Source organism: Dethiosulfovibrio faecalis, assembly GCF_021568795.1.
Lineage (GTDB): Bacteria > Synergistota > Synergistia > Synergistales > Dethiosulfovibrionaceae > Dethiosulfovibrio > Dethiosulfovibrio faecalis.
On the sequence record NZ_JAKGUE010000002.1, the window covers coordinates 113,824 to 171,494 of the forward strand.

At 54.8% G+C, this 57,671-nt stretch carries 52 protein-coding genes and 1 tRNA gene (2 of these 53 only partly in view); 47 read left to right on the forward strand and 6 right to left on the reverse strand.

Annotated elements, in window-relative coordinates:
• Positions 1 to 503 carry the beginning of a glycosyltransferase gene (locus L2W58_RS02630; protein ID WP_236101463.1) on the reverse strand. The gene continues 598 nt to the left of window position 1, outside the view, so 503 of the gene's 1,101 nt are visible here — the first part of the coding sequence; the start codon lies at positions 501 to 503; the stop codon falls past the left edge of the window.
• Between the two features lie 376 nt (positions 504 to 879).
• Here L2W58_RS02630 and L2W58_RS02635 point away from each other — a divergent pair, with 376 nt between their 5' ends.
• The 4 genes from L2W58_RS02635 (at position 880) to L2W58_RS02650 (ending at position 5,104) form a co-directional block, all read left to right on the forward strand.
• Positions 880 to 2,316: an S-layer homology domain-containing protein gene (locus L2W58_RS02635; RefSeq protein ID WP_236101464.1), complete on the forward strand. Its 1,437-nt coding sequence runs from the start codon at positions 880 to 882 to the stop codon at positions 2,314 to 2,316.
• A gap of 105 nt (positions 2,317 to 2,421) precedes the next feature.
• The gene (locus L2W58_RS02640) at positions 2,422 to 3,180 is read left to right on the forward strand and encodes a hypothetical protein (RefSeq protein ID WP_236101465.1); all 759 of its coding nucleotides are present in this window, start codon (positions 2,422 to 2,424) and stop codon (positions 3,178 to 3,180) included.
• A gap of 113 nt (positions 3,181 to 3,293) precedes the next feature.
• A complete protein-coding gene (pfkA, locus tag L2W58_RS02645; protein WP_236101466.1) occupies positions 3,294 to 4,253 on the forward strand; it encodes a 6-phosphofructokinase in 960 nt (319 codons plus the stop codon).
• Positions 4,250 to 5,104 (forward strand): glutamate cyclase domain-containing protein, encoded by an 855-nt coding sequence (locus tag L2W58_RS02650; RefSeq protein ID WP_236101467.1) that lies wholly within the window; start codon positions 4,250 to 4,252, stop codon positions 5,102 to 5,104. Before pfkA ends, L2W58_RS02650 begins: the two co-directional genes overlap by 4 nt.
• Here L2W58_RS02650 and L2W58_RS02655 read toward each other — a convergent pair.
• Positions 5,080 to 5,571 carry an ECF transporter S component gene (locus L2W58_RS02655; protein ID WP_236101468.1) on the reverse strand — a complete coding sequence of 164 codons (492 nt, stop codon included), beginning with the start codon at positions 5,569 to 5,571 and terminating at the stop codon, positions 5,080 to 5,082. The genes L2W58_RS02650 and L2W58_RS02655 overlap by 25 nt on opposite strands.
• Positions 5,572 to 5,759: 188 nt before the next feature.
• On the opposite strand from L2W58_RS02655, the gene L2W58_RS02660 reads away from it, so the two are divergent.
• The 9 genes from L2W58_RS02660 (at position 5,760) to L2W58_RS02700 (ending at position 15,734) form a co-directional block, all read left to right on the forward strand.
• Positions 5,760 to 6,221, forward strand: coding sequence for a hypothetical protein (locus L2W58_RS02660; RefSeq protein ID WP_236101469.1), 462 nt, complete (start codon positions 5,760 to 5,762; stop codon positions 6,219 to 6,221).
• On the forward strand, positions 6,196 to 7,584 hold the full coding sequence (gene rho, locus L2W58_RS02665) for a transcription termination factor Rho (protein WP_255700355.1): 1,389 nt from the start codon (positions 6,196 to 6,198) through the stop codon (positions 7,582 to 7,584). Before L2W58_RS02660 ends, rho begins: the two co-directional genes overlap by 26 nt.
• Positions 7,585 to 7,722: 138 nt before the next feature.
• Positions 7,723 to 9,144 carry a LysM peptidoglycan-binding domain-containing protein gene (locus L2W58_RS02670; RefSeq protein ID WP_236101470.1) on the forward strand — a complete coding sequence of 474 codons (1,422 nt, stop codon included), beginning with the start codon at positions 7,723 to 7,725 and terminating at the stop codon, positions 9,142 to 9,144.
• Between the two features lie 97 nt (positions 9,145 to 9,241).
• The gene (locus L2W58_RS02675) at positions 9,242 to 10,843 is read left to right on the forward strand and encodes a CTP synthase (protein WP_236101471.1); all 1,602 of its coding nucleotides are present in this window, start codon (positions 9,242 to 9,244) and stop codon (positions 10,841 to 10,843) included.
• A 25-nt stretch (positions 10,844 to 10,868) separates the two neighbouring features.
• Entirely contained in the window at positions 10,869 to 11,879 is a 1,011-nt protein-coding gene (locus L2W58_RS02680) for a TrbI/VirB10 family protein (RefSeq protein ID WP_236101472.1), read from the forward strand.
• On the forward strand, positions 11,879 to 12,331 hold the full coding sequence (locus L2W58_RS02685; protein ID WP_236101473.1) for a hypothetical protein: 453 nt from the start codon (positions 11,879 to 11,881) through the stop codon (positions 12,329 to 12,331). Before L2W58_RS02680 ends, L2W58_RS02685 begins: the two co-directional genes overlap by 1 nt.
• A 19-nt stretch (positions 12,332 to 12,350) precedes the next feature.
• The gene (locus L2W58_RS02690; RefSeq protein ID WP_236101474.1) at positions 12,351 to 13,511 is read left to right on the forward strand and encodes a hypothetical protein; all 1,161 of its coding nucleotides are present in this window, start codon (positions 12,351 to 12,353) and stop codon (positions 13,509 to 13,511) included.
• 49 nt (positions 13,512 to 13,560) lie between these two features.
• Positions 13,561 to 14,055 (forward strand): hypothetical protein, encoded by a 495-nt coding sequence (locus tag L2W58_RS02695; RefSeq protein ID WP_236101475.1) that lies wholly within the window; start codon positions 13,561 to 13,563, stop codon positions 14,053 to 14,055.
• Positions 14,025 to 15,734 carry an LPS-assembly protein LptD gene (locus L2W58_RS02700; protein WP_236101476.1) on the forward strand — a complete coding sequence of 570 codons (1,710 nt, stop codon included), beginning with the start codon at positions 14,025 to 14,027 and terminating at the stop codon, positions 15,732 to 15,734. The genes L2W58_RS02695 and L2W58_RS02700 overlap by 31 nt, the downstream gene beginning before the upstream one ends.
• Positions 15,735 to 15,796: 62 nt before the next feature.
• On the opposite strand, the gene greA is transcribed toward L2W58_RS02700, so the two are convergent.
• Positions 15,797 to 16,291 (reverse strand): transcription elongation factor GreA, encoded by a 495-nt coding sequence (greA, locus tag L2W58_RS02705; protein WP_236101477.1) that lies wholly within the window; start codon positions 16,289 to 16,291, stop codon positions 15,797 to 15,799.
• A 169-nt stretch (positions 16,292 to 16,460) separates the two neighbouring features.
• Here greA and L2W58_RS02710 point away from each other — a divergent pair, with 169 nt between their 5' ends.
• The 15 genes from L2W58_RS02710 (at position 16,461) to L2W58_RS02780 (ending at position 36,907) form a co-directional block, all read left to right on the forward strand.
• Positions 16,461 to 18,266 carry a ribonuclease J gene (locus L2W58_RS02710; protein WP_236101478.1) on the forward strand — a complete coding sequence of 602 codons (1,806 nt, stop codon included), beginning with the start codon at positions 16,461 to 16,463 and terminating at the stop codon, positions 18,264 to 18,266.
• Entirely contained in the window at positions 18,263 to 19,042 is a 780-nt protein-coding gene (locus L2W58_RS02715; RefSeq protein WP_236101479.1) for an undecaprenyl-diphosphate phosphatase, read from the forward strand. Before L2W58_RS02710 ends, L2W58_RS02715 begins: the two co-directional genes overlap by 4 nt.
• 4 nt (positions 19,043 to 19,046) lie before the next feature.
• Positions 19,047 to 19,634: a Maf family protein gene (locus L2W58_RS02720; protein WP_236101480.1), complete on the forward strand. Its 588-nt coding sequence runs from the start codon at positions 19,047 to 19,049 to the stop codon at positions 19,632 to 19,634.
• Complete coding sequence (locus L2W58_RS02725) at positions 19,634 to 21,547, forward strand: DUF5693 family protein (protein ID WP_236101481.1); 1,914 nt, start codon at positions 19,634 to 19,636, stop codon at positions 21,545 to 21,547. Before L2W58_RS02720 ends, L2W58_RS02725 begins: the two co-directional genes overlap by 1 nt.
• Complete coding sequence (locus L2W58_RS02730; RefSeq protein WP_236101482.1) at positions 21,544 to 22,536, forward strand: polysaccharide pyruvyl transferase family protein; 993 nt, start codon at positions 21,544 to 21,546, stop codon at positions 22,534 to 22,536. Before L2W58_RS02725 ends, L2W58_RS02730 begins: the two co-directional genes overlap by 4 nt.
• The gene (locus L2W58_RS02735; RefSeq protein ID WP_236101483.1) at positions 22,533 to 23,357 is read left to right on the forward strand and encodes a transketolase; all 825 of its coding nucleotides are present in this window, start codon (positions 22,533 to 22,535) and stop codon (positions 23,355 to 23,357) included. The genes L2W58_RS02730 and L2W58_RS02735 overlap by 4 nt, the downstream gene beginning before the upstream one ends.
• Positions 23,347 to 24,288, forward strand: a complete 942-nt coding sequence (locus L2W58_RS02740; protein ID WP_236101484.1) for a transketolase family protein — start codon at positions 23,347 to 23,349, stop codon at positions 24,286 to 24,288. Before L2W58_RS02735 ends, L2W58_RS02740 begins: the two co-directional genes overlap by 11 nt.
• A 1-nt stretch (position 24,289) precedes the next feature.
• Complete coding sequence (locus L2W58_RS02745; RefSeq protein ID WP_236101485.1) at positions 24,290 to 24,985, forward strand: cell division ATP-binding protein FtsE; 696 nt, start codon at positions 24,290 to 24,292, stop codon at positions 24,983 to 24,985.
• Positions 24,972 to 25,856 carry a cell division protein FtsX gene (locus L2W58_RS02750; RefSeq protein WP_236101486.1) on the forward strand — a complete coding sequence of 295 codons (885 nt, stop codon included), beginning with the start codon at positions 24,972 to 24,974 and terminating at the stop codon, positions 25,854 to 25,856. Before L2W58_RS02745 ends, L2W58_RS02750 begins: the two co-directional genes overlap by 14 nt.
• A 14-nt stretch (positions 25,857 to 25,870) precedes the next feature.
• Positions 25,871 to 27,061, forward strand: a complete 1,191-nt coding sequence (locus L2W58_RS02755; RefSeq protein WP_236101487.1) for a murein hydrolase activator EnvC family protein — start codon at positions 25,871 to 25,873, stop codon at positions 27,059 to 27,061.
• A gap of 20 nt (positions 27,062 to 27,081) precedes the next feature.
• Positions 27,082 to 28,305: a S41 family peptidase gene (locus tag L2W58_RS02760; RefSeq protein ID WP_236101488.1), complete on the forward strand. Its 1,224-nt coding sequence runs from the start codon at positions 27,082 to 27,084 to the stop codon at positions 28,303 to 28,305.
• Positions 28,306 to 28,423: 118 nt separating this feature from the next.
• The gene (locus L2W58_RS02765) at positions 28,424 to 29,710 is read left to right on the forward strand and encodes an adenylosuccinate synthase (protein WP_236101489.1); all 1,287 of its coding nucleotides are present in this window, start codon (positions 28,424 to 28,426) and stop codon (positions 29,708 to 29,710) included.
• A 72-nt stretch (positions 29,711 to 29,782) separates the two neighbouring features.
• Positions 29,783 to 30,238 carry a GNAT family N-acetyltransferase gene (locus tag L2W58_RS02770; protein WP_236101490.1) on the forward strand — a complete coding sequence of 152 codons (456 nt, stop codon included), beginning with the start codon at positions 29,783 to 29,785 and terminating at the stop codon, positions 30,236 to 30,238.
• A 254-nt stretch (positions 30,239 to 30,492) separates the two neighbouring features.
• The gene (locus tag L2W58_RS02775) at positions 30,493 to 36,333 is read left to right on the forward strand and encodes a flagellin N-terminal helical domain-containing protein (protein WP_236101491.1); all 5,841 of its coding nucleotides are present in this window, start codon (positions 30,493 to 30,495) and stop codon (positions 36,331 to 36,333) included.
• A gap of 34 nt (positions 36,334 to 36,367) precedes the next feature.
• Positions 36,368 to 36,907 (forward strand): GNAT family N-acetyltransferase, encoded by a 540-nt coding sequence (locus L2W58_RS02780; RefSeq protein WP_236101492.1) that lies wholly within the window; start codon positions 36,368 to 36,370, stop codon positions 36,905 to 36,907.
• Positions 36,908 to 36,964: 57 nt separating this feature from the next.
• Here L2W58_RS02780 and L2W58_RS02785 read toward each other — a convergent pair.
• Positions 36,965 to 37,039: transfer RNA gene (locus tag L2W58_RS02785), tRNA-Val, on the reverse strand.
• Between the two features lie 238 nt (positions 37,040 to 37,277).
• Here L2W58_RS02785 and L2W58_RS02790 point away from each other — a divergent pair.
• Positions 37,278 to 37,736: a hypothetical protein gene (locus tag L2W58_RS02790; protein WP_236101493.1), complete on the forward strand. Its 459-nt coding sequence runs from the start codon at positions 37,278 to 37,280 to the stop codon at positions 37,734 to 37,736.
• A gap of 46 nt (positions 37,737 to 37,782) precedes the next feature.
• A complete protein-coding gene (locus L2W58_RS02795; RefSeq protein ID WP_236101494.1) occupies positions 37,783 to 39,411 on the forward strand; it encodes a carbon starvation CstA family protein in 1,629 nt (542 codons plus the stop codon).
• 79 nt (positions 39,412 to 39,490) lie between these two features.
• Here the strand turns inward: L2W58_RS02795 and L2W58_RS02800 are convergent, their stop codons facing one another.
• Entirely contained in the window at positions 39,491 to 41,098 is a 1,608-nt protein-coding gene (locus L2W58_RS02800) for a cation:proton antiporter (protein WP_236101495.1), read from the reverse strand.
• A 1-nt stretch (position 41,099) separates the two neighbouring features.
• Positions 41,100 to 41,738, reverse strand: a complete 639-nt coding sequence (locus L2W58_RS02805) for a histidine phosphatase family protein (protein ID WP_236101496.1) — start codon at positions 41,736 to 41,738, stop codon at positions 41,100 to 41,102.
• A gap of 180 nt (positions 41,739 to 41,918) precedes the next feature.
• On the opposite strand from L2W58_RS02805, the gene hrcA reads away from it, so the two are divergent.
• The 17 genes from hrcA to pgsA all read left to right on the forward strand — a co-directional run.
• Complete coding sequence (hrcA, locus tag L2W58_RS02810; RefSeq protein ID WP_236101497.1) at positions 41,919 to 42,956, forward strand: heat-inducible transcriptional repressor HrcA; 1,038 nt, start codon at positions 41,919 to 41,921, stop codon at positions 42,954 to 42,956.
• Between the two features lie 5 nt (positions 42,957 to 42,961).
• Entirely contained in the window at positions 42,962 to 43,531 is a 570-nt protein-coding gene (locus L2W58_RS02815) for a nucleotide exchange factor GrpE (RefSeq protein ID WP_236101498.1), read from the forward strand.
• A 50-nt stretch (positions 43,532 to 43,581) separates the two neighbouring features.
• Complete coding sequence (gene dnaK / locus L2W58_RS02820; RefSeq protein WP_236101499.1) at positions 43,582 to 45,399, forward strand: molecular chaperone DnaK; 1,818 nt, start codon at positions 43,582 to 43,584, stop codon at positions 45,397 to 45,399.
• Between the two features lie 19 nt (positions 45,400 to 45,418).
• Positions 45,419 to 46,552 carry a molecular chaperone DnaJ gene (gene dnaJ / locus L2W58_RS02825; protein ID WP_236101500.1) on the forward strand — a complete coding sequence of 378 codons (1,134 nt, stop codon included), beginning with the start codon at positions 45,419 to 45,421 and terminating at the stop codon, positions 46,550 to 46,552.
• A gap of 136 nt (positions 46,553 to 46,688) precedes the next feature.
• A complete protein-coding gene (locus L2W58_RS02830; protein ID WP_236101501.1) occupies positions 46,689 to 47,555 on the forward strand; it encodes a 50S ribosomal protein L11 methyltransferase in 867 nt (288 codons plus the stop codon).
• Positions 47,552 to 48,850 carry a tRNA (N(6)-L-threonylcarbamoyladenosine(37)-C(2))-methylthiotransferase MtaB gene (gene mtaB, locus L2W58_RS02835; RefSeq protein WP_236101502.1) on the forward strand — a complete coding sequence of 433 codons (1,299 nt, stop codon included), beginning with the start codon at positions 47,552 to 47,554 and terminating at the stop codon, positions 48,848 to 48,850. Before L2W58_RS02830 ends, mtaB begins: the two co-directional genes overlap by 4 nt.
• Positions 48,847 to 50,418, forward strand: a complete 1,572-nt coding sequence (locus L2W58_RS02840; protein ID WP_236101503.1) for an Hsp70 family protein — start codon at positions 48,847 to 48,849, stop codon at positions 50,416 to 50,418. The genes mtaB and L2W58_RS02840 overlap by 4 nt, the downstream gene beginning before the upstream one ends.
• Entirely contained in the window at positions 50,415 to 51,440 is a 1,026-nt protein-coding gene (locus L2W58_RS02845) for a J domain-containing protein (RefSeq protein ID WP_236101504.1), read from the forward strand. The genes L2W58_RS02840 and L2W58_RS02845 overlap by 4 nt, the downstream gene beginning before the upstream one ends.
• A 62-nt stretch (positions 51,441 to 51,502) precedes the next feature.
• Entirely contained in the window at positions 51,503 to 51,850 is a 348-nt protein-coding gene (locus tag L2W58_RS02850; protein ID WP_338033055.1) for an HIT domain-containing protein, read from the forward strand.
• A gap of 31 nt (positions 51,851 to 51,881) precedes the next feature.
• Complete coding sequence (rpsU, locus tag L2W58_RS02855) at positions 51,882 to 52,061, forward strand: 30S ribosomal protein S21 (protein ID WP_005658780.1); 180 nt, start codon at positions 51,882 to 51,884, stop codon at positions 52,059 to 52,061.
• Positions 52,062 to 52,118: 57 nt separating this feature from the next.
• A complete protein-coding gene (gene nrdR / locus L2W58_RS02860; RefSeq protein WP_236101505.1) occupies positions 52,119 to 52,586 on the forward strand; it encodes a transcriptional regulator NrdR in 468 nt (155 codons plus the stop codon).
• Positions 52,587 to 52,719: 133 nt separating this feature from the next.
• Positions 52,720 to 53,862, forward strand: a complete 1,143-nt coding sequence (locus L2W58_RS02865) for an ABC transporter substrate-binding protein (protein ID WP_236101506.1) — start codon at positions 52,720 to 52,722, stop codon at positions 53,860 to 53,862.
• A gap of 63 nt (positions 53,863 to 53,925) precedes the next feature.
• Positions 53,926 to 54,819, forward strand: coding sequence for a branched-chain amino acid ABC transporter permease (locus L2W58_RS02870; protein ID WP_236101507.1), 894 nt, complete (start codon positions 53,926 to 53,928; stop codon positions 54,817 to 54,819).
• Entirely contained in the window at positions 54,816 to 55,868 is a 1,053-nt protein-coding gene (locus L2W58_RS02875) for a branched-chain amino acid ABC transporter permease (RefSeq protein WP_236101508.1), read from the forward strand. Before L2W58_RS02870 ends, L2W58_RS02875 begins: the two co-directional genes overlap by 4 nt.
• Positions 55,861 to 56,649 carry an ABC transporter ATP-binding protein gene (locus L2W58_RS02880; protein ID WP_236101509.1) on the forward strand — a complete coding sequence of 263 codons (789 nt, stop codon included), beginning with the start codon at positions 55,861 to 55,863 and terminating at the stop codon, positions 56,647 to 56,649. Before L2W58_RS02875 ends, L2W58_RS02880 begins: the two co-directional genes overlap by 8 nt.
• On the forward strand, positions 56,642 to 57,355 hold the full coding sequence (locus L2W58_RS02885; protein WP_236101510.1) for an ABC transporter ATP-binding protein: 714 nt from the start codon (positions 56,642 to 56,644) through the stop codon (positions 57,353 to 57,355). Before L2W58_RS02880 ends, L2W58_RS02885 begins: the two co-directional genes overlap by 8 nt.
• Positions 57,356 to 57,527: 172 nt before the next feature.
• Positions 57,528 to 57,671, forward strand: partial view of a CDP-diacylglycerol--glycerol-3-phosphate 3-phosphatidyltransferase gene (gene pgsA, locus L2W58_RS02890; RefSeq protein ID WP_236101511.1) — the 5' portion only. Its footprint extends 429 nt past the window's final position; the window shows 144 of its 573 coding nt (coding positions 1–144); its start codon is at positions 57,528 to 57,530; its stop codon lies off the right edge, out of view.

Below are 57,671 nucleotides of genomic sequence, written 5' to 3' on the forward strand. Positions count from 1 at the left end.
AGCGGAGTCGCCCTGACCGCCGTGTCGAGAGGCCTCGGAAGCTTCATTATGGGGGTTCCCGACGAGTGCCGAGGGAGGGTTTGAAGTATGGGGTCCTCCGCGCCGGCCCATGCGTCGCTCCATTTTACTAGCGAGGAGACGTCCCTTCCGGGTTTATCCGTTTTTTCCAGGTGATCGAGAAAGTAGGTTACCACCGGTTTGTCCAGTATCCTCTTAAGTCTGGTTGCCAGAGGGAAGGATCGTCTGGAATCGGTCATTATGACGTCCGGATCGAATTCCCTGCCCTTCTTATCGAACCAACGGTTGCCTACCGTAAGGGATGGACATTGTATAACCTTGATCCCTTCTTCTCTGTATCGGCTCTGAAAACCCTTGCCGGCCCATCGACCCAGCACCGCCACCTGATGCCCCGCTCTGCTGAGAGCCGTTCCGACATGAAGGATGTACGATGTAACTCCGTCTATTATCAGTGAGTCGGAGCAGAAGAGTATCTTATAGCCCATGGTAGTGGCCTCTCTTTCCTCGATCTGTGAGTTTTTCGCTGTCATTGTACATCAAAAGACGGTTTAATACCCTTGCGTCTTCGGAAAGTGATGCTATAATACGTTTTGAGGGCTTTTCGCCCCACCGAAGGACTTTGACAACTTGACCTTTGGATCAAACAGTTTCGATAGTCGCGACGATATCCCGATGGCAGGAAAGGAGGTGCACGACCCCCAGCCAACAAGGAAGGAGCGACTTGAGAAAACGCATCGGTTCCGAACAGGGACGAAGTGCCGTAGTCGGAGAAGGAAACGAGGAAACTTCCCGGACGAAAGCCCTTTAGATCCCCTAGGTTCCGAGCGGATATAAAACACCTAACCAAGGGGGTTACTAAACATGAAGAAACTTTGTGCACTTCTGGCAGTCGTGGCTCTTGTGGCTTTCGCCGCTCCCGCCTTCGCCGCCAATCCTTTCATGGACGTTCCTATGAACCACTGGGCCTACGATGCAGTGGGACAGCTTGCCGCCAGGGGAATCATCTCCGGTTATCCCGACGGCACCTTCAAGGGCAACCAGCCTATCACCCGTTACGAGATGGCTTCCGTGACCGCTCGTGCTCTGGCCGTTATCGACATGGAGAAGGCCAGCAAGCAGGATGTCGAGATGCTGAAGAGACTCGTCGTCGAGTTCAAGGACGAGCTTGATGCTCTCGGCGTAAAGGTCGACAAGATCGACAGCCGTGTGGCCGTTCTCGAGGAGAACATCGGCGGATGGAAGTTCTGGGGCGAGTTCCGCTTCGACGCTAAGTTCACCGACGGACAGGGCGCCTATCTTGGCGGAACCGACGACACCGACTTCTCCGTAAGCCGTTACCGTATCTGGATGAGAAAGACCGTTGACGACAAGGTCACCTTCACCGCCCGTCTCGGCGTTAACGACGGCACCGACGTCAACTGGGACCGTTACTGGGTAGACGTCAAGCTTCCCTGGGACGTTAACATGATGGTAGGCCGCTGGCTCATCGACTGGGAAGGCGACGATGGTCTCTACACCGATAACGATGCTTTCTTCACCGACCGTACTTTGAACGGTTTCTACTTCCAGAAGAGCTTCGGAATGGGTGAGGTTGCCGCTTATGCATCTCACGGCGATCTTGGCCTTGATGTCAACGCTCTCAACCAGGCTGTTATCGATGTCGACGGTTATGAGTACGGTGCTCGTGCCAAGTTCAACTTCAACGAGACCTTCTGGCTCTCCTTGAACGGAATCTGGTTCAGTCCCGATTTCATCAACGGAGTCGCCGCCAACAACGCCGACCTCCAGAACCTTTGGGCTGCCGCCGGTGTCAACTTCAACTCCAACATCGCCTTCAAGGCTATGTACATCGATCAGGATCTTGACGCTTTCAACGGTGCTATGGGCGAGGGTAAGAACCTCAGAGCTATCCTTGACGTCAAGCAGGAGGCCCTTAAGTTCACCTCTCTGTGGATCGAGTACAACGATTTCGACGACAACTTCCTTGCTATCACCGACGATCCCTGGAACAACTACGGTGGTGGACCCTTCGGTCGTACTCTTGGACTTAACTACGATTCTCTTATCTTCGTTAAGGCCGAGCAGAAGTGGAACGATAAGTGGACCACTTTCGAGCGTTACGGTGCCGCCAGCGGAAACGTAGGTGTCGAGGATACCAAGAACATGACCTTCGGTGTCAAGTACTACTACACTCCCGCTCTTGCTTTCGAGCTCGCTTACGACGACATTCAGGATCGTCAGGGCGTTGCGGGAGCCGACGATCACCTTATTCGTCTGCGTACCCACGTCAAGTTCTAATCGGACTATCTGTAACTTAAAGGGACGAGGCCTCGGCCTCGTCCCTTTTTCTTTTGCCATTTGGTATAATGGCCTCCGAGGTGCAGAAAGGGAGGTTCTAAATCGATGTCTATAAAGAGAAAATTCGTTTTTACGGTTTCACTGTTGTGCCTGATGTCCGTGGCTCTATCCGCTTCTGCCTCCACCGATTCTATCTTATCCCGGTGGAGGAAGACGGTGAAGATAATGGACGAGGATAACGTGGGTTTCGTAGAGTTCACCGCCACCTATTATTCGGCCGAATATATCCAGGCGCTGGTTCAAAAGGAGGCCAAGGCCAACCTTTGGACCAAGGACGAGGAGGAGAACTACAAGTACCAACTCCTCAAGACCCTCCAGCTGGAGCGCAACATACCGATCTTCATAGAGATCAACAACTACGGTTCCGCACTTCGTATGGCCCCCTTCGGTGATCAGGTGGAATTGTGGATAAACGGGAAGGCCTATTCTCCGGTGGACTACGATAAGCGCTTCAACTTCAAACTTACCGGCAAGAGGGATGGTTTCGTCTACTTTCCCCGCTATAACGAGGAGACCGGCCAATCGCTTCTTACCAAGGCTAAGACCGTCAAGTTTTCGATCGATTCGGGTGTAAGTCCTATGTCCATGGGGCGTTCCTCCATCGACTTTCTCTGGGACGTTCACAGGGACAACCCCGATCAGTTCTTCACGGGCAAGGCCGCCGAGAGACTGGAGCTGGATCGTTTGATAATACGCCTGGGCAACCTCAAGGGACAGAGGGATGAGATCCAGAAGCAGCTGGACGAGCTCGACGCCGAACTGGTTAGAATTCAATCCCGCATAGACGAGCTCCAGAGTAAATAAACGATTCCGTTTTTTCAGGTCGAGTTCAAAGCTCCCGGTCCAAAAGGACCGGGAGCTTTTTTATCCTACCATGATAAAATGGGGGCAAAGTTTTTATTCCGGGAGGGTGACCGATGAAACGTATCGCAGTGCTCACCAGCGGGGGCGATGCTCCTGGCATGAACGCGGCAATAAGGGCCGTGACCAGGTCCGCCATATACAACAAAGCCGAGGTCTACGGCGTGTTTCAGGGCTACGAGGGGCTTATGGATGGGGCCTTTCAACGCCTGGAGCCTCGAGACGTGGGGGGCATCATCCACAGAGGGGGAACCATCCTGCGTACCGCCAGGAGCGAGAGGTTTCGGACCGACGAGGGGCTGGCCGATGCGGTGGCGTCTCTCGAGAGGCATTCCATAGACGGACTGGTGGTGATAGGCGGTGACGGGTCTTTCAAGGGAGCCTATGAGCTCCATAAGCTGGGGGTGCCGGTGGTTGGCGTTCCCGGGACCATAGACAACGATGTTGCCGGTACCGACGAGACCATAGGCTACGATACGGCCCTGAACACCGCCTTGGAGGCGGTCAAAAAGCTGAGAGACACGGCGTCCAGCCACGATAGGCTATTTATAGTTGAGGTCATGGGGAGAGAGGCCGGCTTTTTGGCCCTCAACGTGGCTGTAGCGAGCGGAGCCGAGTTCGTGGTGGTTCCGGAGAGAAGGTTCGACGTGGGGTTCCTCTGCGATAGGCTTCATCAGTCCAGAAAGGCGGGCAAGCAGCATTCGCTGATAGTGGTGGCCGAGGGGGCCATGTCCGCCGTGGAGCTTAAGGACAGGCTGAAGGATACCGGAGGCTACGACGCCAGGGTTACAGTTTTGGGTTATATCCAGCGGGGCGGTTCGCCCACCTCCTTCGACACCATCCTGGCGTCTCGAATGGGAGCCTTCGCTGTCGATAGGCTGATGGAAGGGGAAAGTGGCATTATGGTAGGTACCGTGTGTCACGAGATGGTGGCCGCCCCTCTCAGCCGTTCCTGGGAGGGCAGAAAACCTCTCAATCCGGAATTGATAGAATTGGTGGACAGGCTCAGCATATGATGGGCATATTCGAATCTCTGGTCGGTTTGGTGGCGTCGAATCGTTCGGGGAGAGGCCCTGCCAGGCTCTGTTCTCCCTCTCTCATGTCCTCGGTGCTAAAGATTTTGACCAAGGCCCGCAGGGTCGCAGTGGTGACTGGATTTTTCATTCCCTCTGCCGGAGTTCCCGAGACGGACGGTCCCGGAGGTTCCGCCGCTTTGGCCAGGGCCGTCGATCTTTCCGGGCGAGAGTCGTCTTTGTGGACCGATGAGAGGTGTCTTTCCGTGGTGGCATCGGCGTCGAGAGCCATCGACGGCGTAGCCCCTCGAACGGCCTCAAACGGATCCGATATATTGAGCTGGAAACCGGATCTTCTCGTCTATCTGGAGCGGCTTGGAAGGGCGGCGGACGGAGGGTATTACAACATGAGAGGGCAGGACGTGTCGTCCACGGCGGTCCCCTTGGATGACGCCGTTTTAACGAAGCCCGAGGGAGTTGTCGTTATCGGTGTCGGAGACGGCGGCAACGAGGCCGGGATGGGGAACCTCAGACGAGAACTGGGGAAACTTACGCCGTCTTACGGCAGATTTCTCTCTGTGGTGGACTCTGACGCCCCGTTGCCGGTGGATGTCTCGGATTGGGGAGGATATGCCCTCGCCGGGGCCCTGTCTTTGAGTTGCGGTGAATGGTGTGGAGTGAACCCCGACGAGGTGGTCTCCATGATAAAAGCCGAGGTGGCTGCTGGTGCGGTGGACGGAGTCACTCTCAAAGGGGAGCCCTCGGTGGACGGCTTTCCTCTGGAGATTCAACGTTCCGTAGCGGCCGGTATCAGGGATGTTGTGGAGTCTCAGTTGTGCAGCCCGGTTCCCTGAAGTCTACGTTTCAGAGTTGCCGAGAGAGGTAGGGCTATCGCAGCTCCTATTCCGGTCTGGACCATGTCGGTCATGAGCTCTATCGGAGCGGCGGCCCAGCCGTAAAGCAACCCGGCGGATATGGAGTATCCCGCCGCCATGACCGTCGCTCCGGCGGCTATGGCTCTTATCTTTCCCGAAGGGGCCAGACGGCCTACCACATATCCTTCCAGGCCCTTTATAGTCAGGGTCAAAGGGGCCCATAGAGGGTATCCCAGTATAAGGTCCGCCAGGGCGGCCCCCAGGCCTCCGCAGACGGCTCCGTATCTCGGGCCCAGCAGTATCGCCACGGTGTAGATTATCCCCTCGCCCAAATTGAAATATAGCCTGAAACCTGGGACCGGGGCACTGAGCATGGTGGCTCCCGTCACCATGGCAGCTGTTAAGGCTCCGAGCACGATTTTTCTGGTGGTTGTGACGTCAGTCATGTTCGATCTTCCTTTCTTTTCCCGGAAATATCTCTTTTAGCTTGCCTTGACCGTTCCATATCTGGTACTATCTCTTTGTGGTGTTTTTCAGCTTCAGTATAGGGGGTCGCTCCCCATGTGGCTCGGTCCAGTTTTGAGGTTTTTGAAGCCTAGATTGGACCACTCCGGCCCGGAATGGTGTGTCATCGTTGAAAAGCGAAAAATCCTTTGCCCTCTTCGTGTTTTCCTCCATATTGTTCTTTGCCCTTTTTTTTCTGTGGATTACCTTTCATAGAGGACCTCTCGGAAGCGTCCGAATCGAGCGCGCCGTCGTATGTGTAGACGTGGACGATTCCGCCGTGCCCTATGGGGTTGGAGATCGTTTCTACTTCGGGGTTCGACAGCTATGTATGCTTATGGATTCTACCGGGGGAGAAGATAACGATTCCGTTAGGCTTAGATGGTACTATCGTGGACAGTTGATACACGAGGAGATTCAGCTTCTAGGAGACGGAAGAGACGAGAGCAGGATGTTCTACCTATTGAGAGAGGACGGAGCTCCTCTGCCTCTGGGGGCTTATGAGATTCAGGTGGATCTGAACGATCGTCCGATCAGGAGGATTCCCTTCGCCGTTGTGGAGGGAAATGGGACCACCGCAAAATCAGAATGAGAGGAATCAGCGTGCAATGACCCAAGAAAACAAAAATGTCAATATGGAGGGTGAAGGTGTGAGTTCCGATAGGGCCGATAACGGCAGGAACAACAAGAAAACCCCTCCTAGACCCCGTTTTACCTACGGCAACCTGGTCGCCATGACCCTGCCTGATCTTCGAAAAATAGCCAAGGAGGCAGATCTGTCCGGTTTTTCCTCCCTTCGCAAGGATGATCTCATACTGGCTATTCTCGAATCCCAGGCTAGACAGATGAACACCCGTTTCGGCGGTGGCACACTGGAGGTTATGACCGACGGTTACGGTTTCCTTCGTCCTAAGGGACTACTTCCCAGCGACAACGATATATACGTTTCGGCGTCCCAGATAAGAAGGTTTGGACTGAGAAACGGAGACGTCATCTGGGGTATGGTAAGAAAACCCAGAGATCAGGAACACTACGAGGCCCTGCTCAGGGTCGAGGTCGTGAACTTTACCGATCCTGAGGCAGCCAAGCATCGCCCCCATTTCGGACAGTTAACCCCTATTTTCCCCGACGAAAAACTGAATCTGGAGACCCATCCCAGAAAATTGGCCACTCGGCTGGTGGACCTCTTTTCTCCTATAGGAAAGGGACAGCGTTCTCTGGTGGTTTCCCCTCCCAAGGCGGGAAAGACCACCATACTGAAGGATCTGGCCAACGCCGTTACTATCAATCACCCCGAGATAATCCTTATGGTTTTGCTCATAGACGAGCGTCCGGAAGAGGTAACCGATATCGCTCGTTCCGTGGACGGCGAGATAATAGCCTCTACTTTCGACCGTCCTGCCGAGGAGCACATGAGGGTGGCGAATCTGGCGTTGGAGAAGGCCAAGAGGCTGGTGGAGGCTGGCAAGGACGTGGTGTTGCTTTTGGACTCCATAACCAGGTTGGCCAGGGCTTCCAACCTGACCGTCCCTCCTTCTGGACGTACCCTTTCTGGAGGAATGGACCCCGCTGCACTCTATTTTCCCAAGAGGTTCTTCGGAGCTGCCAGGAACATAGAGGAGGGGGGGAGCCTGACCATAATAGGAACCGCTTTGGTGGATACGGGCAGTCGCATGGACGACGTCATCTACGAGGAGTTCAAGGGAACTGGCAACATGGAGATACATCTTTCGAGAAAGCTGGCGGAGCAGCGCATTTTCCCCGCCGTGGATATTGGACGTTCCGGAACGAGGAGGGAGGACCTCCTGCTTTCCGAGGACGATCTTCAGAGGATGTGGGGGCTCAGACGAAAGCTGGCAAATGTGGACGAGGCCGGAGCTTTGAACCTTATAATAGATCGTCTGAGAAAGACTTCCGACAACGAGGAATTCCTGCAGGGAATCAAAAAGTCCTGATTTTTACTGAGTCTCGGGAGGGTTGCCTTTTTCGCTTTTCCCGTATATTGTAAAAGACGGCGGCGAGCTGTCGTTGAGGGAGCGTGGTGAAATGTGAACAGAGGACCATCTAATGGGAGTTCATGGCATCTCGGTTTTATGACGATCGTGGTTATCATGCTTTGCGGGGCCTCTTTTCTGGCTTTTTTCGCCGGTGAAAGATCCGGCGAGAGCTGGGGGTATTCCGCTCCTTCCGATTCTGCCGGTGAGATCCCGTCTAGGTTCGTGGTCGTCGATATGTCCAGGGCCTTGGCGGCAATAAAGGGAGTTCACGGAGACGAGGAGGAGCCTACCGGTATAGGTCCCATCCCCTCCGATCCCATGTACCAGGAAGGGGAGGTTCTCCTGGAAGAGGTCTCCGCCGAGGAAGACCCCGTTCCGTTGTCTAAGCAGGGTATGGACGAGGGGGATCTCGACGATAGCCTCGGTTTGGACGAACTCAAGAGCGGTTCAAGGTCCGGTAAACTGGCCAGTCGGCTTGAACAATCGCCGGGCAAGGTGGACGCTATGGAGGGGGTAACTCTAGACGAAGTCTCTATCGTTTGGAAGGAGCATTCGATAAAACCGGGAGAGACCCTTTTCGTGTTGGCTCAAAATTCGAATCTATCTCAGAGGGATATAATCAAGGCCAACGAACTCAAAAACCCTGACCGTCTTTCTTTGGGGCAGGTGTTGCTGCTTCCCCGTTCGCCTTCCGATGTGGACGCTACCTTGGACGAGGTCAGGCGAAGGAGGGAAAAGGAAAAGGCCAAGGAGGATAGGGTTGTTCCTTTCTCCACGAAAACCTACAAGGTCAAAAACGGGGACAGCCTCTGGAGCATATCCAACAAGTTCAACGTCACCATCGATACCTTGTTCAGCGCCAATGATCTCAGCGATCCGGATAAGCTTAAACCCGGCATGACATTGAAAATCCCTAACCAGGACGGAGTTTTTTATAAAGTCAAAAAGGGAGACACTTTAGGCAAGATTGCCTCCGCCTATTCGGTCGATATAAACAGAATAGTGGACACCAACGGTATAGAGCAGAAAAAGCTTATATCGGTGGGGCAGGAGCTTTTCCTCCCCGGAGCCAGCCAGGTGGCCGGAAGCTACAGTCAACCGGCATCCAGGAGCGGATCGGTGTCCCGTAGCAGCCGTTCGTTCCGTTGGCCCGTGGTCGGGAGGATAAACAGTCCCTTCGGATGGAGAAGGCATCCCATCTCGAAGAGAAGGTCTTTCCATACGGGCGTGGACATCAAGGCTTCCAGGCATACCAGGATACGTGCCGCCAGGTCCGGTCGAGTCGTATACGCCGGTTGGATGGGCGGTTACGGAAGGGTGGTAGTCGTGAAACACGACAGCACCTACAGCACCCTTTACGCTCATTGTCAGAAGCTTTACGTGAGGAAGGGACAGAAGGTCTCGGCCGGAAAGGTCGTGGCGACCGTCGGCACCAGCGGAAGGTCCACCGGTCCCCATCTTCATTTCGAGATCCGGATCAACAACAAGCCGGTTAATCCTCTCAAGTATCTTCGGTGAGGTAATGTAATCCCGATTCGGGTATAATCTGGGCGTGGGCCAGGTTCCCTGGTCCTGCCCTTTTTGTTTTTAAAATTTCAGGGGATGGTGAGATATAATGGCTAAGTTCGTGCTCGTGACTGGAGGTGTCGTGTCCTCTCTGGGCAAGGGGATAACGGCGTCTTCGTTGGGAGTTTTGTTAAAGAAAAGAGGTTTCAAGGTCTCTATTTTAAAGCTCGACCCCTACATAAACGTCGATGCCGGAACTATGAATCCTTTTCAGCATGGAGAGGTTTTCGTTACAGACGACGGTGCCGAGACCGATCTGGACCTGGGGCACTACGAGAGGTTCATCGACGAAAACCTTTCCTCGGCAAACAACGTCACCACCGGTAAAATATATTCGAGGGTGATCGATAAGGAGAGAAAGGGCAGATATCTGGGAGCTACCGTTCAGGTCATCCCCCATATTACCAACGAGATACAGGAGAGTATTCTTAAGGCCTCCGAGGGGGTCGACGTGGTGATAGTGGAGATAGGTGGCACCGTTGGAGATATAGAGGGGCTTCCTTTTCTGGAGGCCATTCGTCAGCTTGCCTCCAGGGTTGGAAGGGAGAACCTTCTCTATTGCCATGTGACTTTGATCCCCTATATAGATGCTGCCGGAGAGCTTAAGACCAAACCGACCCAGCATAGCGTACAGGAGCTTCGAAAAATCGGGATACAGCCGGATGTCATAGTCTGTCGCTCCAGCCATCAAGTCCCTGCGGAGCTCAAGGACAAGATCGCCTTGTTCTGTAACGTCTCTCCCGATTCCATCGTGGAGGCGGCGGATGCCTCGACTATATACATGATTCCCATAAGTCTTTACGAGCAGGGATTCGACAAACTGGTGATGAGAAAACTCGGGTTGAACCCAGGCGAAGAGCCGGATCTCTCCGATTGGCGCAGGGTGGTGGACGGTTTTTCCTCTCCCTCCGGCTCGGTCAAGGTGGCCATGGTAGGTAAATACGTGGGGCTCAAGGACGCCTATCTCAGCGTCATTGAGGCGCTTTACCACGCCGGGATACACAACGACGTAAGGATCGATCTTTTACCGATAGAGGCCGAAGAGATAGAGACCAAAGGAGCCGAGGTGGTCTTGGAGGGGGTCGATGCGGTGTTGGTCCCCGGTGGTTTCGGATCCAGAGGTATAGAGGGAAAGATAGCTGCGGCCAGGTACGCTAGGGAGAACGGAATACCCTATCTGGGGCTCTGTCTGGGTCTACAGGTGGCGGTTATGGAATTTGCCAGAAACGTCTGTTCTCTGTCCGGAGCGAACAGCACCGAGATGGATCCGGGGACGCTGAATCCGGTGATTCACCTTATGGAGGATCAGAAGGGTGTCTCCGACATGGGCGGGACCATGCGTCTTGGAGCTTATAGGTGCGATCTGATCTCCGGGACCAAGTCTCGGGAGGCATACGGATCCGATTTTGTCATGGAGCGCCATCGCCATCGTTATGAGTTCAACAATCAGTATAGAGAGCGTCTGGAGGCCGCGGGACTCAAGGTAGCCGGGGTCTATTCGGAAAAAAATCTGGTGGAGATAATAGAGCTGACCGGTCATCCCTGGTACGTGGGGGTTCAGTTCCATCCCGAATTCCGCTCCCGACCGGTTCGTCCTCACCCTCTTTTCATGGGGTTGGTAGGTGCCGCCTTGGAGCGAAAGGGCGACTAATTTTTTTGAGGAGGTTGTCTTGAACATGAACGAGCGAATTAAGGTATTTCTCGCTGTTGCGGCGATTTTTCTTATCTGTTCCGTGGCCTGGGCTTCCGACGAAGCTCCGGTTTTCAAACAGTTGGACGATATGGAAAAGATCGTATATGGGGAGGTCGGAACCGGAGGTCTGATAGATCGATTGAACCGTGTGGAGAAAACCCTCTTCGGAAGGGAGTTGCCGGGAACCGTGGCGGAGCGTCAGGCCGCATTGGCTCGTTTCGTAAGAGAGGGAACCGACACTCAGCCCTCGCTGTTGTTCAAGATGTCCATAGCGGAGTGGATAACCGAACAGGTTTCCACGCCGGAAAAACCGATAGTGGATAGAATAGGAGCTCTCGAGAGGAAGCTGGAGGGACAGCCCATGGAGGATGGCCCCTTGGCCATGAGGCTTGAGAGGATGCTGGGACTGCTGGTTTCCGAACCGGTACTGTGGTCCTCCGTGCCCGTTCCGGCAGGAACGGTAGTCAGGGTCTCTCTGTTGGATACGATATCCCCCTCTTCTGTCTCGGTCGGCGATACGGTGAAGGGCAAGCTAACTAGAGATTTGGTGGTTGGAAACGTTCTTGTAGCCCCGAAGGGCTCTTTGGTCGAAGGAGCGGTTTCGAGCGTGTCGAAGCCTAGGAGTTTCGGCCGTCCCGCCGAGGTGCGTTTTCTATTCGAGAGGCTTATTACTCCCTCGCCGAATTGGATCTCCCTATCGGTAGGAGAGGCTGCCAACGAGGCAGCCAAGGCCGAAAAGGCCCAGATAGCCGCGGTAGGAAGCTCCCTAGCAGGTGCCATCTTGCTAGGTCCTCTTGGTTTGGCCGGAGGTTTTCTGGTAAGGGGGGACGTTAAGGAGATTCCTGCCGGTTCCATCTTTCACATGGAGGTATCGGAGGAGACCCCGGTGTTGTCCTATCCCGTACCGGAAGGTCTGGTCAGTCTAATACAGGTACCGGTCGATCGATTGTCTCAGGATATAGAGCCGGCTGCCAGCGAGGTGGATAACCTGTGATGGCTAAGGCGAGAGGTTTTTGTGCCGTCTTGGCCGCCGGGTGGATCACTGTGGCCCTGTGGACGACTCCGGCGTTGGCCGTAGACCTGGGAGACATTCTGAAAGACGTGGCAGGCGTGGCCGTCGGAGGATTCGTCATAGATAAGGTGGCGGGGCCGATAAACGACTTTATCAACACCGTTACCTTCAATAAGGGGGCCAAGGTGGAGGGGCATACCAAGGTCGTTCCCATAGTGTCTCTCGGTAGCGGAACCAGGATAGGTGCGGCCCAGGTCGCAGGTCCCAAAAAGGACGGCGTTTCCAGGGTCAAGGCCGTGGCCAGTCTAGAGACGTCCTTTCAGGGTAGGTTCAGGATCAAGATTTTGGTGCCGGTGGATTCGGTAAACCCCCTTCAGAGATTTGTCAGGGTCCAGGGGGTAGGGGTGTCGGCCATAATCGATTACAAGCTCTGACGAAAGGGAGGTAAACGTTTTGCCCTTGAGAAAACTGGGTTCGGCTTGTCTTTTGTTGGTGTTTTTTGCCTCCGCTTGTTGGGGGGCGTCCCCTCTGGAGGATGCCACGAGGATTCTCGAGAACAGTACGTCCTTCCACTGGGGTAAGGACTGTCTTGTATGGGTCGTTCACTATCCCGAGGCACTAGTGGGACCGTGGGTCGAGGCGGACGCTATCTCCAGAGGCTATACTCCGGCTCAGAAAGAGGAGTATCTCCGGTCGTTCAGGGAACAGCTGAGGATAGGACAGTCCGAGCCCTTTCTTGTCACGGTATATCATTTCGGGCCCAAGCCTTTGAGCTTGAGTCCTATGTCGGAAAACCTCCTGATGATAGCCGAAGGAGGGGATGTTATACCCCCCCTTTCCTACGAGGATAAGTTGGATCAGCCCATCACGGGGGTGGTCCAGGGATTGGTGTTTTTTCCCAAACAGAAGGACGGTTTCGTCCTTTCCCTCAAGGGGCTAGGGGTCTATAGAGAACAGAGATTCGCCTTTAAGGGGTTTTCCTCCGTTGGAGAGCCTTCGTCGAACGACGTAGGTGAGGCGAAACAGAGGATCGTGGAGCTTCCCCCTGTGGAGACAGAGACGGTCTTAACCTCTTCGGGGGGTAAGGTGGATGTTCCGGTAGCGAAGCCGAAACCGGAAAAGGCGGAAAAGGAATCGAAGAGAGTCGAGGAACCGACGGTGGATACCGAGCCTCCTGCCTGGCTTGGACCCGGACCGGTTCTGACGAAGAAACCCGAACCGGTGGAGATACCGAAAGTGTCCTCAGGTGACTCGATGGCGTTGTCGGCGGATCTCTCGGAGGCGATAATGTCCGAAGACGATCCGAACCCTGCGGGGTTGGAGATGTCCCGTGATTCTCTGGTGGAGGCTTTTCTGGCTCTATGGGCCAAAGGCGATACCTCGACGATGTACGAGATGTTGTCTCCGTCCTCTAGAGGGGATAAAGATACTTTTTCAAAAAGGGCGAACGGTTCCCCTCTGCGCTGGTGTCTGGAAGACGGTTACAAGCTGAAGTGGCTCGATGGGGACAAGGTCAAGGTGTCGGTGGCCCAAAAATTGGTTTTGATAAGGGTTCTTCAGAGCGAGGTTCTGACCGTGGTATCGGAGGAAGGTCGTCTCTGGATTGTCTGGTAGATTTTTATGGTTTTCGACGATAATAGCGGTTATTTTAGGTTTTTCCTATATGCTCTATAGTGATCTCAATCTCGATTATCTTGAGGTTGAAGAGCCTGCCGGAGGTGTTGGAGCTGTCGAGCTCAAGGACGTGACTCTCAGGAGAAGCCTATCCGGAGATCTCTGGACTTTTCTGGTCCGTTCGGTGAGCAAGAAAGGCGGAATAGGGGACTTAAAGGACGTTGCCGGTAACCGTATAGGGCCGAACGGTTCCGTGTGGACCTTGACATCTCCCGAAGGAGAGTACGATAGCTCCGGAGATCGATTGGTGTTGCGGAACGGTAGCGGGGTTTTCGAGGAAAAAAAGGAGAATTTCGATTGGGTCGCTCCCGTCATCTTTTGGGGTGGAGCGTCTTCTGATCGTTGGTCCTTTCCGGATGGCTTGACCATATCGGGGGATCGTTACAGTCTGACGGGAAAAAGCGCAGAGGCGTCTCCCTCCGAAGGGGTCGTCGTCCAGGAGGGGGTTATGGTATGGTGGCACGAAGGTGGATCTGGGCGATAGTGGTCCTTATGCTTATAGCATGCCCTCTATGGGCTTTGGACGAGGACGAAGGAGCGGCCTCTCTGAACGCCGATGAGCTGTCTTTCGACGAGGCCAGTGGCGTAGCCGTTGCCGAGGGTAACGCTGCTCTGAAGTACAAGGGTGTCAGGATGTTTGCCGATAAAATGGAGATGGATACGGTTGGAAACGTGGTCAAGGCCTATTCCATGGAGGGCAAGGGAGTTACCTTGATCTCTGGAGGCAAGGTCTTGAGAGGGCAGAGGGCCGAGTTCGACTTGACCACCAGGGAAGGGGCTCTTTATGAGACCTCGTCGGCAGTACCTCTGTCCGAGTCTGATCAGTTCGTCTACATAAAAGGAGAGAAGATGGAGGTCTCCACCGTGGCGGCCGCACGTCGAAAGGGTTGGTTGCCCAAGAAGACCAGAGCCTTGTCGGACGACGAGGCCATAGGACGTTGGGAGGGGGTCTCCGTGACAACCTGTTCGGCCCCCCATCCCCATTATCGTCTCAAGGCCAAGAGGTTGATCCTCATCCCGGACGAGAGGGTTGTGGTGAATTCTCCTCAGGTGTATATAGGTGAATCTCTGTTGTTTACCTATCCCTTTGACTACAGGGTAGATCTTCAGGAGCACGGCGAGGGCAATTCGTTTATGCCAAAGTTGGGATACGACTCTGACAAGGGAGTTGGTCTGGGACTTTCCGGCCCCTTCTACTGGGATCGCGGTCAACTGTCACTCTCGGTTATGGGATGGTCCGACGAGGGGCTGGAGTGGTCCGGAAGGATAGACCAGGAGCTTGCTCCCTGGTTGAGGATATACGGCGAGACCGCATGGGAATACGAATCTACCTCGGACAGAAAGGAATATCGCCCTTCCTGGGGCTTCGTGGCGGAGAACGACGGTTGGACTCTGGACGGCCGATGGACCCAGAGAGAGGCTCTGAAGGAGGAGCTGCACTCCGGTCGTACCTACAAGACCACCCTGTGGAGGATGCCCGAGTTATCCCTTCATTCTCCCTGGTGGAGGTTTTCTTCCGACGAGAGACAGTATTTTAGGATGGGAGTTCAGTGGGGAAGGTATGAAGAGACCGGCAAGGGCCTTCCTGAGATGGAACGTTTCGGATGGGGCGGCGAGCTTTACGGAAAAATAGGTCGTGACACCGGCAGATGGGAACCTTTCTGGAGGTTGGCCTACAGGGATTTCAGCTATGACGCAGATGTAAACGATAGCCAGAAGGTGACCGATGCATCGGTAGGGGCGGTCTACAGGTCGGAATCCGGCTTCGAGGCCGGTACCGCTTACGTCAGGAGATGGGTTGACGGTCGCTCTCCTTTCGCGTTGGTGGAGACCGACGACGATTCGGACAGCTGGGACGACTACGACGAGGAGGAGCTTATATACCAGCGTTTCGGGTTCTCCCTTTCGGATACATTCAGGCTTAGGCTGACCGGAGCCTACGATCTGGACCGGAGCCGGATGGACGAGATCGCCTATCAGCTGACCTATCAGAACAACTGTTGTTTTAAGTGGATATTGACATACAGGGACAATCGGCATGACGATGACGATTGGGCTTCGCTGAGTTTCCAGCTTACGGCCTTTCCTGACAATACCGTGAGGTTCGGCGATAACGAGTTGGACGATCCTTTCGAGGAACCTCGGGATTTACCGAAAGACTGAGAGAAAAAGACCTGCCTCTCGGCAGGTCTTTTGTCTCTGTAGTCGTATCATTTTTCGGTGGATCAGTTTACCTGGATCTCCAATACGCGGAGTTTCCTCATGCCATTTGGAACTTTTACGCTGATCTCTTCTCCGGGGTGTTTGCCCATGAGAGCCTGTCCTACCGGACTTACCGAGGAGATCTTGCTCTTTTTAGGGTCTGCTTCCTCTGAGCCCACTATGGAGTAGCTGAAGGTCTTCTTGTTGCCGATGTCCTCGATGGTTACGGTAGTCCCGAGGGCTACATGGCTTCCGTCCAGGCTCGACGAATCTATTACCTGAGCCTTGCTGAGATGGTACTCGAGTCTCTGTATGCGGCTTTCCAGTTTTGCCTGTTCGTCCTTGGCCGCGGCGTATTCGGCGTTTTCGCTGAGATCTCCGAAAGACCGGGCCTCCTCTATCCTCTGGGCGACGACGTATCGCTCCTCGCTCCTGAGGCGTTTGAGTTCCTCGTAGAGTTGATCGTATCCCTCTTTTGTCATCTCGATTCTGTCGCTGACGGCAGTTTTGTCGCTCAAGGCTGAAACCTCCTCGATAGGCTGTTGTCGTTGAAAGGCAATTTTATCAGATACTCGGGAATGAGACAATCTCGACAGGGCTGCAATAACCAAAAAAAGAAGGGAATAACAAGGGGTCGGATTGTCCGACCATGGTTTATTTTACTGAATATGGAGGTCGTGATTCGACGTGACTACACAGGATAAAGCACAGAACGATAACCAGTTAGAAAAAGGACAGGCGGGCCGTGGAGACGGTGGAAGAGGCGGCACGAGCCGAGGTAAGGGACGTCCCAGAAGGAGAAAAAGGCCCGGGAAGGGGACGAGGCCGAAGGACGGTACGCTGAGGTTTATACCCCTGGGTGGAATAGGAGAGATCGGGAAGAATATGTACCTCCTGGAGTTCGGGGAGGATATGATCGTGATCGACTGCGGTCTTATGTTCCCGGAGGAGGAGATGTTGGGAATAGATTTCGTGATTCCCGACACTACCTATCTGGAGGCCAACAAGGAGAGGGTTAAGGGTATTCTCCTTACCCATGGACACGAGGATCACGTAGGTGCTCTTCCCTTCGTGCTACCCGGTCTGGACGTTCCGGTTTACGGCACCAAGTTGACCTTGGGCATGGCTTCTCACCGTTTGGAAGAGGCCAGACCGGATTACAAACCTAAGTTTAAGGAGATCAAGGCTGGAGATAAGATCAAACTCGGTCGTTTCTCCATTTCGTTTATTCCGGTGTGTCATTCAATTCCCGATGGAGTAGCTTTGGCTATAGAGACCCCTATAGGGACAGTCATCCATACGGGAGACTTCAAGCTGGACCCGACTCCGGTGGACGGAAGGATCACCGATTACAGCGCCTTCGCCGAGTTGGGGAAGAAAGGCGTATTGGCCTTGATGTCCGACTCCACCAACGTGGAGAAGGAGGGGTTTACCCAGTCGGAGAGCGTTATATCCGGCACTTTGGAGAGGCTTTTCAGAGAGCAGCGGAACAGAAGGGTGATAATATCCTCTTTTTCCAGCAACCTGCACAGGGTGCAGCAGGTCGCGGACGTAGCTGCTCGGTTCAACCGTAAGATAGCCTTTGCCGGAAGGAGCATGATAAACAACGTCGACCTGGCCCGTAGGCTGGGGTATCTTCAGATATCCGACGATATGATGGTCCCTTTGCAGGATATCGACAAAGTTCCCCATAATAGGCTGGTCTTGGTTACCACCGGCAGTCAGGGTGAGCCTTTTTCAGGGTTGATGCTTATGAGCAAGGGGGAGCATCACAGGGTCAAGCTCGGCCCCAAGGACGTGGTGGCCGTTTTCGCCACCCCGGTTCCAGGTAACGAGAAGATGGTGAGCAACATGGTGAACCGGCTTTTTCGGTGTCGCTGTGAGGTTATCTACGAGAAAAGCTGGGGCACCCACGTGTCGGGTCATGCCTCCAGGGAAGAGTTGAAGATGATGCTGAGCATGGTGAGGCCCAAGTATTTCGTCCCGATTCACGGAGAGTACCGGATGTTGGTTCGCCATGCTCAGCTGGCCAATCAGGTGGGTGTTCCGGTCAAGAATACTTTTGTTATGGATAACGGCGACGTGCTCTCCATAACGGATAAATCGGCTCAGGCCAAGAGCAAGGTGCAGGCTGGCGCCGTGCTGGTCGACGGTCTCGCCTTCGGCGAGTTGGAGAGCAGCGTCATGAGAGAGAGAAAAGATCTGGCCGAGGACGGCGTTTTGGTTGTCTCTATGACGCTCGATCGCAGGTTCAAGCTTTTGTCCGACCCGATGTTCGAGAGCTGTGGTTTTATGCACCTCCACGATGCGGAGCACATGAGAAAAGAGTTTTCCGATGCTATAAGGCACACGGTCAAAAAAGCCTCTTCCCAGAGAGGAGTTACCGTAGAGGTTTTGGAGAACAAGGTCAGGGGACGCTGTCGTGAGCTGCTTCGAAAGTATGCCGGCACCAGTCCCAGGGTTATACCTTTGATCACGGTTCTCGATAGATGATCCATTCGCTGTTGCTCGGTCTGATCCAGGGACTCACCGAGTTCCTTCCGGTCAGCAGCTCGGGGCATCTCGCCTTGGCCCAGAACTTTCTCGGTTGGAAGGAGCCAGTTCTGGCGTTCGATATAGCTCTTCACTGTGCCACGATGTTGGCGACAGTCGTGTATTTCAGAAAAGACGTTCTGGAGCTTGGGGGACAGTGGTTTTCCGGTCTTGTCAATACGGAAAGCCGAGGTAAACCGGGATGGATCGTAGGATGGGCGATGATAGCCGGTACCGTCCTGACCGTTGTCCTCGGTTTGCCTCTCAAGCCTCTGGTGGAGAGACTTTCCACCTCCGTTTTTGCTGTTGGGGTGGCTCTCGTCTTCACCGGAGGGTTACTCTGGGTGGCCTCTCTCCTTCCCCGGGGAACCGGTCGGGTGACGGTGTTGGGCGGAGCTACGATAGGCCTGGCCCAGGGACTGGCCGTGATCCCCGGGATCTCCAGGTCCGGTTCGACCATAGTGGCGGGGCTGGGGCTGAAACTGTCCTCCGAGGAGGCTTTTCGCTTTTCCTTTTTGCTGTCCCTCCCTGCTATATTGGGTGCGTCTATACTGGAATTGGCGGATTTCACTACGTCTTCCATGCCCAGCGGCTGGTTCTTGGGGGTCTTGGTCGCCGGGCTGTCCGGTTACGGGGCTCTTTCTCTGCTTCGTAAGGTGGTGACCCTGGGGCGCTGGAGAGGTTTCTCCGTCTATTGCGTTATCCTGGGGCTCGTCTCCGTGTTTTTGGGGAGGTGAGGCCGTGGATAAAATCATCCTGGCTTCCGGAAGCCCTAGGAGAAGGGAGTTGCTCTCCATGTTGGGCTGGCCCTTTATCGTGGAGGTCCCATCCGTGGAGGAGGTATCCCTCCAGGGCGAGGCTCCGGAGGATATGGTCCGTAGGCTGGCTCTGAAGAAGGCCGATGCCGTTGCCTGTCACAATGAAGGAAAGCTTGTTCTGGCCGCCGATACAGTGGTTGTATTGGACGGAAGGGTGATGGGGAAGCCCGAGTCCGTCTCACACGGTATCGAGATGGTCGAGTCGTTGTCGGGAAGGGAGCACCAGGTTATTACCGGTGTCGCCCTGGTTTCCCCCGTGGGGCGGATATCCCGGTTCGAAAGGTCCTACGTTCTTTTCAGGTCTCTTTCCAGAGATGAAATAGAGGCCTATCAGGCTACCGGAGAGGGAGCGGATAAGGCCGGGGCCTATGCGATACAGGGGGTGGGTGCCCTTATGGTGGAGGGGATAAGAGGCGATTTCTTCAACGTGATGGGACTGCCTCTCTATCTGGTGTCGAAGATGTTGGATGATCTTGGATTTCCCCTGGTTGAGCAATGGAAGGTGATGTGATGCGTTTTTCATGGCGCCGTTTCTTCGCGTTGATCTGTGTGGTCGTTTTCGGACTCAGTCTTCCAGGTCTTTTGTCCCGTTGGAACGTGGAGAAGAACAGGCGTTCTTCGGTGATTCTGGTGGATTGGGTACAGATTCCATCCCTTGCGGTTGAGTCGGGTAATTCCGTCGAGAAGACACTTAAGATGTTGGTGGATTCCGGTTCCAGAGGGATAATGATAGGGGAGTTTACCGGAGACGAGCTGGAAAACGGTGAACTCCCCCTGTGGTACGGTCCCTTGGAGGATCTGCCAGTCAAGGCCCTTACCTCTTTGCCCGAAGGCCTTGCGGGAACGGCCCTGATGTTCGACTCTAAAGGGGCTTATGCCGACACCTGGAGGGATTTTTTATCCCTTCGTTTTCCCCACGGAAGCTCTTCGTCGGTGGATGACAAGTCGGTTTTCGTTGTCCCCTTTTCCAGACAGACCCTTTCCGCCAGAGGAATATTGCCGGATCTGAGAGGCCTGGAGATGGCGGCGAAGCTCTCTCTGCCGGTGATATATCGTCCCGCTCCGGTCGGAACCCAATCCTCCGAAACAGTGGTGAATCCTTTAAAGCTGATATGCGAGAGGTTTCCCAACGTGGTGGGGATTTCGCCTTCCGGGGAGATCGTGGCGGGTTACCCTGACATAAAGGGGGTGGCCGCCCTCGTTAGGGAGAGAAATCTCTTCGTGACCCAGGTGGAATTTTCCCGCCAGATAGGAGATAAGCCGCTACAGTGGTCAGTGTGGCCGAGGATACTATCGCTGCATAGCGTGACCGACGAGGAGGTCATGTCTCGGCGAATCGATAGAAAGACCATGGTCGATCGTATGGTTCGAGCCGCCGTGGAGAGATCGGTTTCGCTTTTGCTCTTCAGGGTGGATCCTCTCGGAGGAGGTATAGACCCTCTTAAACGCTATTGTTCCGACATATCGAAGCTGAGGAGTCGGCTTGCCGGTAGGGGAATAGACGACAGATGGCCGTCTCCCATGCCCGATTGGGGATCCTCTCCTACCGGGGCTTTGTCCATGGTGCTCATATGTCTTTTGACGTTATGGGGTTTGGTTAGAAGGTTCAACGGCGTCGAGGACGAGGTATCTATAAAGGCGGTCCTGTCGTTTACGTTGTTGTCGGTCTTCATCGCTTTGATCTCGTTGAGGATGCCTGTGGCGGCCAAGCTGATCGGAGGATTTACCACCGCTTTCGTAGCGTCCGAGGCGGTTCTCATAGCTTTGGAGGGCTGGAAAAAACCGGGGCGAGCCTTGATCGCCGGGCCTCTAGTGGCTATATTGGGCGGGATGGCGGTGGGATCGTTCCACAGCGCTCCTCTTTATATGATGAGGCTGATGCCTTTTTCCGGGGTTAAACTGACCCTTTTCCTTCCCATTCTGGTGGTCCTGTTCCACGATCTTCACAGAAAGGTCCATCCTGAGAATCTCGGAGAGCTTATGGGACGTCCTCCCATATGGGGGGAGATCTTTATAGCCGGTTTCCTCGTCGCCGCGGCGGGGCTGATGGTATTCAGAAGCGGCAACGTGAGCTCCGTTCCTGGATGGGAGATAGCCATGAGGGACGCCTTGGAGGATCTGTTGGTGGCCCGCCCCAGGACCAAGGAGGCATTTCTGGGGTATCCCTGTCTGATGCTGTGGTTTTACGTTCGAAGGCACGATTGGATCCCCAGATACAGGGAGGTCCTGAGGCTGGGAGCCACGGTGGCTTTCTCCTCTTTGGTGAACACTTTCTGTCATTTCCATACCGCTCTTTACATCACTTTCCTCCGGGTGTTCAACGGTTGGTGGACCGGTATTTTGCTGGGATTGGCGGCGATAGTGGTCCTTAGGTTCTGTTTCCTGCCGTTTATCATGAAGTTTGGAAGAGGTGTCGAGGCGTGAGAAGACGGTTCGTCTCCCTGATATGCGGTTACTATGGAATGGGGAACCTGGGAGACGAGCTTTTGCTGGCCGCCGTTCTGAAGGAGCTCGAGTCGGTAGGAGTCGATAGAGACCGTGTAGCGGTGTTGTCCGGCGATACGGAGGGCACATCCTCGTTCCACGGGGTCACTGCTTTCGACAGGTGGTCTTTGACCGAGGTCTGGAGGGCTTGTCGCTCGTCTCATAACTGTCTGTTTGGCGGTGGAGGTTTGTTTCAGGACGTCACGAGCCTCCGTTCCGTACTTTATTACGGAGGGGTGGTCGCGATCTCCAGAGCGGCAGGGTGTGCCCCTTGGCTGTTCGGCAATTCTCTGGGACCTTTCCGGTCTTCCTTGGGGCGAAGGATAAGCTCTTTTGCCTTGATGGCCTGTTCCGTAGTGGCCTTGAGGGACGATCACTCCATGGCCGAGGCTGCAAGAATGGGCATACCGGCGAAGAGATGCCCCGATCCGGTGATGTCTTTGAACGTACCCCAAGGACGAGGCAATTCTCTTTTGGTGAACCTGAGGCCCTGGAATGGTGATCTGGAGTTCCGGGCCGCCGGAGCTATCGCCGATTATGCCGAACGCAAGGGGCTTCCCGTCGTAGGAGTGGCCATGTGTGGACAGGATAGGGATCTCTTGGAGCGTCTCGATAAAGACGGGGTTTTGCCAGTCTCCGACGTGGTGGAGCCAAAGGGGGCGGACGATCCAGTGTGGGGCTCCGGCTTCGCTTCAATCGGCATGAGGCTGCATTTCTGTCTGTTATCGTCTCTGGCCGGGCTTCCCGGAACGGCGGTCCCCTACGATCCCAAGGTGGTGGACTTCGGACGCTCCGTCGGCTACCCTCTTTGGGACGGTGTCGGTCCTTTCCCCGATACCGTGGTCCCTAATCGAGCCTGGATAGATCGTTGCCGAAAAGGCGTGTCGGAGACTTTCAGGGATTCCTGGCAGGAGGTGTTTAGAGGATGATCTCTAGTCTGGAAGCTCTTGCGATGTCCATAAGAAAGGACGTCGTAAGGATGGTGGGTAACGCCAGATCGGGCTACGTCGCCTCCGCTCTGTCGGTGTTGGATATATTGGTGTATCTTTACGAAATGGAGCTCGATGTGGACCCAAAGAACCCCAAGACCAGAGACAGAGATCGTCTTATCATGGGCAAGGGACATGGTTGTCCCGGGTTATACGCCGTGCTTGCCCATAGGGGGTTTTTCGAGAGAGAGGCTCTTTGGAATTTCAGGAGACTCGGAGCCCTGCTTCAGGGACGTCCCGACGGATCCAGGACTCCCGGGGTGGACGTGTCGTCCGGAGCGCCCGGACTGGCCCTGGGTATAGCAAACGGAGTAGCCCTGTCCATGAGGATGGATGGTTTAAAGGGCAGGGTCTTCTGTGTGATCGGTGACGGCGAACTTCAGGAGGGATCTCTGTGGGAGTCGGCGATGACGTCCTCTCATATGGCCTTGGACTCTGTCACTCTGGTGGTCGATAAAAACGGCGACCAGATGGGGGGGCCGGTCGACTCGATAAAGAGGTTGGAGCCGCTGGAGGATAAATTTCGCTCCTTCGGATGGAACGTTGCGTCGGCGGATGGCCACGATTTTTCCAGTTTGGACGCCGCTTTTTCCTCGATAAGAGATAAAAACGGTCGTCCCTCGGTGATCATAGCGAAGACCATGCGCGGCAAGGGAGTATCCTTTTTCGAAGAGGGACGTAAAAAAGATTCGGGCCTTTCGAGGATGGAGACGGAAAGGGCTCTGGAGGAGCTTGGAAACGGAGATAGAGATGAGCGATAGAATTATGATGGATCTTCTGGACGAAGTCTTCGTCTCTCTGGGGTCCGACGACGCAGATCTCGTCATTCTGGATGCCGATGTGGCCTCCAACTGGCTTACCCGTTTTTCCGGGTCCTTTCCCGACAGGTACATCAACCTGGGCATGGCCGAGTTGGACGCTGTAGCCACAGCCGCCGGGATGGCCTCGGCGGGAAAGCACGTGTGGTTGTTCTCTACCGCTGCCAGGCTGCTTGGACGAGGATACGACGCTTTACGTACCGCTGTTGCCATTCCGGGACTTAACGTCAAGATGGTAGTCTCACACGGGGGGGTGTCGGCCGGAGAGGACGGCGCCGTCGCTCAGATGCTGGAGGACCTGGCCCTCACGAGGTCTTTGCCGGGAGTCTCGGTGGAGGTCCCGTCGGACTGCGTCTCGGCGGAGGCCATATTGCGAAGGATAGCCGCGACCTCCAAACCGGCCTATGTTAGATTGACCGGGGAGCCGATGGAGTACCTGTACGACGATTCGACTGTGAAGGACGCCATAAACGTATCTATCCCTCTGGTTGAGGGGACAGGCGTGACCATATGCGCCTGTGGTATCATGGTTCACGAATCTCTCAAGGCAGCCGCCATCCTTAAACAGCAGGACATATCGGCGGAGGTTATAGATTGTCATTCGGTGGCTCCTCTACCGGAGAGGTCCATTCTGGGTTCGGTCCATCGTACGGGATGCTGCGTGGTGGCGGAGGAGCACTCCTCCAGAGGGGGATTGGGCGAGGCCGTCGCCTCGATGCTGTGTCGCCTTTATCCCGTCTCCGTCCGTTTTGTGTCCGTAGACGATAGACCGGGGCAAAGCGGCTCTCCCAATGAGCTTCTGGAGTATTACGGCCTTACGTATCAGCAGATAGTGGGGGCTGCCGTGGAGGCGTGGACGATGAGGAGGCGATAGTATGGACGTAAGGATGGCCGGCGTTACCAAGGTGTTCAAACCGGACATAATGGCCATAAGCGACCTCTATCTCTCGATTCCCAAAGGGGATTTCGTGTATCTCATAGGGGAGACCGGCTCGGGCAAGAGCACCCTGTTGAGGATGATAACCAGGGAGGTCCGTCCCAGCAGAGGGCAGATCTCCGTTGGTGGCGTGAACGTAAGGAGGTTGAGACGAGGCCGGTTGCCCCATTACAGGAGGGACATAGGAGTCGTCTTTCAGGATTTCAAGCTTCTGCCCCACCTCACCGCCAGGGAAAACGTGGCCTTTACTCTAGAGGCAATGGGGTTACCCCCCAGAGTGGTGAAGACCCGGGCGGACGAGGCCGTGGACCGAGTTGGGATGTGGCATAGACGTAATCTCAGGCCCCCCCAACTTTCCGGTGGGGAGCAGCAGAGGGTTGCCATAGCCAGGGCGATAGTCGGCTCTCCCGCTCTTTTCCTGGCCGACGAGCCCACCGGCAACCTGGATGCCCATACCGCCGAATACGTCATGAAGCTGCTGCTTTCCATTCATGCCGCTGGGACCACCGTGATAGTCGCTACCCACGACGGTTCTTTGGTGGACTCCTATAGACAGAGGGTCGTGGAGCTTCACGAAGGCCGTCTCGTCAGAGACGAGAGAGGGGGTAAATATCGAAACGATGGCGACCTTTAGATATGCTCTCAGGGACACGTTCAGGACGATGGGTTCCCATTGGGGGGTCAGCTTTCTTACCCTCTTGACCGCCTCCGCCGTTTTCTTTCTGGTCGGAGCGACCGCGTTATTTTCCTTGAACATAAAACAGGTGACCTCGTCGATAGAGGGTGACCTCACCATCCAGGCTTTCGTGGATTCGGTGGAGGAGTGCCGGGCGGTGGCGGATGCCATGAGGGGACTCCCCTGGGTGTCTTCCATCAAGGTGATCTCGCCGGACGACGCCCTCTTGAAGCTTAAGGCCAAGCTCGGGAATCAGGCCAAGGCCGTCACTTTGCTCGGCAAGAACCCCCTGCCTTGGACTGTCGATATAGGGGCCAAAAAGGCCCAGGATGTTCCCTCTATCGTTCGGGAACTTCTCTCTCAGCCCTCGGTTGATGACGTCGTCTATGCTGGCGCTCTGGCGGAACGACTCGCCAGGGTCTCCGAGCTGTCTGGAAGGGTCGCGGTGGTGGTGCTGATCATAGCCGTTGTCGTCAGCGCTTTGGTGCTGTTCAACACTATCCGCATAGCGGTTTATTCCAGAAAGCAGGAGATATCGGTTATGCTGTTAGTCGGTGCGACTAGACTCTATGTGGCTCTTCCTTTCGTCCTCCAGGGAGTTTTTCTCGGATTGGGCGGGTCCTTAGTGGCCATAGGAATCATACATCTTTTTTACGGAGATGTAATAACTTCGATCTCTACCGCCCTTCCCCTGCTTCGATTCGTAACCGATTGGGACGTACTGTACAGGCTCTATGGAATCTTGTTGGGAACCGGTGTAGTGGTGGGATGGCTTTGCAGTTGGATGGCGGTGAGCCGTTTCATCCGTCAGGCCATGAGGCCTATGTAAACAGAGGTTTGATCATGAAAAAAACGTTGAGTGTCTTTTATTTACTCCTTCTGGTCTTGCTCGCCACATCAACGTCGTCCTGGGCCGCCATGACGGCGGAGGAACTTGATCGTCGGATAAGGGAAGAGGAGAACCATATGGCGATATTGGAGCGCCAGGTAAAACACCAGCAGGAACTTATAAATGCGTCCAAGAAGAGGGAGGCCGCCTACCTTCAGGAGTTAGCTCGCTTCGATCAGAAGAGGCAGGTGGCGGAACAGAGCATATCCCTTCTGGAACTGAAGAGGAAAAAAATCCTGAGGGAGATATCCGAGATGGAGAAGGAGATCTCTCGACTGGAAAAAGAGATAGAGAAGATCAAAGGTTTTCTCGCCGAGAGGTTGGTTACAATATATAAATTCGGAGGTACGGCGGAGTTGAATCTTCTGTTGTCCTCTCAGAACGTGGCCGATGCGATGAATACCGGTCATCTGCTTCGGAAGCTGGCGGCTCAGGACGAGGAGTTGATCGGCGAGGTGGAGAGGGAAAACCTGAGGATCCAGGAGTTGGTGGAGGGCTTGTCCTCCAGGGAGAGGGACCTTCAGGCCAAGAAGAAGGATCTGGCGGTCCAGAAACGGCGTCTGGAGTCGGCGATCGCCGAGAGAAACGGGCTCTTGAAGAAGTTGAGGGAAAATCGCTCCGCCTATCAACAGAGCGTCAAGGAGGCGGAGGAGGACCAGAGAGAGATCAGGGCAAAGATCAAGTCCTATATAAGAGCGAAACAGGAACTTGCCCGATCCGACAAAGACGGAGACGGTGGGCAGGCTCCGTTGCCGCCCCATAAGGGCAAGTTTCGCTGGCCCGTTAAGGGCAAGCTTACCAGCCGTTTCGGAACCAGGGTTCATCCGGTATTCAAGACCAAGACGGTCCATACCGGAATAGATATAGCCGCTCCCAAGGGAACTACGGTCAGAGCCGCGGGGAAGGGAGATGTCCTGTACGCCGGATGGCTGAGGGGGTACGGACAGATAGTTATACTGGATAACGGAGGGAATTTTTCAACCGTCTACGCCCATCTCAGCAGGATTCTAGTCTCCGAAGGACAGAGGGTCTCGGACGGTCAGCCCATAGGAAACGTCGGCGATACCGGGGTGGCTACCGGTCCTCACCTTCACTTCGAGGTCAGGGTCAACGGAGATGCCAGGGATCCCTTGAAGTATCTGTAGTTTGAACGGAGGACATGATTATGTGGAAAAACTCTAGAAAGATATTGTTGGGGATTCTGATAGGAGCCGCCTTGGTCTCGGGCATAGTCGCCGCTCAAGCTCGAGACGGAGGAGATCTCGACAGGGTGGCACCTTTCGACCTTGATTCCCTTTGGCTGATGAAGCAGGCCAGAGCCATCATAGAGGCCTATCAGGTAGATGCGGCGAGCGACGACGTCATGGAGAAGGATCTCCTTTATGGTGCCATGGACGGTATGGTCTCTGCCTGGGGTGATCCCTATACGAGGTTCGTAGATCCCGAACAGCTCGAACAGGAGCAGACGGATCTTCGGGGCAAATACGGCGGTCTTGGCATATATATAGGCCAGAGGGATGGGGCCATCCTGGTCATAAGTCCTATAGAGGATACCCCGGCGGATAGAGCCGGACTGAAGCCCCAGGATCAGATAGTGAAAATAGGGGATGAGATGGTAATAGGCTGGGATCTACACGAGGTGGTGGATTCACTTAGAGGAGAGCCCGGTACACCCGTCACGGTCTGGATACGTAGAGAGGGAGAGTCGGATCTTCTGAAGAAGGAGATGGTCCGAGAGGAGATAAAGCTCAAGTCCGTCCGTTTTGAAATGCTCAGCGACGATATTGGCTATGTCCGCCTGTCCCAGTTCAAAGACACGAGCCCTTCGGATTTGGGTAAGGCCGTGATAGATCTGAAGAACGAAGGAGCCAGAGGTCTGATTCTGGATCTTCGAAACAACGGCGGTGGCCTTTTGAACGCTGCGGTGGAGATCTCCGATATGTTCTTGGATGGCGGTCTTGTGGTCGGAACAAAGGGAAGGGTCGAGCGGGCCAACGAGGAGCTTTACGCCACAGACGGGGTTTTGACAGATCTTCCCCTGGTGGTGTTGGTCAACGAGGGAAGCGCCAGCGCGTCGGAGATAGTGGCCGGAGCCGTAAGGGACAGAGGCAGGGCCGTCTTGGTCGGCAAGAAGACCTTCGGCAAGGGTTCGGTCCAGACTCTGTTCAACCTGATAGACGGCTCCGCCATATACGTTACCATCGCCCGATATCATACCCCTAACGGCACGGTCATAGACCATATCGGCATATCTCCCGACATAGAGGTCGACGGGGAGTGGTCCAGAGAGCACGACAAGGACGACCAGCTCAAAAAGGGAATAGAGACCCTGGAAGCCCTTATCAGGGGAGCTTCTATACCCGCTCTTTCGGGGGATGTCGCTGGTTAGTTAAGTCGCGGTAGCAGGAGGTTAAGGTTGCGCCGATCGATGGGAGAGGTTATTATAGCTCGGTTGTCCGGTGAAGAGTCGGACCAGGAGTTATCACTCCAGTTAGGAGGCAATTGCCTTGAAGGGAAAAGTAGAAGCCATCATAGGTGCCCAGTGGGGCGACGAGGGAAAGGGACGAGTCGTCGACTCTCTGGGAGACCGGGTGGACGTGTTCGCCCGGTATCAGGGAGGCGCCAACGCCGGACACACGGTGATCGTGGAGGGCGAGAAACACGTCTTTCACCTGCTTCCCTCGGGAATGCTGTATTCGGGTAAGACCTGCGTCATAGGCAACGGAGTGGTGCTGGATCCCGAGCAGCTTTTAAACGAGCTATCCGAGCTTCAGGAAAAGGGAGAGGACCGTTCCCGATTAGTCATAAGCGGTTCCGCCCACGTGGTGATGCCCTACCATAAGAAGCTTGATCAGGCTCAGGAGGCAAGTAGGGATCAGGGTAGCAAGATAGGCACGACCGGCAGGGGGATCGGTCCCTGCTATGTGGACAAATACAACCGTTGCGGGATAAGGGTCGAGGACCTGCTGGACCCCGAGGCTCTGAGGGAGAAGCTGGAGTCCAATCTGGACGAGAAAAACCTTCTTTTCACCAAGATATACGACGAGACTCCCCTCTCTTTCGACGAAATATACCGTCAGGCCCTGAGCTGGGGTAAATCTCTGGCGCCTTACGTGGATGACGCTTCTCTGGTCATAAACGATGCCCTGAACAAGGGACAGACCGTTTTGCTTGAGGGTGCTCAGGGTACCCTTCTGGACGTGGACCACGGGACCTATCCTATGGTGACCAGTTCCAGCCCCACCTCAGCCGGAGGTTGCGTAGGCCTGGGAGTGGCTCCCCATTACGTGGAGAAGGTCTATGGCGTGGTGAAGGCCTATCTCACCAGGGTAGGAGAGGGGCCGTTCCCCTCGGAGGATAAAGGAGACACCGGACAGTATCTGAGGGATAGAGGCGGAGAGTACGGCGCTACTACCGGACGTCCCAGAAAATGCGGCTGGCTCGATATGGTCGCCCTGCGCTATGCCGTAAGGATCAACGGTATGACCCACATTACCCTGACCAAACTGGATGTACTGACCGGGCTCAGAGAGGTTAAGGTCTGCGTGGCCTATCGATCGAACGGGAAGGACAGGACCGAATTCAACGGGAACGTCCGTTATCTCAACGGAGTCGAGCCGGTATACCGCTCTTTCCCGGGCTGGGACGAGGATATCTCCTCGGTCAGGGATTTCGACGATCTGCCCGAGGCGGCTAGAGCTTACGTCCGCTACATCGAGGAGGAAACCGGCGTCCCCGTCTCCATTATAGGGGTAGGTCCCGAGAGGGATCAGATGATAGTCAGGGATCTTTAGGTTATTTTAGTTGGACGCAAAGGGCGGGCCTTCGGGGTCTCGCCCTTTTTCTTTTCCGTTAGGAGGAGTTTTATGATCCTTTTCGACATCGATTTTTGTGGACCGGAAGACGGCCCAGCTATAGTCGATATAGACCTTCGTTCCAATCGGAATCCCTGGCCTTTGCCCTCTGTTATGGACGATCTCAGAAACCGTTCGGGAGAGATGGTGTACATGGGTGCTTTCAAAAAAGATATCCTTCTGGGCTTTATCGCCCTCGAGCGAAGAAGAAAACTGGTATGGATCATGCAACTGGCGGTCTCGCCCGATTGGCGAAGGTTCGGTATAGGAGAGCAGCTTCTCTGTTCCGCCTACGCCATAGGGGAGGAGTGGGGATGCCGTGGGGTCGGCCTTACCGTGAGAGTCTCCAATTCAGGGGCCAGAGCTCTTTACCAAAAAAACGGTTTCGTCCAAGGAGCCATCTTGCCGGGATATTACGGCGACGGCGAGGATGGAATCAGGATGCAGAGGAATTCGTTAATTACATGACAACATCGAAGCTTTATTCGCCTTTTCTCTCATGGTTTAAGTTTTTTTTGCCGAAAATAAAAGGAGTTGACTCACACTAGAGGGTAGTTATCTATTCTTAGTTCCCTTTTTCTCAGGGTCTTTCGGACCATTCATTTAGGACTTATTCAAGTAGTCGAAAAACTGATGGGATGATACAAATATATCGTATCCGTTTTATCTAGTCTTATAATTTTTCTACGAGACAGGGAAGTCTTGTGTCCTTTTGCATGGAGGTGTGGAGGTTGCGTATCTATTCGAACATAGCTTCTTTGATTTCACACAACGCGCTATCTAAGGTCAACGGCCGTCTTGAAAAGACCACCAGACGGTTATCCACGGGGCTGAGGATCAACTCGTCCTCCGACGACGCAGCGGGACTGGCCATCTCGGAGAAGATGCGGGCTCAGATAAAGGGGCTGGATCGGGCCGCAATGAACTCTCAGGACGGAATATCGTTGCTTCAGACCGCCGAGGGCGGACTGAACGAGATCCATTCCATGATCCAGAGGATGAGGGAACTGTCGGTCCAGGCGGCCAACGACGTCCTCACGTCCGGAGACAGGGGGCACATTCAGGACGAGATAGAGCAGTTGGTGCAGCAGGTCAACGATATAGCGAACCAGACCCAATTCAACAGAAAAAAACTTCTCAACGGCAGTATGGCGGCTCTGTGGAGCACCTCCACGTCGGACATAAGCGTGGTAGTATCCGACAACCTGCTTACCAAGGACGTGATGAACAACGTCAAGTCCGCTGCTGGAAACTACAAGCTCACCTTCAGCACCGTTTCGAACGGTATGGAGAACATTCAAAAGAGCAACATAATGTACCTTAAGCACGGAACTCACGAGGCCAGCGTGGTCAACAACGCAGAGGGGTCCGGTCTCGTCGGTATGACGGCACTAAACATGGTCGAGGGTATATGGAATTTGGAAACTAGAGAACACCCTTTCGGTGGTATCCGCTACTATGTGGGAAATGCGAACTCCGATCCCCCCACCGTCGGAGGATCTCTCGAGGTTTCACCTACTCCAAACATAGTTTCTCCCGGCACTTACGATGTCAGACTATCCGACAGGGTCCCCATGATGGCCGACTTCGACGCGGCCCTCGCCGCCGGAGTGGTTGAGGGGGTCAACATGAGCAGTCGGGCGGCCGGTTCCAACTTCGACGCCGAGATCGCCGTGACGGCCAATGGTGGTGGTACGCCTTCCTCCTCTCAGGTTTACCGAAGCGATTTGAGCGGGGGAGGAACGGTAAACGCATCGGGTGCTGCTGGCGATGTATCCGTCGGAACCAACGCCAACAACGGGGTGAACCTCTTCACTCATTACGCCGTCACCGGCACCGACCGTAGAGACCTCATGGCGGGCGACATAAACCTGACCGAGAGGTACGTCACACACCAAAACGCCGCCATGACGGTCAACCTGGACTATCAGTCCAGCACCGATACCGACGCTACAATAACTTACTACACCTCGACGGCGGGAAATTCGATAAACGTTACCTCCCACTATAGGACCCTCGCTGGAGCCAACCTCGACATAGGGGGAACCATAGTAAACATCGGCGGCATGGACATGGACGGCATAGCGGGAGCGATCAACGGAGCGGGGATAGCCGGATTTTCAGCGTCGGTCCAGGGAGCGGGAGATACCAGGTACATAAGGCTACAAAATTCCACAGGAGGAGCTCTGACCGTGACCGAAAACGGGGTCGGAACCCATGGCCTGGGACTTAACGGTAATATCAATAACGGTGCGATCCGCAACGGAACCGCCAGGGACTACAACAGGACCTTCACGAGCAACCTCAACAATATGACCCTGTCTAACATAGCGACAACCATAACGGGAGCTCCATCCAGCGCCTTCTCCGCCGCGGTTGCAGGAGGAGGAGCGGTCCAGGGCAATGTCGTCGTGACAGGACACCAGAACTACGACGTCACAGTAACCACGGCGGGCAACGTTGCCGGAGAGCTGTCCCTGGACTCCGGCATAAACGGAGGAGGAAGCCACACGTCCACCGGCGTATGGGACGGCAGGACGACGACCATAGGGACATCGGGAGATAACCTGAGTACCATGGCCACTAACCTCCAAAACGGGGTAAACGCCGTCATAGGTGGAGGCTTTACCGTAGCCACCACCACGGCAGGAGCTCTCCACGGTCTCACAATGGCGAACGGCACCAACTATCGGGTGGTACTGGACGGGACGTCCATAAACGAGCTAGTCACGGGCAACTACGCTCCAGGTACGATGTCGATAAACAGAGGCAACCTTCTCGCCAACACCGGTAACAAGGTCTACGTGAATCACGACGTGGTCATAAACGTCGGGGATCGAGATGCCCTAGGAATTGTCTCGGCCCTGAATACCGGGATCAACACGGCATTGGGTTCCGACGTGCTGAGCGGTAACAACGGTCTGAACCCGTTCTCCACCGTGGCTGGTGCTCAAAACAGGACGGTTCGCCTCTCCAACGGCTTAAATTCGGGATACAAGATAGACATAACAGCCGGTTCCGACGGCTCATTGGCGGAGGTATGGGGGGGAGCCATAACCACCGACAGAGGCGTCAACGACGACGGAAACTTCCTTGATTACGATAGGACGTCGACCATAGCTGTTACGGGCATGAACATGGAGGAGGCCTACGCCGCCATAGACGGCGACGCCAGATTCTCCACCGCCTGGCTGACCGAGCCGGAGCACGCCGCTCCGCAGCATTACGGGCGTATGTCCATAACAAACGTCACCACAGGCGCCGACCGACGCAGGATATCGATGACCCAGGCTGGAGTCGACCAAGGTGACGTGGTGGACTCCAACAGAAAACTGTTTGAGTCAGCCGGTCCTATATGGTCCTCCAGCGAGAGCAGTGGAGCAGCGGTCGCCAACTCCCAGACCCTTCAGGCTCACGATAGAATGACAGTTCAGATGACATGGGACGGGAACAGGGCCTCCAACGCATCGAGGGTAAACGGTACAGCCTCCGCGACGATATGGGAGGGTGGCTTCGGCAGCGGAACCTCGGCTGAGAACGCCGCAGCGGTGACAGCAGCCATGGGTATCGCCGGGTTTTCCTACGATAGTTTTTCCATAGACGACGGAGATATCCATGGTTCGGATTTGGCTACTAACGATTCTTGGATGACCTACACCAAGGCGGAAGTAGTCGGTGTCAGCGATAATCTGGGGCTTAGTCTCTACGATGGTCTTTACACCGATGCAGGGAATAATTTGGGTGTGACCAACGGAATAACATATTCGTTCAACGACGGAGTTTTAGACAACAGTTCGATAGCCATAAACCAGTTGGTCCGCAGTGCCGCCGGTATCGGAGGTTCCGCCAGCCTGACCCATAACGTCGATTTCGGAACGGTCGACAGCAATACATCTTTTACCTACGGGGAGAGATCTGGAGCTGGTACGTACTGGGGAAACACCGCCGGTGTCGATTCCTGGTATTCTCATTCCTATTATGCCGGGGACAGTACGTATTATTTCGGTAACGGAGGAACTCCGGCCAGCATGATATCCAGCGCCGAGGTCTACAGACAGAACGACATCAATGCGTCTATGATGTTCGAGTTCGATAACGGCGTGTTATCGGTGAGGGCAAAGGGGTTCGACCGAAACGGCACGGAGCTTCCTGCCACCGCCGACACGGTGGCCTACGAGCTGACAGCGGCGGAGTTTGCTAGCCTCTCGGCCGGAGCTGACATAACTCTGCACGGCGTTCATTTCACCGATCTTCAGATAGACACGGCCAATCTGAAAGCGGGGGACAAGTTCGTCATAAACGTGGCGGCGGCGGCCAAATTGGATGCCGTCAACACCGGACCGGCCATCGCGGGAAACTTTCAGTCCACTGCCAACATCGCCATAGACGGAGACCCATTTCGTCAGAATAGCCCCGGAAACTGGGGGGCTCTGGCGCAATATCGTCTGGCCGACGGAGCTGAAAACGGAAAGAACCTGAACCTCCTGGGCTACTATATCGATCCTCTCAACGGTAGCAGCGATATCCCCGGACTGGGATACTACAACGGTACCCTCATCCTTCAGGCCGAGGCAGGGGGTTTTAACGCCGGGAGTACCGTAGGCGTGCCTGGAAACGACGATGGTGGCTCTCATAGGATAACGGCGGAGATAAACTATCAGGGCGACACGAAGCCATCCGCCGGGGCCTTGGTCACCAGTTGTTATTTCGGGAAGATGGAAAAAGGCGAGACCAAGGATATAAAGAGTTTCCTCGGGGGAGTGGGGTACTCAAACTATGTCTACGGTACCAGGTCTGACGGTACCTACGGTCCTTTGAACGAGGCCGGATCGGAGGAATACAACAAATACAACGGTTCCCTGATCTTCGACGTCATAGAGACGGAAAATCAGGTCGTGAAGTTCAGAATACAGGGACACGTAATAGATCGTGAGGGCAATGAGTGGTACGTACAGGAGGACGAATACGGAATGAACTGCGGGCCTAACACGGCCCAGGACTCTTCCGTTCAGCCCCCCATCATCCCTGCGGAGGTAACGAATCCGTTGGTTCTTTTCAGAGATTCAGAGTTCGGAGGCCTCTTCTTCGATGAGTTCACCCTGGGGGATTTCGAGAACTGGACCGATGGGGACAGATTCACCCTATCCTTGACTGCCAGTGGCTTTGAGGACGGTTTTAGCGAGAACGACCAACAGACCGATCCGGCGCTTCAGCCCGATATAGATGAGATAGACCTGTTCTCCGACAACAGGGGTACCAATATGCCCCACGCATTCCGCTTCGACGAGGGAGTGTTGGATAATTCCAAGGTAGATTTGGGGATATACCAGCTGGCCAACAACATAGCTAACCCTTCTGGGGGTAACTTCCATAAGAATCAGGTGATGGATGGCACCTTGTCCCTGATGTTCGATGATTATCATCCCGACGGAGACGATGTCATCGATGACGCGTTGTCCTTCGATGTTATATACGAGGAAGGTATGGATGCCGGTAAGGCCCATTACTACAGTCGTGTCGAGGATATCGCTCAGTTCTACGATGCCAACGGAAGGTATATCCTAGACGGTAATATGGAATCCCTTACCGTTCGGCAGGATGATCGAGAGATATCCGTGTCTCTTGGCTCCACGGCGGAGATCGGCAAGCTAGCGGAGGATATTTCCGAGCAGATATGGTTGAAGTTGATGATGCAAAACGACGGACAGCTGAGGGACGAGGATGACACGGTGCCCTATGGCTATAGTCCTGGCCTGATGGACGAGAGGGATAAAAACGAGATACTCCAGTTCGTCAACAAAGTCCCAGGAGAGAGCGCGAACGAGTCGGTGGTCTCGACTCTTTTGGCCCATTCGGTGATATCCGGAAAGGACAAACAGCTTCATTTTTACGGAAGCGAGGATCTGATGAAGGCTCTGGGTTTTGCCACAATACAGGAGGCCGAGGAAGCGCAGTTCCGATTGACCGTATCGGATGCTCACAACGGGAAGACCGTCTCCAGCGGTACGAAAGTTCAGGCTGGCGACAGAATCTCCGCTGTGATAGCCGATGGCATCTCCCTGGATATATCAGGCGATATAGGGTTGAACCGGGTGGTCTACAACGATGGAAGGGGAACCTTCGAGGGCGATCGTAACTCGGTATTCGAGCATTACGTTCATCTGGCGGATAATTCTGCCTTCCTTCAGATAGGAGCCAACGAGGGGGAGGACGTCGATCTTCATCTGGGAGATATGTCCTCAGAAGCCCTTGGAATAGACGGTCTGGACGTGAGGACCAGGGAAGAGGCAGCAAGGAGCATAACGGTGTTGGACAGCGCTCTCGATTCTGTCTCGTCTCAAAGAGCGATAATAGGAGCCCAGATAAACCGTCTGGAGCACACCATAACCAACCTGGACACGGCGTCTTTGAACCTGACCGCCTCCAGATCAAGGATCGTGGACGCCGACCTAGCGAAAGAAATGATGGAGTTCACAAAACTTAATATACTGGTCCAGTCGGGCATGTCGGTTTTGGCGCACTCGAACCAAACCCACGAGAACGTGTTGAAGCTTTTGAGCTAACGTCGTCTTTTTCATTCTACTTGGCGTCTTCTCTATGAAGATATCGACTTTTAGGACCGACAAATTATCCTCCGAAATTCGTGGAGACATTCTAGAGCTTTGCTCCCTTGCCTTTGGAAGCCCTTTTGATGAATTATTCGACTTTGTGGGGACCTCCGGAGTTCACGTTATATTGCACGATAACTCGGGAGGTCTCTCATCACATTGCGTGGTTACCGAGAGGACTTTTTGGATTGGAGATCGTTCTCCGATGAGGGCGGGATATATAGATGCCGTTGCTACCCGTCCTAATAAACAGGGATTGGGATATGGCCGTGCCGTTATGGCCGAATCTTGCCGTGTTTGTAAGTCTATGGGTATGAATATTATGGGGCTGTCTACTTTTATTCCTGAATGGTACGGGTCTATGGGGTGGAGGGTCTGGCGTGGGGAACTCGGGCTCAAAAAAGGGAGCGAGATTATCCCGGTGTCTGATGTAGACGGAGTAGTTATGCTCTACGGACTCGATAATTCGTTCTCTTTGAACCTGTCTCAGCGGTTGATAGCCACATGGCGTCCTAACGGTGGATGGTAGATGGTAATTCAATTTGAAAAAGGGCTCCGGCGATTTCGCCGGAGCCCTTGCTGTTGTTGGTGGGCGACACTGGGTTCGAACCAGTGACCCCTTCCGTGTGAGGGAAGTGCTCTTCCGCTGAGCTAGCCGCCCAATAGCATGACGAGTTGCATTATATAACCCAAGCTCCGATAAATCAACCCCTCGTAAAAAGTCTTCTCCGGCGTTTGTATCCATCTTTTACGCTTCACTGTGAAGCATTTGAGTCGTATACTTGGAACGTAAGAAAAGTATATCTTTTTCGCTTTGATGAAACAGCGGGATGGTGATATAGTTCACCTGTAACGTGTGTATGATGTATAAAATGTGCAGCTTGAGAGGGGTGAATGGGATGGTTGATCTCTCAGTTTTGGCCGAAGCCTCCGATGTGTGGGATTGCTGGCGATTCGAGCCTTGGTCCTGCGACGGGCTGTCTGGGGTATATAGAAGGGTCGCCTTTATAAAGGCTGGATTGATGGGTGAGGTGGCTCGTTACTATGCCGACGATTACATCCTCTGGAAATACGACGAAAAGTCTATGGATCTTGTTAGATCAAGCTGGATGCCTATAAAGGACGTTATGATACAGAGGGTTCTGTTCGTCTCCGCCGAGGATCGTTTCGAGAAAAAGATCAAGGCTTTCTCCATGGGATTTAGGGGATATCTGGAGACCTATCGTTATTCTCCCATGGGAGAGGGATACAGGAAGATAAAGGATCTCACGCCTTTGGTCGATAAGGCGTGGGAGTTGGTGAATCAGGACGTCGAAGAAGGAGGTGAGTTGCAGGGAAACGATTCTTTTGCCGTGTGACGTCATTTTTTAGGTTTATACTTATTTGGATAGTGGGGGTGTGACAATGAATTTTGCGTTTATGTTCATAGTGTCAGCTGTTGTTTTTGTAATGGGTTACAGAGTTTACGGGTCTTTCATGGCCAAGGTCTACGACCTTAACGACGATAACAAGACTCCTGCGGAGTGCATGTTCGACGGTATCGACTATTGTCCGGCCCATCCGGCGGTTCTTCTGGGACACCACTTCGCCTCCATCGCAGGTGCCGGTCCCATAACCGGTCCCATAGTTGCGGCTTCCATGTTCGGATGGCTTCCGACCCTTATATGGTGCATCATCGGATCTACCTTCCTCGGTGGACCTCACGATATGGGAGCGTTGGTCTCCTCCATGCGCCACGACGGTAAGTCGGTTGGAGAGGTCGTCGAGCGCTGGATAGGCCATAAGGGGAAGGTCCTCTTCCTCTGGTTCACCATCCTGGCCCTCATCCTGGTCGTAGCGGTTTTCCTGGTTCTCTCGGCCAACACCTTCGCAGCCGATCCTATAGTAGCTTTTGTTGGATGCCTCTACATAGCCATGGCCGTTATCTCAGGTATGCTCATCTACAAGTTCCACGCACCTCTTTGGATGGTGACCGTGGTCATGTTGGCTATCGTTGCGGTGGCATGTGTCAAGGGTTCGGACAGTCAGACCATAGTGGAGATGTTCAAGCTTCCCAATACGACCTGGAACTACATTCTCGCTCTCTATATCCTGGCAGCCTCGGTTCTGCCGGTTTGGCTTCTGCTCCAGCCCAGAGACTATCTTGCTTCCTATTTCCTGTATTTCGCGGTTATAATCGGCGCCGTCGGTATGCTTTTGGGCAGCAAGTTCGACAGCGGTGCGATCCCGATGATGAAGTCCGGCGTCGATTACTTCGGCATAAAGGGACAGCCCATGTGGCCCATGATGTTCGTCATAGTGGCCTGCGGAGCTATCTCCGGCTTCCACTCTCTGGTCGGAAGCGGAACCACCTCCAAACAGCTTCGTAAGGAGACCGACGCCGTCGTGGTGGGATACGGCTCCATGCTCATGGAGGGCCTGGTCGCCTGTATCGCCATCGGAACTCTTATGGTAGCCGGTTCCATAGTGAAGGGCGGCCCGGTGGTCACCTTCGCCGAGGGCTTCGGTAAGTTCGCCTCTTTGGTGGGGATCGATCCGGTTCTCGGAACCCGTCTCGGTGCTATCGCCATAAACAGCTTCCTGCTTACCTCTCTGGATACGGCAACCCGTCTGGCCCGTTATCAGATCCAGGAGCTTTCCGGGATGAAGATCAACAAGTACGTCGCCACCATAATAGCTGTGGTAGCGGCTCTGGCCCTCGTGATGGTCAAGACCCACGATGCGGCAGGCAACCCCATTCCGGCCTGGAAGGCTATATGGCCCATCTTCGGAGCGGCCAACCAGATGGTTGCGGCTCTGGCCCTGCTCTCCATCGGCGTCTGGGTGGTAAGAGGACTGAAGAAGAACGCCAATTTCCTTATGGCCCCCTTCTGGTTCATGCTTGTCACCACCATGATGGCCCTCTTCATCCTCATCAAGGGATGGCTTGGATTGGCACAGCCCAACTATCTCCTTGCCGGGGTGGCGTCGATACTCTTCCTCCTGGCGGTGTTGCTGGTGGTAGAGGCCTTTAAGGCGCTTAAATCGGAATAAAGTTAGCTTCACTGACTAAAAAGCGCGACGCCGTCACTTAAGTGGCGGCGTCGCGCTTTTTAAGGGTGGTAGGCTTTTGTTATGTTATCTCCTGCCCCATTCTGACCATCGCCATGGCTGCCTCTCGTCTGGAGAGAACGGCCTTGGTGGCTCCCAGGGAGATCAGCTTCTCAACCTCCAGATCGTCCTCTCCTCTGGCCACTATCGGGAGGTTGGGAGACAGCTTTCTCGCCGTCTCCACCACGGTTCTGGCCGTCCTGGGATCCTCGGATGCCACTATGAGAAGAGAAGCCTTATCCAGTTTGGAGACCTCGAGGATCGATACCATAGAGGGGTCCCCGTAGATCAGAGAGAGACCTTTTTTCTTCATAGACTCGAACGTTCGATATTGGGGCTCTATCGTGACGATCGGGGTGTCTGTGTTTTTCCTTAATATGTCCACCACGTAGGGAGAGATGGTTCCTCCTCCTGTGACGACGATGTGACCCGATTGCTCCTTCGGCAGGTTGACCGCGGTTATCTTGCCCTCGGGAATTCCACGTTTTACCGTTTTGTATATGGTGTCGGTGAAACCCGATATGATCGATCCTCCCAGCATGGAGAGTATGACCACGTTCAGGGTTAGCGAGTATACCTCCTCTCCCAGGACGCCCATGGAGTTGCCTGTCTGTATGAGGACGAAGGCCATCTCCGATATAGGTAGCATTCCCAGGAACAAGGCCAGAGGGATCACCCTGCGATAACCCATTATCCACGATATTCCGCTCAGTATGGCGCCTTTTCCAATCGTCACGGCCAGGGTAAGCAATAGGACCGTTTGAATATGATCGATAAGGAAAGACGGGTCCATAAGCATCCCTACCGAGACGAAGAAAAGAAGTCCGAAAAGATCTCTAAGAGGGATCAGCTCCGACAGGGCTTTGTGTCCGTAGTCCGATTCGCTCAGCACGATTCCCGCTACGAAGGCGCCGAAGGCAGACGAGAGGCCTATGGTCGCGGAGAGAGTGCCGATTCCCAGTCCCATGGCCATGACGAAGAGCAAAAAGAGTTCTCTAGATTCCCATTGGGAAACTTTTCGAAGGGCCCAGGGGACGGCCTTGGTTCCCATGATCGCCATTGTAGCCAGAAAGGCCGCTGCATATCCGGCGGACTTTGCCAGAGGAGCCAATCCGCCACCCTGACTTCCGTGAATGAGGAATATCATTATGGGAATCACACAGAGGTCCTGTACTATGGACATCCCCAGCATGATCCTTCCCGAAAGGGTTCTCTCGTATCCTCTGGAGGTCAGGGTCTTGAGTATGACGGCGGTGCTGGAGGATACCATGGCGGCGGCGAACCAAAGGGCCTGACCTCCCCATCCCTGGACGTCGGCGATGAAGGTGACGTACCCCATGGTTAAGGCCACCTGTATAAGGGTTCCCCCGAAGGCTATGCGGCCTATGGGGCGAAGGTCTTTGAGAGAGAACTCCAGCCCCAGGGAGAACAAAAGCAAGGTCGCACCTATATCGGCCAGTTTTTCGATGTTGCCCACTTCCGATACCGTGGCTCCTCCGGTATAGGGGCCTATCAGGATCCCAGCCACAATGTATCCCAATATGAGGGGCTGACGGAGGAACCTTGCTAACGAGCCTCCCAGTAACCCCGCCAGTATTACCAGACTGAGGTCGCCGGCGATTCCGCTCACATCAGTTCCACTCCGATTCGTAGTCGCTCAGATGGTCGGTCCTGTTCAAAGCCATCAGAGAGTAGCCTCTGCCGTCGTGGACCATCATGGAGATGGAAGCCGTGTCGAAGTGGAGCTTCCAGAACCAGGGATCGCCTATTCCTATACATGAGGAGACAAGGGGTTTCAGAACGGTCCTGTGGCTTACCAGAACTATGGTTTTTCCTCTGTGAAGATCTACCAGGCTGTCCAGCTTTGCCCTGGATCTTTTCATCACGTCCGTGAGGGGTTCCATACCGGAAAAAATCAGTTTCTCCGGAGCGTTTAGCCAAAGGTTCCACAGCTCCGGCTCTTCCTCTGCTATCTCGTCTTTTCTCCTGCCCTCCCATGAGCCAAGGGATATGTTGTTTATCTCGGGGCATTCCACGACGGGGAGGCCGACCTTTCCCGCTATGGCTTGAGCTGTCTGTTTGGCCCTTAGAAGAGGGCTGGAGTAGATGCGATCGATCGTCAGGTTCTCGACGGCTTTGCCGACCTCCTCTGCCTGTTTCATCCCCCGGGAGTTCAGAGGGAAGTCCTTGTTGCCTCTGAACATGCCCTCTTTGTTGCCGTCGCATTCACCGTGTCTGACCAGTATCAAAGTGGTTTTTTCGTGGTCCATACATATCCCTCCAGTGATATTGTCTTTAATCCCCGTAGATTATAGTCGCCCTAGAGTAAAAATACGTGGTTTTAGTCTGACCAGTATTGACAATCAGGCGTTGGGTTGGTACTCTACTGCTTGTGAATCGTCGATTAGCACTCACCTGCATAGAGTGCTAGTATCCTTGGAGGGGATGCCATGCTCACGGAACGCCAGCTGGAGATAGTCCTATCCGTCGTGTACGAGTATATCTCGACTGGGGAGCCTGTCGGATCCAGGACTATATCCAAAAAGTACATCAAGGGATGTAGCGCCGCTACCGTGAGAAACGAGATGGCGGACCTTGAGGACATGGGGTATCTATTTCAACCCCATACCTCGGCGGGAAGGATACCGACCCCCTCTTCCTATAGGATCTACGTGAACTCGATAATGCACAGAAGGAGGATGGCCCCTCCGGGACTGGAATCCTGGGTGAGGACGGTCAAGAGACAGAGAAACAGCGTTGAGGCGGCTTTGTCCAAGGTGTCCCGTCTTCTGGGGCAGGTCACCAGCTATATCGGGGTGGCTGCGATCACCGTCGTGGACGAACAGAAACTTCATAAAGTGGACTTCGTCCGTCTGGAGGACGGATCGGTCCTGTTCCTGGTGGTCCTGGAGGGGGGAGCCATCCGCCACAGGAGGATCGCCCTTGGAGGCGACCTGGATCAGAAGGCGCTGGACGAGCTTGCCCTGGTTGTAAACAGGGCGGCGTCGGGAAAATCCTGGAGCAAGGTAAGAGACGCTCTTTACGGTTATATATCGGCACAGCTGGAGGAGTACTGGGGAGCCTGCCGGTCGGCTTTGGAACGGCTGGACTCCATGTTGGCTCAGGAGTCCTACCACATGAGCACCGGGGGAATGAGCCAGATTTTCAACGTTCCCGATTTTGCCGATCTCGGAAGGCTTCAGGCTCTTCTGGCTCTGGTGGAGGAGGAGAGCGAGCTGGTCGGCATGATCAAAGCCTGTTCTACCGATGAGGGAGTCCGGGTGATCATAGGAAACGAAAATGCCCTCGAGCCCATGAGGGATTGCTCAGTGGTGATGGCTTCGGCCAACAGCGGTTCAGGCAGGTCCGTGGTGGGGCTAATCGGACCTATGAGGATGAACTACGAGCATTCCATCGCCGTTTTAGAGGCCGTCCTGGACGGACTTGGCGACGATGATTTCGGTATAGACGATATGGAGGAGGAATGACCGCCATGGAAGAGATTAAAGATCTTCATGACGAGGAAAGCCGAGAGATTCATGACGAGGCGGCCTGCGAGGTTGAGCTGGAAGGCGAGGATCCTTCGACCGAGATAACCGATCTGGAATCCAGGATAGAGGAACTGGAGGAGGATAGGGATCGATTCAAGGAGCTGGCCGCCAGAGCCCAGGCGGATCTCATCAACTATCGCACCAGGATGGAACGGGAGATGAACAGGACCAAGGAACTGGCCTGCGAGAGAAGCGCTCTCGAGATGTTTCCCGTTTTGGACAATCTGGACAGGGTCCTTCAGGTGAAGGACGGATCCGATCTAGCCACGGTGGTCGAGGGTATCCGGATGGTTCGCAAGCAGTTCTTAAGTGCCCTCGATGCGTTGGGTGTCGAGACAGTAGAGTCCGTCGGGAAGCCCTTCTCTCCACAGTATCATGAGGCCATCGGAATGGTGGAGGTCGAGAACGAGGACCAGGACGGGGTTGTTATGGACGAGTTTCAGACCGGTTACGTCCTGGCGGGAAAGGTCATTCGTCCCGCCAAGGTAAGAGTAGGATCCCACAAAGGATAAACAAGCCCCCGAAAACGGGGAATTCCAAGTATCGATAGAGGTGACTTGTTATGGCAAAAGTAGTAGGAATAGACCTGGGAACGACCAACAGCTGTATCGCGGTTAAGGAAGGCGACAACGTAACGATCATCCCCAACTCGGAGGGAGCCAGGACCACCCCTTCCGTGGTGGCTTTCACCAAAGAGGGAGAGAGACTGGTCGGTCAGCTCGCCAAGAGGCAGGCCATCGTCAACTCGGACAACACGGTGATGTCCATCAAGAGGCATATGGGGACCGACTACACCGTTTCCGCCGGAGGGAAAAAATACACCCCTCAGGAGATCTCCGCGATGATCCTTCAGAAGATGAAGAGGGACGCCGAGGAGTATCTTGGAGAGGACGTCAAGCAGGCGGTCATAACCGTGCCTGCCTATTTCACCGATGCTCAGAGACAGGCCACCAAGGATGCCGGAGCCATCGCCGGTCTTGAGGTGCTTCGTATCATCAACGAACCCACCGCCGCGAGCCTGGCCTATGGCATGAACAAACAGGGAGAGGCCAAGCTTCTGGTGTTTGATCTCGGGGGAGGAACCTTCGACGTATCCGTCCTTGACGTTGGAGACGGCGTGTTCGAGGTGTTGGCAACCCACGGGGATAATCAGCTCGGAGGAGACGACTGGGATATGGCAGTAGTCGACTGGATGGTAGCCGAGTTCAAGAAGTCCGAGGGGATCGACCTTTCCTCCGACAAGATGGCCCTCCAGAGGCTTCGCGAGGCAGCGGAGAAGGCGAAGATAGAGCTTTCCTCCATGCCGGAGACCTCCATATCGCTGCCCTTCATCACTGCCAATGAGACGGGGCCCAAACACATGGAGCTCTCTCTATCCAGGGCGAAGTTCGAGGAGATAACCTCCGATCTTCTGTCTCGAGTTGTAGGGCCGGTCAAGAGGGCTTTGGAAGACAGCGATCTCGACGCTGCGTCCATAGACAAGGTCCTTCTTGTCGGAGGTTCCACCAGGATGCCTATGGTTCAGAGGAAGATAAAAGAGCTTCTCGACAAGGATCCTACCAAGGGGATAAACCCCGACGAGTGCGTCGCCGCCGGTGCCGCCATTCAGGGATCGATCATGAGCGGCGACTCGGACAAGAACATAGTTCTCGTCGACGTTACCCCTCTTTCCCTCGGCATCGAGACTTTAGGTGGCGTCTGCACCAGGATAATAGAGAGGAACACCGCTATCCCCGTGACCAAGAGCCAGATATTCACCACCGCCGCGGACGGGCAGACCCAGGTGGAGATAAAGGTACTTCAGGGGGAAAGATCTATGGCGGCGGACAACGTGGTTCTGGGAACCTTCGTCCTGGACGGGATTCCCTCCTCTCCCAGAGGTGTTCCTCAGGTGGAGGTGTCCTTCAACATAGACGTCAACGGCATACTCAACGTCAAGGCCACCGACAAGGGAACGGGCAAGGAACAGCACATAACCATACAGTCCTCCAATCTCAGCAAGGACGACATCGACAGGATGAAAAAAGAGGCTGAGGCCAACGAGAGCGCCGACGCCAAGAAAAAGGCTTACATAGAGGCGAAGAACGAGGCGGATACCCTGGTCTACAGGACCGAAAAACTCATCTCCGACCTAGGCGATAAGATAACCGCCGAGGAAAAGGGGGCCATTCAGTCCAAGATAGACGACGTCAAGAAGGCCCTGGAGGGAGAGGATCCCTCCGCTATAGAGTCGGCCTGTTCAGCTCTCAACGAAGAGGTCCAGAAGTTCTCCACCAGGCTCTACCAGCAGGCGGGTGAACAGCCCGGCGAGGGACAGCAGGCCGAGGGTGGACCGTCCGGAGCTTCGGACGAGACGGTGGACGCAGAGTTCACCGAATAGTCCGGAGGAGAGGAAGTAGATGGCGGCCGGAACGGGACGCGATTACTACGAGATCCTCGGCGTCTCCCGGGAGGCCTCGGCGGATGAGATAAAGAAGGCCTACCGCCGTCTGGTCAGGCAGTACCATCCCGACGCCAACCCGGGAAACTCGGAGGCGGAGGCCAAGTTCAAGGAGGTCAGCGAGGCCTACGAGGTTCTCAGCGACTCCAAGAAGAGGGCCCAGTACGACCAATTCGGCCACGTAGGCGAGGGAGGCAATCCCTTCGGAGACATGGGCGGAATGGGGGATATCTTCGGCGACCTTTTCGACAATATGTTCGGCGGAGGTTTCGGAAGAGGAGGAGCCCGCAGGGACGGTCCCAGAAGGGGGGCGGACCTAGAGATGGAGCTTGTGATCACCCTGGAGGAGGCGGCCTTGGGAATCACCAAGGATGTCTCGATCCCCAGATGGGAGACCTGTAGCCACTGCGACGGAAAGGGAGCCGAGCCCGGGTCGGAGGTCCGTACCTGCGAGACCTGTCATGGATCTGGACAGGTCCGAAGGAAAACCCAGACCCTGTTCGGTCAGGCCGTTACCGTGGGGACCTGTCCCGACTGCGGCGGTTCCGGCAAGGTCTTCGAGAAAAAATGCCACGAGTGCGGCGGTCAGGGCCGTGTCCGTAAAAAGAGGGATCTAAAGGTCAACGTCCAGGCCGGGGTGGACAGAGGCACGAGGCTCAGGGTCCCCGGTTCCGGGGAGGCCGGTCAGAACGGTGGTCCCCCCGGAGATCTGTATCTGGTGATAGACGTCCTGCCTCACGAGGATTTTGAGCGTGACGGAATGGACCTTCATCGCAGGCTTCCTCTGCCCTTCCCCCTTGCGGCTTTGGGAGGAGACGTTACCGTCTCGACCTTGATAGACGGAGATAAAAAAGTTACGGTCTTCCCCGGAACGGAGCCAGGAGAGGTGTTGAGGGTAAGGGGTTGCGGTATGCCCAGCCTTCGTAATACATCCAGAAGAGGGGACCTCTTCCTCCACACGACCGTGGAGGTTCCGAAGAAACTCACCGATCGCCAGAGAGGTCTGATAGAGGCTCTTGCATCGGAGATGGAAGTCGATGTCGAGACCGACGGCGGAGGCGTTTTCGAAAAATTGAAAGGGCTATTCAGTTAGCCTGTTCTAACGAGGAGGATATCCCTCCTCGTTTTTTTTGGCGCTCTTGTTATAATAGATGGCGACGGTGCCGAAGGGCACTGATCTTGTGGCTGACGGAGCCTGGCCGTTCCAGAGGCACTGCGGAGGGATTTTTATGACTGAGACCGATAGCTACTGGTGGTATATAACCCTGAAAGGACCTGCTGGGCAGGGAGAGGTTCTTCAATCTCTTGCCGAGGCCTCCGGCTGTATCGGATCGGAAGAGGACGATAAACCTTCTGCCGTCGAGCTTCGAGCCTATTACAGGAGTAACTACGATCTGGGACACTGGATGGAACAGTTGACTCCCTTGATGTCCGAGTGGCCCGAGGTCTCCGTCTACGATATGGGAAGACTGGAGAACCGTCAGTGGCACGCCCTCTCGCTGGAGGCGTTCCCCCCTCTCAACATAGGGGAGAGGTTCGTCGTACTGGCTCCCTGGCACAGGGGCAAGGAGCCGGAGGGAAGGATACCTCTGTACATAAACCCCGGAAGCGCCTTCGGAACCGGCTATCACGAGAGTACCCAGAACGTTCTGTCACTGATGGAGAAATACCTCTCCCACGAGGCCGCTGTGGCCGATATCGGCTGCGGTTCTGGCATACTTTCCATCGCGGCGGCCAAGCTGGGAGCCGGGGTTGTTTACGCCAGAGATCTCGATCCTGCCGTCATGGATGAAGTTCGCTCCAACCTCGAACTTAACGATCTCGGCGACGTGCCGGTTTACGTGGAGGAAGGCGATCTGCTAAACGGTTTCGATAAGGTGGTGGACCTGCTCGTCGCCAATATCCTTCTTGAACCTCTGCTCAAGATGGTCCCTCAGGTTCCGGAGGCGATAGGCGATGCCGGGATCGCCATATTCTCGGGGCTTACTGTCAGGGAGAGGGATACCTTCGTATCCGCTTTGTCCCGTTCGGGGCTGACTGTTGTCGAGGAGGTCTCCAGCGACGACTGGCTGGGGTTGGCGGTGAAGAAGAGGTGACGGCTTTTTCCGTTCGAATAAAGGCACTGGGCTGTCGGACGAACCTCTACGAGGCCGATGCCATAGCCTCGGCCTTCACGAGAGCGGGATGCAGTATCACGGAAGGAAACGATTGGGATGCCGCCGTGCTGGTGTCCTGCTCCGTAACGGCCGAGGCGGACAGAAAATCGAGACAGATCGTCCGGAGGTTCAGGCGGGCTTCTCCGGAAGGACTGGTCGTTGCCACCGGCTGCTGGGCCCAGGGAATCTCGGACGATGAGGCAAAGGCTCTTGGGGTGGATCTGCTGGTGGGGAACAGGAGAAAGGACGAGGTCGTTCCTTTGGTGATGGAGACCTTGAGAGGCGGAGTTCCCCATGGAATCATGGAGACGGTCGCAACCTCGTCTCGTTGGGAGTCTCTCTTTCTTGACAGGCCCAGCTTGACTACAAGGGCGTTCCTGAAGGTTCAGGATGGCTGTGATCACTTTTGCAGTTACTGCATAATCCCATTCTTGAGGGGGAGGCCCGTAAGTCGTCCTCTGGACGATCTGGAAAGGGAGGTCCGATCGGTGGTCGGATCCGGATGTCCGGAGATCGTCCTGACCGGGGTTCATCTCGGCCTTTATGGCAGGGAAGGAGGTCCAGGGCTGGCGGATCTGCTGAGAGCGGTCGGAGCGATAGACGGGGTTAAACGTATCCGTTTCGGATCTCTCGAGCCATTTTCCGTGGGAGACGACCTGTTGGACGCCATGGCCGAGATCGAATCCTTCTGTCCTCATCTCCATCTGCCCCTCCAGAGCGGGGACGATAGGGTCCTAAACGCCATGGGAAGAGGGCACACAGCAGGTGAATACCTGAGTCTGCTAGACAGAATAAGGTCCGCCATGGGAGAGGATGTCCACATATCGACGGATATTCTGGTGGGTTTCCCCGGAGAGGACGATCGAGCCTTTGCCAACACCCTATCGGTTCTGGACCTGGGCGGTATAGGGCGTATCCACAGCTTCCCCTATTCTCCCAGGAAGGGAACGAAGGCGGCCTCTTTGCAGGACAGACCTCCCAGATCGATCGCAGAGGAAAGATGCAAAACGGTGATAGAAAAAGGCAGGGAACTGCTAGGCCGTTACGTATCCCGCTGGATAGGCAGGGAGGAGTCTCTGTTGGTGGAGGAGGTCTCCGAGGGTAGGATCTCGGGCTATACGTCCCATTTCATAAGGTTGTCCGCCCTGGGATACGGGGAGGTAGATGATATAGTTCGGTGCAGGATCACTGGTATGGCCGATGGAGAGCTCCGAGGAGAGGTGATCTTTCCGTGAGATCCGGGAGCATCGTATTGGGAATAGACCTGGGAACTCGCTATGCCCTTGCGGCGGTATATAGAGACCTGGAAGGTGCCGTCTTGATTCCTAACCGATGGGGAGAGATCAAGACCCCCTCGGTGGTGTGTTTCGACCGTGGGAAATGGCTGGTGGGGGAGGAGGCACGGCGTATGGTCTCCCGGCCGGATCGTCGTTGTTGGTGGGATGTCAAGCGGCATCTCGGCTCCGACTGGTATCCCTCCGTAGGTGGCCGGAACCGCTCTGCCCAGGAGATGCTGGTTCCCCTTATCGCTGAGATAAGGGAGGACTGCGAGGCTTTCTTAGGTCACGTTGTGACCGACTGCGTGCTGACCGTACCTGCTCAGTTCAGTTTTCTCGAGCGCTCCGCCGCCGCTCGTGCCGCCAGAGAGGCGGGATTCGAGGAGATCCGCATATTGAACGAGCCTACCGCGGCTGCCCTGTTCTGCGAGAGTTCCGGGAGGATACTGGTCTTCGACTTCGGAGGGGGAACCGTAGATCTGTCCGTGGTGGAGAGAGACGGAGACACCTGGCAGGTCTTGGAGAGCCTGGGTGATTCCTCCGTCGGAGGGGTCGAGTTGGATAAGGTTCTCGTACGGTATTTGGCCGAGAGACTGGGGATCTCTTTCGAGGAGGACGAACCCATATACGGTCTTCTCTTGGAGGAGGCGGAAAGGCTGAAATGTGAGCTGTCCTTCAGGGAAAAACTGACCTGGAATCCGCCTATCCCTCTGGTTGGGGGCCAAAGGGAGCTGTCCCTGTCCAGGGTGGACCTGGAGCGCTTGTTCATGCCCTTGATAAGAAAGGCGATCGACCTGGCGGTGCTGCTTTGCCGTCGGCACGAACCTCAGAGCGTAGTTATGGTGGGAGGGAGCAGCCGCATCCCGGTTCTCAGGCGTATCTTGTCGGAGGAGATAACCATACCGGTGAGGATGGGCCGTTGTCCCGACGAGGCGGTGGCACTAGGTGCTGCCATGTACGGGGTCAACGGGGAGAAGCGTCTTCTGTTGGACGTCCTTTCCGAGAGTCTCGGCGTTATCGCCTTCGACGGTACCCCTGTCCCCATTCTCGGCAAGGGACATCCCCTTCCAGCCAGGGCCGATCGGGCCTTCCTCAGCGTTTCCGACGGAGACTTTCGAATCAGACTGTATCAGGGTGACCATCTTTCCAAGAGAAGATGCAGGGAGATAGCCCGGCTGGATCTCAGGGACATGAAGGAGGGCGAGAGGGTGGATCTGAACTTCCGCATAGATTCGGGGGGGCTTTTGAACGTGGTCCTCTCCAGGGAGTTCGGCGATTCCATCCATATCGTCCCGATGGAGTTGGGGGTGACCTCTCGCAAAGGCGACGATAAGCTCTCCTTAAGCTCTCTGGAGATGCGCATCGCCAGACTCTCTCCCGGATTGTCGTCAGCACAGCAGGATAAGATAAACGAGGTTTTCCGAAAGGTCTCCCTGATGCGTGACTTGGAGCCCCTTTTATACGAGGACGGCATTGGCGAGTTGGCCAGGATGACCTCGGCCTTGGAGGATGTGATCATGGGATGACGAGGCTTACAGCCAGCGAGTGTTACTCCGTGCTTGGGCTTCCTGCCGGGGCTCCCTGGTCGGAGGTCAAGTCGGCTTTTAGAAAGCTCGCCCGTCGTACTCACCCGGACGTAGGAAAAGGCGTAGAAGAGGGCGATTTCGAGCGGATCTCCGAGGCCTACATGGTTCTCAGGGATATGTTCCGTTCCGAAGGGACCTTCAAAGAGGATCCGGCGGATAGAGGGAAGGCAGTGGATTTCAGGAAGTTTATGGATCCCCTGGTGAGGGCTTCTTCCTGGGTTTCGAGGACCGTCGGCGATATCTCCAGAAAAAGACGGGAAAAGAGGGAAAAAAAGGAACGCCTTATCAGGGAAGATCGGCTGAGGAGAGCTAAAAAGATAGATGACATACTATCAGGGACGGAGATCCAGATAGATTCGTTGCTCACCAGGGTCGACAGATCGGGGGGAGTATCGGAAAGACAGAGGTTGCTTAGAAGACTTAAGAGTGCCTTGCCCGAGGTCAGAGGACTGGCTCTCCAGGGGTTGAAGGACTCTCTGTCCTCTCAGGAGGTCCTGACAGCACTGGAGGAGAGCATCTCCCTCTATGGCCTGGTCGAGGACGGTGTCGATGTTGTCGTCTCCATTTCCGATCCTATGAGTTCTCTGAGGCTGGCAATGGCGGCGGCTCCTCATTTTGGGGATATGACGTTGGGAACGGCGCGGAAATACCTTCGATGGCTGAGAGCTCTTCCCGGTGGCCCCGCGATATACGTTGGACTTCAGGACCCGGTCTCCTCTCAGGTAGCTGGATTGCTCGTCTCTCACTGGCCGCAGGATCAGTCCTTTCTTTCTGAGTCTCGGGTGTCTTCGCTTTTGGAGAGGGATCAGGAGGATCTATTGATCCCCTTGCTCAGACAGCTATATCGGAGAGGGTGTCCCAGGGGGTTTCTGCCCCGAATAGAGGAAATTTCCCAAAATTCCCCTTCTCCTGCGGTAAAAGCTTGGTCTCGTGCTATTGTATGTCGGAGCACAGTAGTATAAAATGATCTTTAGTTCTTTCGATCTGTTCGTTCGATCGACGAGACGAGTCAGAGAGGCGAGAGGTGAGGTCTTTGGGTCATGATTGTCCCTTTTGTGCGATAGTAGCAGGAGAATCGAAGGCGGAGGTCGTCTGTGAAAACGATCGTTGTCTCGCTTTCTGGGATATATCCCCCCAAGCCCCCCGTCATGTCCTGATCGTTCCGAAGGAGCACGTGCCTTCTGTCGATCAAGTGGAGGACCCGACCCTCTGGATTTCCATCATGGCTGCGGTCCGGGAAGTCGTTAACCGAATCTCTCCGGATTCAGGATACCGGCTCGTCGTCAATTGCGGCGAGGATGCCGGTCAGACAGTCCCCCACCTTCACGTCCACCTGCTGTCTGGTCGTCCAATGGGATGGCCTCCGGGATAGGCGTCGGTGGAGAAGAAAGGAGGGAACGGATATGACGACGATTGTACGACGTGACAACGAGTCCCTTGAGGACGCCCTCAGGCGGTTTAAGAGGGACGTCTCCAAGACGGGAGTCCTTAGGGAGGCTCGCCAGAGGGAGCATTACGAAAAACCCAGCGAGGCCAAGAAGCGTAAGCGCCAGGAATTGGCCAAGAAACGCCGTAGAAAGTAAGAATCGCCAGAGGGCCCGGAGATCCTTTCCGGGCCCTCTTTTCGAGGAGGAATGACCGTGAGATGTCCTAAATGCAAGGCTTCGGAGACCAGGGTTATAGAGACCAGGACCGCCGACGAAGGGCGTATCGTGAGGCGCAGAAGAGAATGTCCTCAGTGTTCCTCCAGGTTTACCACCTACGAGAGAGTCGAGGAGAAAAAGGTCATATGGATCTCCAAAAAAGACGGTCGTAGGGAGGCCTTCGACAGGGAGAAGATCTTTCGCGGAGTGAGGAAAGCCTGCGAGAAGCGCTCGATTTCCCTGGAAAAAATGGAGGAGGTCGTCTGCAAGGTGGAGGACGGGCTTTTGGCCGCCGGAGCCGGCGAGATACCTAGTTCAATAATCGGAGAACTTGTCATGGAGGAGCTGGCCGAACTTGATAAGGTCGCTTACGTCCGTTTCGCCTCGGTCTACAGGGAATTCTCAGACTTGGCCAGTTTTCAGAGGGAGATATCCGATATTCTGGATAGGAAGCGAAATATATAATATTAGATGTGTCTCTAAAAACTTCAGACCCCCGATCTTTAAACTAGATCGGGGGTTTTGTTTTTGTAGGGCTCCTAGTATATAATAGATTCGTACTGTTCACACAATATCTCAGTAGGGAGGGACTTCTAAGTTGAAAGCACTCAAGGTTTTTTCAGCGGTATTGTTGGTCTTCATCCTTGTAGGGTCCGCCTTCGCTGCGGACGAAATCCGCATAGGTGTCTACGAGCCCATGACGGGACAGAACGCCTTCGGCGGTCAATTGACCGTAGAGGGTATCAAGCTGGCCCACGAGCAGGCTCCAGAGGTTCTCGGGCGTCCTGTCAAGTTATTCATAGTGGATAACAAGTCCGATAAGGTCGAGGCGGCCAATGCTGTCAAGCGACTTATCGACAAGGAGAAGGTCGTCGCCATAATAGGGAGCTACGGTTCTTCCCTATCCATGGCGGGAGGAGAGGTCGCGGAGAAGTCCGGAATCCCCTGCATCACCGACTCCGCCACCAACCCCCTAGTGACTCAGGGCAAGAAATATTATTTCCGTATGTGTTTTATCGATCCCTACCAGGGAGCCGCCGCGGCCACCTACGCCTATAACGATCTCGAGGCCAGAAACGCCGCCTTGCTTCTGGACGTAGCCCAGGACTACTCGGTAGGACTCGGGAACTTTTTCAAGAAGGCTTTCGTCAAGATGGGTGGAAATATAGCCGGAACCTACAAGTATCAGTCCGGTGACCAGGATTTCACGGCCCAGTTGACCGATGCCATTTCCAAAGGAGCCGACTTCCTCTACATTCCCTCCTACTTCGCCGAGGGGGCCATCATCATGAAGCAGGCCAGGGAGCTTGGAGCCGGCTTCTACATCATGGGCGGAGACGCTATGGACAATCCCGATCTGGTCAAGATCGGCGGAGACGCCGCCGAGGGATTCTCCTACACCACCTTCCCCTATGCCCCCGAGATGCCCGACATGACCAAAGAGGCCGAGACCTTCACCAAGCTCTGGAGGGAGAAGTACGCCGGAACCGACATGGCCGAGCCCAACGCCAACTCGGCTCTTGGATATGATTGCTATATGTTCGTCATAGACGCCATCAAGAGGGCGAACAGTGCCGATCCCGAGAAGATCACCGAGGCTTTCGCCAGTGCCAAGAACTGGCCCGGAGTTACCGGATCCACCACGATCAACGAGACCCACGACGCGGAGAAACCTGTCGGAATTAAGGTCATCGTGAGTGGAGCTCAGGTCTACACCGCTTCCGTTCAGCCGGAGATGTAGTCTCCGTTAGATAAAGACCCAGGGGGGAGCCCAGTCTCCCCCCTTTTTTCGGGGGGTGCCTAGATGACAGGTCAGATGTTCGTTCAACACTTCTTCAACGCCCTTACCCTAGGGAGTCTTTATGCCCTTATAGCCATAGGATATACCATGGTCTACGGCATATTGAGATTGATCAACTTCGCCCACGGCGAGATATTCATGCTGGGGGCCTACTTTATCTTTTTCGCCGGTTCGCTTTTTAACCTACCTTGGGCTGTCGGTGCGGTTATATCCATCGTTTTATGTGCTCTCTGTGGAATTATGGTCGACAAGGTGGCCTACAAGCCCCTCAGGGACGCTCCAAGAATCTCCGCTCTGATAAGTTCCATCGGGATGTCGTTTCTGATACAGAATCTGGCTATAGTGGTGTTCTCCGGAATTCCAAGACCGGTGGTCCGGCCGGATTTCTTCGTCAAGATCGTGGTGATTAAGGGAGTACGGATACTTCCTCTCGCCGTGATCGTCCCCGTGGTTTGCTTCGTCCTGGTGCTGGGGCTTCTTTTTATCGTCTACAAGACAAAACCGGGATTGGCGATGAGGGCTATCTCTAAGGATATCGAGACGACCAGACTGATGGGTGTGTCGGTCAACCGGATAATAGCCTTGACCTTCGGGCTCGGTTCCGCTCTTGCCGCCGCATCGGGGATAATGTGGGCTCTCAGATACCCTCAGATACAGCCTCTAATGGGCTTCATGCCCGGAATAAAGGCCTTTATCGCCGCCGTCGTGGGAGGAATCGGGTCCATCCAGGGCGCGGTCATAGGAGGTCTGATACTCGGTTTCGTGGAGATCATGACAGTGGCCTTTTTCCCTGAGCTGTCGGGATTCAAGGATGCCTTCGCCTTTATTCTTTTGATCGTTATCCTGCTGGCCAAGCCCACCGGGCTGATGGGTGAGAAGATCGAGGAGAAAGTATGATGGAGAGCAAAAAGACGAAAAAACTATTCCTCAACGCGTTGCTTCTCGTGGCGGTGGTCGGCCTCTTGTGGTGGGCACCGGAGAACCTGGACGGATATAAGATACAGATACTCAACCTCATAGCCATTTATTCCATACTTGGGCTGAGCCTCAACCTGATATACGGCTTCACAGGGATGTTCTCGCTGGGAACCGCGGGGTTCATGTGTATCGGCGCTTACGTGTCTTCCTTGTTGATTCTCCCGGAGATGCAGAAGGACATGATCTTCATCCTGGAGCCTTTGAACCCGATTCTGTACGGGGCTCACGCTCCCTTCGTAGTGGCGGTGTTAGCCGGAGGAGTCGCGGCAGCCATCGCGGGACTGGTAATTGGCATACCGGTCCTTCGTCTGGGAGGAGACTACCTGGGCATAGCGACCCTTGGATTCGCCGAGATAATCCGGGTGGTGGCCAACAACATTCCGACCATCACCAACGGGGCTCTCGGGCTGAAGGGGATACCGGCCTACGCGAACCTTTGGTGGAACTACGGCTGGATGTTCTTCACCCTGTACGTCATGTATCGTTTGGTCAACAGCAATTTCGGCAACGCCCTCAAGGCCATAAGGGACGACGAGTTGGCCGCCAAGGCCATGGGTATAAACACCTTTCGCTACAGGGTCATCTCTTTCACCGTAGGGTCCTTTTTCGCCGGAATTGGCGGAGCCCTCATGGCCAGTTTGTTGACCACCATAGACCCCAAGATGTTCATGGTCATAATGACCTACAACGTTCTGATGGTCGTGGTCGCAGGTGGACTTGGCTCTCTTTCCGGCAGCGTCATAGGAGCGGTGGTCGTGACGGTTCTGCTCGAGTGGCTCCGGTTCGTCGAGAACCCCATAACCCTCGGTAGTTTCGAGATTCCCGGTGTTCCCGGGATGAGAATGGTCATATTTGCCCTGTCCCTTATAATGATAATCCTCTACAGACCGGAAGGGGTCATGGGTACCAAGGAACTCAGCTGGGACGGGCTTTTCGGCCTCGGGAAAGGAGGCAAAGACCATGAGTGATCGCGAGATAGTGCTTGATGCCAAAAACCTCACCATGAGGTTCGGAGGGGTAACGGCGGTCAGCGATTTCAGCATGGCGATCCAGAAGAATCGCATAGTCGGGTTAATAGGTCCCAACGGAGCCGGTAAGACCACCTCCTTCAACATGATTACCGGTTACTATAGGCCTACCGAGGGCAGCGTCCTTTTCGAGGGAGAGGATATCACCGGAACCCGTCCTCACGAGGTCTGTCGTCTGGGAATAGCCAGGACCTTCCAGAACATAAGGCTCTTCAAGAACGAGACGGTTCTTCAGAACGTGATGATAGGGGCCCATCTGAGACAGAAGAGCCGTTGGTGGCAGGCTCCTCTAAATTTGCCCTCCTTCAACAGGGAGGAGCGCCAGATAAGGGATAAATCGATGGAGTTTCTCGAGAGGGTCGATCTACATAAGGTCGCCGACGAGAGGTCCGACTCCCTGCCCTACGGCCAACAGAGACGGCTGGAGATCGCCAGAGCTCTTGCGACGGAGCCCCGCTTTCTGCTCCTCGACGAGCCTGCGGCGGGGATGAATCCCGAGGAGTCTCAGGTTCTGATGAACTTCGTAAGGAGGCTCAGGGACGAATTCGACCTTACCATACTTCTGATAGAGCACGACATGAAGGTGGTCATGGGAGTCTGTGAGCATATCTGGGTTCTGGACTACGGCAAGCTTATAGCCGAGGGCAACCCGGCGGAGATCCAGGGTAACCCGAGGGTCATAGAGGCCTATCTTGGAGAGGAGTACCTCGCCGATGCTTAAGATAAAGAATCTCAACGTCCATTACGGAGGGATCCACGCAGTCAAGGACGTCTCCATACACGTCCCGGAGGGCAAGATAGTAACCCTCATAGGGGCCAACGGAGCTGGTAAAAGCAGCACCATTAGGGCCATATCGGGACTTCTGAAACAGACGTCCGGCGAGGTCGTCTACAATGGGGCCGGCAACGTGAATCTGCTCAAAAAGACCCCGGAGGAGGTAGTCAGAGCCGGAGTGGTGATGTGTCCCGAGGGAAGGCGTATTCTGCCTCACCTTACGGTGGAGGAGAACCTTCACCTAGGAGCCTATATAAGGACCGATAAAGACGGTGTGGAAAAGGACATAGAATGGGTTTACGAGCTTTTCCCCAGGCTGAAGGAGAGATCCTGGCAGAAGGGAGGTACCCTCTCAGGAGGTGAACAGCAGATGTTGGCGGTCGGAAGGGCTTTGATGAGTCGGCCCAACGTGATAATGTTGGACGAGCCCTCTCTGGGACTTGCTCCCCTCTTGGTCAAGGAGGTCTTCGAAATCATCGAGGAGATAAATGCCCAAGGGAAGACCGTGCTTCTGGTGGAGCAGAACGCTTTCGCTGCTCTTAAGATAGCTCATTACGCCTACGTCCTGGAGGTAGGCGCAGTCTCTCTTGAGGGGCCAGGGCAGGAGCTTCTGGCCGACCCGAGGGTCAAGGAGGCCTATCTGGGAGGTTAAGAGTTATCTTCTAATTTATAAGATAAAGCAGAAAGCCGGGGGATTCCCCCGGCTTTCTGCTTTATACCCTCGGCTAGGTCCGTTCACCCCCTTTGCGTATGTACAGTCTCGTCTTTTGTGTCATAATATACGGGCCCTTTTGGGGCTCACCACTTATTAAGGAGGCAGTTCTATGTCCTCGTCTTTGAACGTCCCTAACCTTTTGAGCCTGTCCAGGATCTTTCTGGCTCCGTTGGTGGTATTCCTTCTCACTGTGAGGATCGACCTCGACATACCTTATCTGGTAAACCTCGGACTTAACATAACCTACGGGGAT

Excerpts from the sequence above, each read along its gene's own strand:
- L2W58_RS02635 (WP_236101464.1), top strand. The coding sequence starts at position 880 with ATGAAGAAACTTTGTGCACTTCTGGCAGTCGTGGCTCTTGTGGCTTTC.
- L2W58_RS02640 (WP_236101465.1), top strand. The coding sequence starts at position 2,422 with ATGTCTATAAAGAGAAAATTCGTTTTTACGGTTTCACTGTTGTGCCTG.
- pfkA (WP_236101466.1), top strand. The coding sequence starts at position 3,294 with ATGAAACGTATCGCAGTGCTCACCAGCGGGGGCGATGCTCCTGGCATG.
- L2W58_RS02650 (WP_236101467.1), top strand. The coding sequence starts at position 4,250 with ATGATGGGCATATTCGAATCTCTGGTCGGTTTGGTGGCGTCGAATCGT.
- L2W58_RS02655 (WP_236101468.1), bottom strand. The coding sequence starts at position 5,571 with ATGACTGACGTCACAACCACCAGAAAAATCGTGCTCGGAGCCTTAACA.
- rho (WP_255700355.1), top strand. The coding sequence starts at position 6,196 with ATGGGACCACCGCAAAATCAGAATGAGAGGAATCAGCGTGCAATGACC.
- L2W58_RS02670 (WP_236101470.1), top strand. The coding sequence starts at position 7,723 with ATGACGATCGTGGTTATCATGCTTTGCGGGGCCTCTTTTCTGGCTTTT.
- L2W58_RS02675 (WP_236101471.1), top strand. The coding sequence starts at position 9,242 with ATGGCTAAGTTCGTGCTCGTGACTGGAGGTGTCGTGTCCTCTCTGGGC.
- L2W58_RS02680 (WP_236101472.1), top strand. The coding sequence starts at position 10,869 with ATGAACGAGCGAATTAAGGTATTTCTCGCTGTTGCGGCGATTTTTCTT.
- L2W58_RS02685 (WP_236101473.1), top strand. The coding sequence starts at position 11,879 with ATGGCTAAGGCGAGAGGTTTTTGTGCCGTCTTGGCCGCCGGGTGGATC.
- L2W58_RS02695 (WP_236101475.1), top strand. The coding sequence starts at position 13,561 with ATGCTCTATAGTGATCTCAATCTCGATTATCTTGAGGTTGAAGAGCCT.
- L2W58_RS02700 (WP_236101476.1), top strand. The coding sequence starts at position 14,025 with ATGGTGGCACGAAGGTGGATCTGGGCGATAGTGGTCCTTATGCTTATA.
- L2W58_RS02715 (WP_236101479.1), top strand. The coding sequence starts at position 18,263 with ATGATCCATTCGCTGTTGCTCGGTCTGATCCAGGGACTCACCGAGTTC.
- L2W58_RS02725 (WP_236101481.1), top strand. The coding sequence starts at position 19,634 with ATGCGTTTTTCATGGCGCCGTTTCTTCGCGTTGATCTGTGTGGTCGTT.
- L2W58_RS02735 (WP_236101483.1), top strand. The coding sequence starts at position 22,533 with ATGATCTCTAGTCTGGAAGCTCTTGCGATGTCCATAAGAAAGGACGTC.
- L2W58_RS02740 (WP_236101484.1), top strand. The coding sequence starts at position 23,347 with ATGAGCGATAGAATTATGATGGATCTTCTGGACGAAGTCTTCGTCTCT.
- L2W58_RS02745 (WP_236101485.1), top strand. The coding sequence starts at position 24,290 with ATGGACGTAAGGATGGCCGGCGTTACCAAGGTGTTCAAACCGGACATA.
- L2W58_RS02750 (WP_236101486.1), top strand. The coding sequence starts at position 24,972 with ATGGCGACCTTTAGATATGCTCTCAGGGACACGTTCAGGACGATGGGT.
- L2W58_RS02755 (WP_236101487.1), top strand. The coding sequence starts at position 25,871 with ATGAAAAAAACGTTGAGTGTCTTTTATTTACTCCTTCTGGTCTTGCTC.
- L2W58_RS02760 (WP_236101488.1), top strand. The coding sequence starts at position 27,082 with ATGTGGAAAAACTCTAGAAAGATATTGTTGGGGATTCTGATAGGAGCC.
- L2W58_RS02770 (WP_236101490.1), top strand. The coding sequence starts at position 29,783 with ATGATCCTTTTCGACATCGATTTTTGTGGACCGGAAGACGGCCCAGCT.
- L2W58_RS02780 (WP_236101492.1), top strand. The coding sequence starts at position 36,368 with ATGAAGATATCGACTTTTAGGACCGACAAATTATCCTCCGAAATTCGT.
- L2W58_RS02790 (WP_236101493.1), top strand. The coding sequence starts at position 37,278 with ATGGTTGATCTCTCAGTTTTGGCCGAAGCCTCCGATGTGTGGGATTGC.
- L2W58_RS02795 (WP_236101494.1), top strand. The coding sequence starts at position 37,783 with ATGAATTTTGCGTTTATGTTCATAGTGTCAGCTGTTGTTTTTGTAATG.
- L2W58_RS02805 (WP_236101496.1), bottom strand. The coding sequence starts at position 41,738 with ATGGACCACGAAAAAACCACTTTGATACTGGTCAGACACGGTGAATGC.
- hrcA (WP_236101497.1), top strand. The coding sequence starts at position 41,919 with ATGCTCACGGAACGCCAGCTGGAGATAGTCCTATCCGTCGTGTACGAG.
- L2W58_RS02815 (WP_236101498.1), top strand. The coding sequence starts at position 42,962 with ATGGAAGAGATTAAAGATCTTCATGACGAGGAAAGCCGAGAGATTCAT.
- dnaK (WP_236101499.1), top strand. The coding sequence starts at position 43,582 with ATGGCAAAAGTAGTAGGAATAGACCTGGGAACGACCAACAGCTGTATC.
- dnaJ (WP_236101500.1), top strand. The coding sequence starts at position 45,419 with ATGGCGGCCGGAACGGGACGCGATTACTACGAGATCCTCGGCGTCTCC.
- L2W58_RS02830 (WP_236101501.1), top strand. The coding sequence starts at position 46,689 with ATGACTGAGACCGATAGCTACTGGTGGTATATAACCCTGAAAGGACCT.
- L2W58_RS02845 (WP_236101504.1), top strand. The coding sequence starts at position 50,415 with ATGACGAGGCTTACAGCCAGCGAGTGTTACTCCGTGCTTGGGCTTCCT.
- rpsU (WP_005658780.1), top strand. The coding sequence starts at position 51,882 with ATGACGACGATTGTACGACGTGACAACGAGTCCCTTGAGGACGCCCTC.
- L2W58_RS02870 (WP_236101507.1), top strand. The coding sequence starts at position 53,926 with ATGACAGGTCAGATGTTCGTTCAACACTTCTTCAACGCCCTTACCCTA.
- L2W58_RS02875 (WP_236101508.1), top strand. The coding sequence starts at position 54,816 with ATGATGGAGAGCAAAAAGACGAAAAAACTATTCCTCAACGCGTTGCTT.
- L2W58_RS02880 (WP_236101509.1), top strand. The coding sequence starts at position 55,861 with ATGAGTGATCGCGAGATAGTGCTTGATGCCAAAAACCTCACCATGAGG.
- L2W58_RS02885 (WP_236101510.1), top strand. The coding sequence starts at position 56,642 with ATGCTTAAGATAAAGAATCTCAACGTCCATTACGGAGGGATCCACGCA.